The 57,671-nt window shown below is 69.2% G+C and carries 49 protein-coding genes; 36 read left to right on the forward strand and 13 right to left on the reverse strand.

The features are described from left to right. Positions 1-82 precede the first annotated feature (82 nt). Positions 83-775 carry a hypothetical protein gene (locus QNJ30_12815; protein MDJ0944346.1) on the forward strand — a complete coding sequence of 231 codons (693 nt, stop codon included), beginning with the start codon at positions 83-85 and terminating at the stop codon, positions 773-775. A gap of 190 nt (positions 776-965) precedes the next feature. Beyond that, the gene (locus tag QNJ30_12820) at positions 966-1,475 is read left to right on the forward strand and encodes a fasciclin domain-containing protein (protein ID MDJ0944347.1); all 510 of its coding nucleotides are present in this window, start codon (positions 966-968) and stop codon (positions 1,473-1,475) included. 62 nt (positions 1,476-1,537) lie between these two features. Here the strand turns inward: QNJ30_12820 and QNJ30_12825 are convergent, their stop codons facing one another. Further along, complete coding sequence (locus QNJ30_12825; GenBank protein MDJ0944348.1) at positions 1,538-2,353, reverse strand: ion transporter; 816 nt, start codon at positions 2,351-2,353, stop codon at positions 1,538-1,540. Positions 2,354-2,737: 384 nt separating this feature from the next. Here QNJ30_12825 and QNJ30_12830 point away from each other — a divergent pair, with 384 nt between their 5' ends. The 4 genes from QNJ30_12830 to QNJ30_12845 are packed head-to-tail and all read left to right on the forward strand — an operon-like array spanning position 2,738 to position 7,919. Further along, positions 2,738-3,976, forward strand: coding sequence for an FAD-dependent oxidoreductase (locus QNJ30_12830; protein ID MDJ0944349.1), 1,239 nt, complete (start codon positions 2,738-2,740; stop codon positions 3,974-3,976). Positions 3,977-3,989: 13 nt separating this feature from the next. Then, positions 3,990-4,286: a sarcosine oxidase subunit delta gene (locus tag QNJ30_12835; GenBank protein MDJ0944350.1), complete on the forward strand. Its 297-nt coding sequence runs from the start codon at positions 3,990-3,992 to the stop codon at positions 4,284-4,286. Continuing rightward, complete coding sequence (locus tag QNJ30_12840) at positions 4,283-7,201, forward strand: 2Fe-2S iron-sulfur cluster-binding protein (protein ID MDJ0944351.1); 2,919 nt, start codon at positions 4,283-4,285, stop codon at positions 7,199-7,201. The genes QNJ30_12835 and QNJ30_12840 overlap by 4 nt, the downstream gene beginning before the upstream one ends. Positions 7,202-7,205: 4 nt before the next feature. Continuing rightward, positions 7,206-7,919 (forward strand): hypothetical protein, encoded by a 714-nt coding sequence (locus tag QNJ30_12845; GenBank protein MDJ0944352.1) that lies wholly within the window; start codon positions 7,206-7,208, stop codon positions 7,917-7,919. 19 nt (positions 7,920-7,938) lie between these two features. Here QNJ30_12845 and QNJ30_12850 read toward each other — a convergent pair whose 3' ends face one another. The 3 genes from QNJ30_12850 to QNJ30_12860 all read right to left on the reverse strand — a co-directional run bounded on the left by QNJ30_12850 (position 7,939) and on the right by QNJ30_12860 (position 12,161). Continuing rightward, positions 7,939-8,910: an SGNH/GDSL hydrolase family protein gene (locus QNJ30_12850; GenBank protein MDJ0944353.1), complete on the reverse strand. Its 972-nt coding sequence runs from the start codon at positions 8,908-8,910 to the stop codon at positions 7,939-7,941. Positions 8,911-9,212: 302 nt separating this feature from the next. Further along, positions 9,213-11,534, reverse strand: a complete 2,322-nt coding sequence (locus QNJ30_12855) for a fused MFS/spermidine synthase (protein ID MDJ0944354.1) — start codon at positions 11,532-11,534, stop codon at positions 9,213-9,215. A gap of 222 nt (positions 11,535-11,756) precedes the next feature. Continuing rightward, positions 11,757-12,161, reverse strand: a complete 405-nt coding sequence (locus QNJ30_12860) for a hypothetical protein (protein MDJ0944355.1) — start codon at positions 12,159-12,161, stop codon at positions 11,757-11,759. Between QNJ30_12860 and QNJ30_12865 the strand changes: the two genes are divergently transcribed. Continuing rightward, positions 12,145-12,882 carry a hypothetical protein gene (locus tag QNJ30_12865; GenBank protein ID MDJ0944356.1) on the forward strand — a complete coding sequence of 246 codons (738 nt, stop codon included), beginning with the start codon at positions 12,145-12,147 and terminating at the stop codon, positions 12,880-12,882. The two genes, QNJ30_12860 and QNJ30_12865, sit on opposite strands and share 17 nt — an antisense overlap. Positions 12,883-12,945: 63 nt before the next feature. On the opposite strand, the gene hutU is transcribed toward QNJ30_12865, so the two are convergent. Further along, on the reverse strand, positions 12,946-14,619 hold the full coding sequence (gene hutU, locus QNJ30_12870; protein MDJ0944357.1) for a urocanate hydratase: 1,674 nt from the start codon (positions 14,617-14,619) through the stop codon (positions 12,946-12,948). Between the two features lie 88 nt (positions 14,620-14,707). Here hutU and hutG point away from each other — a divergent pair, with 88 nt between their 5' ends. Further along, positions 14,708-15,517, forward strand: a complete 810-nt coding sequence (gene hutG, locus QNJ30_12875; protein MDJ0944358.1) for an N-formylglutamate deformylase — start codon at positions 14,708-14,710, stop codon at positions 15,515-15,517. Here the strand turns inward: hutG and hutI are convergent. After that, the gene (hutI, locus tag QNJ30_12880) at positions 15,507-16,718 is read right to left on the reverse strand and encodes an imidazolonepropionase (GenBank protein MDJ0944359.1); all 1,212 of its coding nucleotides are present in this window, start codon (positions 16,716-16,718) and stop codon (positions 15,507-15,509) included. The two genes, hutG and hutI, sit on opposite strands and share 11 nt — an antisense overlap. 75 nt (positions 16,719-16,793) lie before the next feature. Between hutI and QNJ30_12885 the strand changes: the two genes are divergently transcribed. From QNJ30_12885 to QNJ30_12895, 3 genes are read left to right on the forward strand one after another with little or no spacing between them, the layout of a single operon-like run. Then, positions 16,794-18,161, forward strand: a complete 1,368-nt coding sequence (locus QNJ30_12885) for a formimidoylglutamate deiminase (GenBank protein ID MDJ0944360.1) — start codon at positions 16,794-16,796, stop codon at positions 18,159-18,161. A 10-nt stretch (positions 18,162-18,171) separates the two neighbouring features. Continuing rightward, positions 18,172-19,173, forward strand: coding sequence for an ornithine cyclodeaminase family protein (locus QNJ30_12890; GenBank protein ID MDJ0944361.1), 1,002 nt, complete (start codon positions 18,172-18,174; stop codon positions 19,171-19,173). Then, positions 19,166-19,933 (forward strand): methyltransferase domain-containing protein, encoded by a 768-nt coding sequence (locus QNJ30_12895; protein MDJ0944362.1) that lies wholly within the window; start codon positions 19,166-19,168, stop codon positions 19,931-19,933. Before QNJ30_12890 ends, QNJ30_12895 begins: the two co-directional genes overlap by 8 nt. Here the strand turns inward: QNJ30_12895 and QNJ30_12900 are convergent. Then, positions 19,930-21,453 (reverse strand): aromatic amino acid lyase, encoded by a 1,524-nt coding sequence (locus QNJ30_12900; protein MDJ0944363.1) that lies wholly within the window; start codon positions 21,451-21,453, stop codon positions 19,930-19,932. The two genes, QNJ30_12895 and QNJ30_12900, sit on opposite strands and share 4 nt — an antisense overlap. 201 nt (positions 21,454-21,654) lie before the next feature. Here QNJ30_12900 and QNJ30_12905 point away from each other — a divergent pair, with 201 nt between their 5' ends. Then, complete coding sequence (locus tag QNJ30_12905; protein MDJ0944364.1) at positions 21,655-23,181, forward strand: trimethylamine methyltransferase family protein; 1,527 nt, start codon at positions 21,655-21,657, stop codon at positions 23,179-23,181. 16 nt (positions 23,182-23,197) lie between these two features. Here the strand turns inward: QNJ30_12905 and QNJ30_12910 are convergent, their stop codons facing one another. Further along, on the reverse strand, positions 23,198-24,235 hold the full coding sequence (locus QNJ30_12910; GenBank protein MDJ0944365.1) for a fatty acid desaturase: 1,038 nt from the start codon (positions 24,233-24,235) through the stop codon (positions 23,198-23,200). A gap of 103 nt (positions 24,236-24,338) precedes the next feature. Between QNJ30_12910 and QNJ30_12915 the strand changes: the two genes are divergently transcribed. The 4 genes from QNJ30_12915 (at position 24,339) to QNJ30_12930 (ending at position 27,825) form a co-directional block, all read left to right on the forward strand. Then, positions 24,339-25,238, forward strand: coding sequence for a helix-turn-helix transcriptional regulator (locus tag QNJ30_12915; protein ID MDJ0944366.1), 900 nt, complete (start codon positions 24,339-24,341; stop codon positions 25,236-25,238). A gap of 40 nt (positions 25,239-25,278) precedes the next feature. Beyond that, positions 25,279-26,091 carry a PhnD/SsuA/transferrin family substrate-binding protein gene (locus QNJ30_12920; GenBank protein ID MDJ0944367.1) on the forward strand — a complete coding sequence of 271 codons (813 nt, stop codon included), beginning with the start codon at positions 25,279-25,281 and terminating at the stop codon, positions 26,089-26,091. Between the two features lie 250 nt (positions 26,092-26,341). Continuing rightward, positions 26,342-27,070 (forward strand): ABC transporter substrate-binding protein, encoded by a 729-nt coding sequence (locus QNJ30_12925; protein MDJ0944368.1) that lies wholly within the window; start codon positions 26,342-26,344, stop codon positions 27,068-27,070. 11 nt (positions 27,071-27,081) lie between these two features. Beyond that, positions 27,082-27,825, forward strand: a complete 744-nt coding sequence (locus tag QNJ30_12930) for a hypothetical protein (GenBank protein ID MDJ0944369.1) — start codon at positions 27,082-27,084, stop codon at positions 27,823-27,825. A 122-nt stretch (positions 27,826-27,947) separates the two neighbouring features. On the opposite strand, the gene QNJ30_12935 is transcribed toward QNJ30_12930, so the two are convergent. The 4 genes from QNJ30_12935 to puuE all read right to left on the reverse strand — a co-directional run bounded on the left by QNJ30_12935 (position 27,948) and on the right by puuE (position 31,517). Beyond that, positions 27,948-28,427, reverse strand: coding sequence for an OmpA family protein (locus tag QNJ30_12935; protein ID MDJ0944370.1), 480 nt, complete (start codon positions 28,425-28,427; stop codon positions 27,948-27,950). Between the two features lie 402 nt (positions 28,428-28,829). Then, positions 28,830-30,068 (reverse strand): M20/M25/M40 family metallo-hydrolase, encoded by a 1,239-nt coding sequence (locus QNJ30_12940; GenBank protein ID MDJ0944371.1) that lies wholly within the window; start codon positions 30,066-30,068, stop codon positions 28,830-28,832. Between the two features lie 22 nt (positions 30,069-30,090). Beyond that, positions 30,091-30,606, reverse strand: coding sequence for a 2-oxo-4-hydroxy-4-carboxy-5-ureidoimidazoline decarboxylase (gene uraD / locus QNJ30_12945; GenBank protein MDJ0944372.1), 516 nt, complete (start codon positions 30,604-30,606; stop codon positions 30,091-30,093). Continuing rightward, the gene (gene puuE / locus QNJ30_12950) at positions 30,603-31,517 is read right to left on the reverse strand and encodes an allantoinase PuuE (protein ID MDJ0944373.1); all 915 of its coding nucleotides are present in this window, start codon (positions 31,515-31,517) and stop codon (positions 30,603-30,605) included. The genes uraD and puuE overlap by 4 nt, the downstream gene beginning before the upstream one ends. 238 nt (positions 31,518-31,755) lie before the next feature. On the opposite strand from puuE, the gene uraH reads away from it, so the two are divergent. The 10 genes from uraH (at position 31,756) to QNJ30_13000 (ending at position 45,152) form a co-directional block, all read left to right on the forward strand. Beyond that, positions 31,756-32,133 carry a hydroxyisourate hydrolase gene (gene uraH / locus QNJ30_12955; protein ID MDJ0944374.1) on the forward strand — a complete coding sequence of 126 codons (378 nt, stop codon included), beginning with the start codon at positions 31,756-31,758 and terminating at the stop codon, positions 32,131-32,133. 19 nt (positions 32,134-32,152) lie between these two features. Then, a complete protein-coding gene (xdhA, locus tag QNJ30_12960) occupies positions 32,153-33,625 on the forward strand; it encodes a xanthine dehydrogenase small subunit (GenBank protein ID MDJ0944375.1) in 1,473 nt (490 codons plus the stop codon). Beyond that, a complete protein-coding gene (xdhB, locus tag QNJ30_12965) occupies positions 33,618-35,948 on the forward strand; it encodes a xanthine dehydrogenase molybdopterin binding subunit (protein ID MDJ0944376.1) in 2,331 nt (776 codons plus the stop codon). Before xdhA ends, xdhB begins: the two co-directional genes overlap by 8 nt. A 2-nt stretch (positions 35,949-35,950) precedes the next feature. Then, complete coding sequence (locus tag QNJ30_12970) at positions 35,951-37,555, forward strand: ABC transporter ATP-binding protein (protein ID MDJ0944377.1); 1,605 nt, start codon at positions 35,951-35,953, stop codon at positions 37,553-37,555. Continuing rightward, on the forward strand, positions 37,545-38,618 hold the full coding sequence (locus QNJ30_12975) for an ABC transporter permease (protein ID MDJ0944378.1): 1,074 nt from the start codon (positions 37,545-37,547) through the stop codon (positions 38,616-38,618). Before QNJ30_12970 ends, QNJ30_12975 begins: the two co-directional genes overlap by 11 nt. A 3-nt stretch (positions 38,619-38,621) precedes the next feature. Continuing rightward, on the forward strand, positions 38,622-39,551 hold the full coding sequence (locus tag QNJ30_12980) for an ABC transporter permease (GenBank protein ID MDJ0944379.1): 930 nt from the start codon (positions 38,622-38,624) through the stop codon (positions 39,549-39,551). Positions 39,552-39,585: 34 nt separating this feature from the next. After that, positions 39,586-40,668, forward strand: a complete 1,083-nt coding sequence (locus QNJ30_12985) for a BMP family ABC transporter substrate-binding protein (GenBank protein MDJ0944380.1) — start codon at positions 39,586-39,588, stop codon at positions 40,666-40,668. A 237-nt stretch (positions 40,669-40,905) separates the two neighbouring features. Further along, the gene (locus tag QNJ30_12990) at positions 40,906-42,096 is read left to right on the forward strand and encodes a urate hydroxylase PuuD (GenBank protein MDJ0944381.1); all 1,191 of its coding nucleotides are present in this window, start codon (positions 40,906-40,908) and stop codon (positions 42,094-42,096) included. A 4-nt stretch (positions 42,097-42,100) separates the two neighbouring features. Continuing rightward, positions 42,101-43,417 carry a guanine deaminase gene (gene guaD, locus QNJ30_12995; GenBank protein ID MDJ0944382.1) on the forward strand — a complete coding sequence of 439 codons (1,317 nt, stop codon included), beginning with the start codon at positions 42,101-42,103 and terminating at the stop codon, positions 43,415-43,417. 79 nt (positions 43,418-43,496) lie between these two features. After that, on the forward strand, positions 43,497-45,152 hold the full coding sequence (locus QNJ30_13000; GenBank protein MDJ0944383.1) for a tetratricopeptide repeat protein: 1,656 nt from the start codon (positions 43,497-43,499) through the stop codon (positions 45,150-45,152). Positions 45,153-45,295: 143 nt separating this feature from the next. Here QNJ30_13000 and QNJ30_13005 read toward each other — a convergent pair whose 3' ends face one another. Further along, complete coding sequence (locus tag QNJ30_13005; GenBank protein MDJ0944384.1) at positions 45,296-46,051, reverse strand: 3-deoxy-manno-octulosonate cytidylyltransferase; 756 nt, start codon at positions 46,049-46,051, stop codon at positions 45,296-45,298. Between the two features lie 171 nt (positions 46,052-46,222). Here QNJ30_13005 and QNJ30_13010 point away from each other — a divergent pair, with 171 nt between their 5' ends. The 10 genes from QNJ30_13010 (at position 46,223) to QNJ30_13055 (ending at position 57,651) form a co-directional block, all read left to right on the forward strand. After that, positions 46,223-47,743: a tetratricopeptide repeat protein gene (locus tag QNJ30_13010; GenBank protein MDJ0944385.1), complete on the forward strand. Its 1,521-nt coding sequence runs from the start codon at positions 46,223-46,225 to the stop codon at positions 47,741-47,743. Then, a complete protein-coding gene (locus QNJ30_13015; protein MDJ0944386.1) occupies positions 47,740-48,534 on the forward strand; it encodes a hypothetical protein in 795 nt (264 codons plus the stop codon). Before QNJ30_13010 ends, QNJ30_13015 begins: the two co-directional genes overlap by 4 nt. 599 nt (positions 48,535-49,133) lie before the next feature. After that, positions 49,134-50,162 (forward strand): hypothetical protein, encoded by a 1,029-nt coding sequence (locus tag QNJ30_13020; protein ID MDJ0944387.1) that lies wholly within the window; start codon positions 49,134-49,136, stop codon positions 50,160-50,162. After that, positions 50,155-50,496 (forward strand): hydrogenase maturation nickel metallochaperone HypA, encoded by a 342-nt coding sequence (hypA, locus tag QNJ30_13025; GenBank protein MDJ0944388.1) that lies wholly within the window; start codon positions 50,155-50,157, stop codon positions 50,494-50,496. The genes QNJ30_13020 and hypA overlap by 8 nt, the downstream gene beginning before the upstream one ends. After that, entirely contained in the window at positions 50,496-51,281 is a 786-nt protein-coding gene (gene hypB, locus QNJ30_13030) for a hydrogenase nickel incorporation protein HypB (protein ID MDJ0944389.1), read from the forward strand. The genes hypA and hypB overlap by 1 nt, the downstream gene beginning before the upstream one ends. Positions 51,282-51,291: 10 nt before the next feature. Then, a complete protein-coding gene (hypF, locus tag QNJ30_13035) occupies positions 51,292-53,562 on the forward strand; it encodes a carbamoyltransferase HypF (protein ID MDJ0944390.1) in 2,271 nt (756 codons plus the stop codon). A gap of 3 nt (positions 53,563-53,565) precedes the next feature. Beyond that, positions 53,566-53,799, forward strand: coding sequence for a HypC/HybG/HupF family hydrogenase formation chaperone (locus QNJ30_13040; protein ID MDJ0944391.1), 234 nt, complete (start codon positions 53,566-53,568; stop codon positions 53,797-53,799). Continuing rightward, entirely contained in the window at positions 53,796-54,929 is a 1,134-nt protein-coding gene (hypD, locus tag QNJ30_13045; protein ID MDJ0944392.1) for a hydrogenase formation protein HypD, read from the forward strand. The genes QNJ30_13040 and hypD overlap by 4 nt, the downstream gene beginning before the upstream one ends. After that, entirely contained in the window at positions 54,926-55,933 is a 1,008-nt protein-coding gene (hypE, locus tag QNJ30_13050) for a hydrogenase expression/formation protein HypE (protein MDJ0944393.1), read from the forward strand. The genes hypD and hypE overlap by 4 nt, the downstream gene beginning before the upstream one ends. Positions 55,934-55,944: 11 nt before the next feature. Then, entirely contained in the window at positions 55,945-57,651 is a 1,707-nt protein-coding gene (locus QNJ30_13055) for a hydrogenase maturation protein (GenBank protein ID MDJ0944394.1), read from the forward strand. Positions 57,652-57,671: the final 20 nt, after the last annotated feature.

The following is a 57,671-nucleotide window of genomic DNA, read 5'->3' on the forward strand; positions in this document are numbered from 1 at the left end:
TCGGCCGGGAGTACCTTTATGATCCGGGGCAGGCCGCGTTCCACATGACGGCCTTCGTCGGATCGAGCAGGGGCGGGACCGCGTGAGCAGGAAAATCATCATCGTCGACCATCCGGTCGGCAAGCGCGACGACCGGGCGTCCAGGATGCTGGAAGAGCGGGGCTACACCATCGACTGGCGCCGACCGGCCGCCGGCGACGAACTGCCCGAGCCGGGCCCGGACTACGCCGGCGCGTTGGTCTTCGGCGGCGCGGAGGATCTCAGCAAGTCCCAGGAGGTCGACTACATCCGGCTGGAGAAGGACTGGATGCGTCGTTGGGTCGATGCCGAGCAGCCGCTCCTCGGCCTTTGCCTCGGGGCCCAGATGCTCGCCGAGTGCTACGGCGGCCGGGTCGTCCCGCACCCCGAGGGCCTGCACGAGATCGGCTATGTGGAGATCACGCCGACCCCATCCGCCGCGGGGTTCCTCGACGGACCGCTGCACGTCTTCCACTGGCACAAGGAGGGCTTCTCGGCGCCGGCCGCCGCCGAGCTGCTGGCCACCGGCGAGGTCTTTCCTCATCAGGCCTTCCGGATCGGGGCGCGGGCCTACGGCCTGCAGTTCCACCCGGAGGTGACCCCCGGCGTCTTCCAGCGCTGGATCCGAGAGGCCAGCCACATGCTGGCCGAGCCCGGCGCCCATTCCGGCGAGCGCCAGGTCCGGGATGCCGAGCGCTTCGATCAGCCCCTGGCCGAGTGGCTGGCCGGGTTCATGGACTCCTGGCTGGACGCTTAGGCCCGGTCCGGCCGCGGCGGGGCCGACCCGGGGGCTCGGAGGTTTCGGCGGGGTGATCCAAGGTGCCGGGGGCGGCGTAAGGCACACCTAACGGAGACAACGACAATAACTCCGACGATTTGGGAAAGGGGCCGTCCGAGCGGGCGGTCCCTATTTTTTGTGTCAAGTTTCGAGAGAGGAAGCACTCATCATGGGCATCAAGCGTCTTTTCCTGGCAGTCGCAGTCGTCGTCCCGGCCATCGGCCTGGCTGCCTGCGCGAACACCAAGACCGAGTCGGCGAGCGCGCCCAAGGCCGACATCGTCGACACCGCGGTCTCCGCGGGCAGCTTCAAGACCCTGGTCGCGGCGGTTCAGGCCGCCGACCTGGTCGATACGCTCAAGGCCGACGGCCCCTACACCGTCTTCGCGCCCACCGACGCGGCCTTCGCCAAGCTCCCGGAGGGCACGGTCGACAGCCTGCTGAAGCCGGAGAACAAGGACAAGCTGGTCCAGATTCTGACCTACCACGTGGTGCCCGGGAAGATCATGTCGAGCGACATCGCCGGCAAGCAGCTCGCCGCGGCGACGGTCGAGGGGCAGTCGCTGAAGGTCGACGCCACCCAGGGCGTGAAGATCAACAACGCTTCGGTGACCACCGCCGACGTCGAGGCCTCGAACGGCGTGATCCACGTGATCGACACCGTTCTGCTGCCGCAATAACGGCAGGAAAGTTGAGTTGCCACTGGGCGCCGGCCTTGGCCGGCGCCCTTTTTCTTGACCCGCTACTGCTGTTCTCGCGTGGACGCTCCGCCGCGCTCGCGCCGAAGCTCGGCGATCTCGCCCCGCAAAGCCTGAAGCTCGTCGAGGACCGGCTGCATGTTCGCCCCCTGCGCATCGGCTTCCTGCTCGGCAGCCTCGTGCATCGAGTTGACGATGATCGCGATGAAGAGGTTCAGGACCGCGAAGGTCGTCGACAGGATGAAGGCGACGAAGAAGACCCAGGCGTAGGGAAAGACGTCCATGACCGGCCGGACGATGCCCATCGACCAGGACTCGAGGGTCATGATCTGGAACAGCGAGAAGAAGGAACGCCCGACGGTGCCGAACCAGGCGTCGAACTCCGCGCCGAAGAGCTTGGTCGCCATCACAGCGAAGATATAGAAGACCAGCAGCAGCAGCCCGATCACCGAACTCAGGCCGGGAATCGCCCGCAGCAGGGCCTCGATCACCGTGCGCATCTTCGGGACCATCGACAGCAGCCGCAGGGCGCGCAGGATGCGCAGGGCGCGCAGCACCGACATGCCCTCGCTCGCCGGCACCAGAGCGATGCCCACGATGACGAAGTCGAAGAGGTTCCAGGGGCTGCGGAAGAAGGACCAGCGGTAGACGAAGAGCTTGATCGCGATCTCGACCACGAAGATGCAGAGCGCGGCGACATCCAGGAAGATCAGCAGGGCGCCGACCCTGGCCATGATGCTCGGCGAGGTCTCCAGCCCAATGACGATCGCGTTGATGACGATAACGGCGATGATGAAGTTCTGGGTCGCCTGGGCCTCGATCAGGGCCTTCAGGCGTCCTGTCACGGTTCGCGCCGCCATCGATTCTTCCAAAGCACTCATCGCTCGAACTCGAGTTCCACTCTGTTGCGCCGTCCTGCGCCGCGGCCGCCCGGAATCGGGCCGGATCGGCACAGCTTTGTCGGACAGGGTTGCCGTTTGCTTAATCCCCGTGGCCGGCCTGCGCGCCCAAGCCGTCGGCCGGCGGACCGAATGGTCTCCTAGATGGGGCGGCGGCGCGTCTTTTGAAGGGCTTGCGGCGCGCTTCGAGACCGGCTATGCGCAGCAGGGCCCGCGGGCGCTTCGGTTCGCCGGGCCCTCCGAGGGGGGTGGCGGCTTGACGAGGTCGAGCCGGAATCGGCCGAGCGTCGGGCAGCCGCATGGCGGCGCCCGGGCCCGACAAGGTAAGGCGGAGAGGGTGCAGGCATGGCCTGGGGGCTGCTCAAGTACGGCTTCAGCCGCCGCTACCCGGCGCGCCGGGACATCCCGCCGACGCCGGACCTGAAGCCGGCCTACGACGTCGTCATCATCGGCGGCGGCGGCCACGGGCTCGCCATCGCCTACTACCTGGCCTGCTATCACGACGTCCGGAAGGTCTGCGTGCTGGAGAAGGGCTACCTGGCGGGCGGCAACACGGCGCGCAACACGGCGGTGATCCGCTCCAACTACATCACCCCGGAATCGGTCCGCTTCTACAAGGAGGGGGTCGAGCTCTACGACCGGCTCTCAGGCGAGCTCGGCTTCAACCTGCTCTACAGCCGGCGCGGCCAGCTCACCCTGGCGCATTCCGATGCGACCCTGCGGACCTTCCGGCAGCGCGCCGAGGTCGGGCGCTTCTGCGGTACGCGGATCGAGATGGTCGATCGCAATCAGATCCGCGAGATCGTGCCCTGCCTCAACCTCGAGATGACGCGCTATCCGATCCTCGGCGGGCTCTGGCATCCCGACGGCGGCACCGGCCGCCACGACGCGGTCGCCTGGGGCTATGCCGCGCGCGCCGCTGAACTGGGCGTCGAGATCCACCAGCGCACGGAAGTGACCGGGATGACGGTCGACAACGGCCGGGTCACCGCGGTCCACACCAACCGCGGGATGACCCAGGGCGGCCAGGTGGTGCAGGCCGTAGCCGGGATGAGCTCGCAAGTCGCGGCGATGGCCGGGATCCGCCTGCCCATCCGCAGCTTCCCGCTGCAGGCCATGGTGACCGAGCCGCTCAAGCCCTTCCTCGATCCCCTGGTCTCCTCGGCCGGCCTCCACGCCTACGTCTCCCAGACCGCACGGGGCGAGCTGGTGATCGGCGGCGGCTCCGATCCCTATCCGCTCTACTCGACCCGCTCCACGCTCGACCTCAAGGAGAGCCTGATCGGCCACACCCTGGAGCTCTTCCCCTTCCTCGCCGAGGTGCGGCTGCTGCGGCAGTGGGCCGGGATCACCGACATGACGCCGGACTACAGCCCGATCCTGGGCGCGAGCCCGCTGAAGAACTACTGGCTCGACGCCGGCTGGGGCACCTGGGGCTTCAAGGCGACGCCGGTCGCCGGCAAGCGCCTGGCTGAAGCGGTGGCCACGGGCAAGCTGCCGGCCATCCTCGAGCCCTTCCGACTGGCGCGCTTCCGCAGCTTCGACCTGGTCAACGAGATGGGCGCCACGGCGGCCAGCCATTGATGGGAGCGCCCGAATGAAGATCCTCCGCTGCCCGCTCAACGGCCCGCGCAACATCTCGGAGTTTGCCTGCTTCGGCGAGGTGGTCGGGGTGCCCGAGCCGGCCGAAACCGATGACGCCGCCTGGGCCGACCATGTCTGGAACGAGAACAACACCGCGGGCGTGGTCCGCGAGTGGTGGTGCCACCTGCCGTCGAGCTTCTGGTTCATCGCCGAGCGCGACACCGTGACCGACGAGATCCTGCGGAGCTATCCGGCCGACGAGGTCTACGGGACGCGGCGCGACTTCAAGGCCGGGACGCCCTCGACGTGACCGCCCAGCCCAACCGCCTGCCGTCGCCCTTCGGCCTGCTGATCGACCGCGACCGCCGGGTCGGCTTCTCCTTCGAGGGCCGGCGCTTCGAGGGCTTCGAGGGCGACAGCATCGCCTCGGCCCTGGCGGCCTGCGACCAGTGGGTGCTGTCGCGCTCCTTCAAGTACCACCGGCCGCGCGGGGTCATGAGCCTGGCCGGGCACGACGCCAACGGCCTGGTGCAGCTGCCGGGCGCTCCCAACGTGCCGGCCGAGCTGGCGCCGATCTCCGAGGGCCTGGCGGTGCGGGCGCAGAACGTCAGCGGCAGCCTGCGCTTCGACCGCGCCGCCTGGGTCCGCGCCTTCGCCCGCTTCCTGCCGGTCGGCTTCTACTACCGCGCCTTCTACCGGCCCGGCGGCGCCTGGCAGCGCTTCTGGGAGCCCTGGTTTCGCCGCAAGGCGGGACTGGGCGCGGTCGATCTCGCCGCCCGCCCCGGCGATTTCGACAAGGCTTATGCCTTCTGCGACGTCGCGGTGATCGGCGGCGGCCCGGCCGGCCTCGCCGCCGCCCTGGCCGCAGCCAGCCAGGGGGCCGAAGTCTGCCTGATCGAGCAGGCCCCGGTGCTGGGCGGCGCCCTGACCTACGCCCGCCTGGACCTGCAAGGCCACGCCGCCGCCGAGGCGCGCCGGGCCCTGCTGGGCGAGCTCGCATCGGCCTCCGGAATCACGGTTATGACTTCAGCCTTCTGCAACGGCTGGTTCGCGGACAACTACCTGCCGGTCCTGCGCGGCAACCGCATGACCAAGCTGCGGGCCGGCGAGGTGGTCCTGGCGACCGGCGAGATCGAGCAGCCCGCCGTGTTCCGCAACAACGACCTTCCGGGGGTGATGCTGGGCAGCGCCGCCCAGCGGCTGATCCGGCTCTACGGCGTGCGTCCGGGGCGGCGGGCCGTGGTGCTGGCCGGCAACCCGGACGGCTACGGCCTCGCCCTCGACCTGCTGGATGCCGGGGCCGAGGTCGCGGCCGTGATCGACCCCCGGCCCGCCGGCGACGCCTCGCGCTTGGCCGCGGCGGTCGCGGCCAAGGGCGTCAGGGTCCTGACCGGCCGGACGATCCGGGACGCGCGGCCCGGGCGTGGCGGGCGCCGGGTCGCCCGGGTCCGGCTGGCGGCGCTGCCGCCGGAGGGCGACGGCGGTCCGGCCGAAAGCCTCGACTGCGATCTGGTCTGCGTCTCGGCCGGGACCCTGCCGGCCTATCAGCTCGCCCTGCAGGCCGGCGCCCGGCTCGACGCAGAGGGTGCGGAGGCGCGGCTGCGGATCACCGGCCTGCCGGAGCGGGTCCGGCTGGCCGGCGGGTCGGCCGGCGGCTACGCCCTCGACGAGGTGATCACCCAGGGCTGGAATGCCGGCTGGACGGCGGCCGGCGGCGACGACACGGCGGCCTCGCTGCCCCAGGTCCAGGTCCGCGACGACCGCAGCGCGCCGCAGACCGCAGCGGCCAGCCCCTTGCCGGCGGAGGCCCTCGGCGAGGACTTCGTTGACTTCGACGAGGACCTGCAGGTCGCCGACCTGGTCAACGCGGTGGCCGAGGGCTACGACGAGATCGAGCTGGTGAAGCGGTTCTCCACCGTCGGCATGGGACCGAGCCAGGGCCGCCACGCCGCGCTCAACACGGCGCGGATCGTCGCCCGCGCGACCGGCCGCGACCTCGGGGCGGTCGGCGTCACCACGGCGCGTCCGCCGGTCATGCCCGAGCGCCTGGGCCTGCTCGCCGGGCGCCGCTTCGAGCCCGAACGCCTGACTCCCATGCACCACCGCCACCTGGCCGCCGGCGCGCGGATGATGACCGCGGGCTCCTGGTGGCGGCCCGCCTACTACGGCGCCGAGTCGGAGCGCCAAGCCTGCATCGACGCCGAGGTCCGATCGGTGCGCGAGGCCGCCGGCCTGATCGACGTCTCGACCCTGGGCGGGCTCGAGGTCCGTGGCCCGGACGCCGCCGAGTTCGTCGAGCGGCTCTACACCTTCGCCTACAAGAAGCAGCCGGTCGGGCGCTGCCGCTACCTGCTGATGACCAACGAGGCCGGCGGCATCGTCGACGACGGCGTCGCCTGCCGCTTCGCCGAGGACCACTTCTACCTGACCGCGACCACCGGGGGGGTCGAGCGGGTCTACCGGACCATGCTCTGGTGGAACGCCCAGTGGCGGCTCGAGGTCGACGTCGCCAACGTCACGGCGGCCTATGCCGGGATCAACCTGGCCGGGCCGCGCGCGCGGGAGCTGCTGGCCGGCCTGGTCGAGGGCATCGACCTCTCGCCCCGGGCCTTTCCCTACATGGGCCTGCGCGAGGGCTACGTCGCCGGACTCCCGGCCCGCGTCCTGCGGGTCGGCTTCGTCGGCGAGCTGGGCTACGAGATCCACGTCCCGGCCTCCTACGGCGAGGCGCTCTGGGACCGCCTGATCGCGGCCGGCGGGGACGACGGCCCGCGGCCCTTCGGGGTCGAGGCCCAGCGCGTCCTGCGGCTGGAGAAGGGCCACATCATCGTCGGCCAGGATACCGACGCCATGACCACGCTGGAGGAGGCGCAGCTGGCCTGGGCGGTGGCTGGCATGAAGGCCTTCTTCGTCGGCCAGCGCTCCCTGGCCCTGCGCGCGCGCCAGCCTTCGAAGCGCCGGCTGGTCGGCTTCGCCCTGCCGCCCGATGCGGCCCTGCCGCAGGAGGGCCAGCTCGTGGTCCGCAAGGAAGAGATGGTCGGCTTCGTCACCTCGGTGGTGCGCTCGCCGACGCTCGGCCAGATTATCGGTCTGGCCTACACCGCGGCCGAGGCGGCGCAGCCCGGCGACAGGCTCACGATCCGCCTGACCGACGGCGCCCTGGTCCAGGGCCAGGTGGTCACCTTGCCCTTCTACGACCCCGAGAACCGGCGCCAGGAGGGCTGAGGCCGTGGCCGAGCCGAAACTGACGGACTATCCCCGGCGCAGCTTCGTGCACCGCAAGCTGGAGGCGGCCGGTGCCAGCTTCGTCGCCCTGGGCGACGCGGCCATCGCCGCCGACTTCGGCGATGCGGCGGCCGAGGCGGCCATGGCCAGCCAGCTCGGCCTGAGCGACCTCTCGGTGGTCGCCCGCAGCGGCTTCAAAGGCCCGGGCGCGCTGGACTGGCTCGCAGGGCAGGGGCTCGCGGTCCCGGAAGCGAACAACCTTGCGTCGCGCCAGGCCGACGGCGGCCTTCTGGCGCGCCTCTCGCCCAACGAGGCCCTGTTCCTCGGGGCTCTGGAGGATGGCGAGGCCAAGCTTGCTGCGCTCGACGAGGCCTGGCACGCCGGCCGCGAGACGGGCGCGGGGCCGCAGGGCTATCCCTTGCCGCGCCGGGACAGCCACGCCTGGTTCCGGCTGACCGGCGAGAAATGGCCGGCGACGCTGGCCAAGCTCTGCGCGGTCGACCTGCGGCCGGCCAGGTTCGCCGACGCTACCGTCGCCCAGACGATGGCGGCGCGGGTCGCCGTGGTCGCGATCCGAGACGACATCGCCGACCTCCCGGCCTTCCACCTCCTGGTCGACAGCGCCTCGGCGGCCTACCTCTGGGACTGCCTGCTGGACGCCATGGCCGAGTTCGGCGGGCGGCCGGTCGGGCTCTCGGCCCTGAAGAGCCTGGGCTGAGCGGCCGCCCGCGCAGCGGTCAGCGGGCCGAGGCCAGACCCGGCAGCCGAAGGGCGCGGTTCTGCAAGGCCGTGATCGCGGCATGCGCCGAGATAGCGATATTGCGGTGGGCGGCCTCGGTCGGGTGAACCAGATCCCAAAACAGGGTCCCGGTCGAATCGAAGGTCTCGCCCTCGGGCGGGCACACGCCCGTCGGTTGAGCGGCGCCGTCGAGGTCCGGCGTCAGGCAGGGCAGGGTTATGTTCTCGAAGCCGAAGACCTCCGGGTTCCGGCGCAGGGCCCGGAAGGTCGCGTTGACGTCGAAGAGCGCGACCTCGAGGCGGCTGAAGAGGCGAAAGCCGGCGACCTTGGCTTCGAGCAGCGCGTTGTGCGTCGCGGTCGCGAGGTTCAGGACCTCGGTGGTCCGGGTTACGATTCCGAGCGGCGTGTCACCGAGATCGGGCAGGTTGACGATGAAAAAGCGGCGCCCGCCCAGGTCGGTGAGGCGCCGGATCGCGGTGACGATGTTGCCGACCACGTCGACCGGGTTGGCGTTGACGACCGAGAAGTAGTCATTGGCGCCGATCCAGATGATCACGAGGTCGTCGCGCTCGAAGCCGCCGCCGGCGGCGGCAAAGCTCTCGACCTGAGACAGCAGGCCGATCGGCGCGCCCGAATTGCTCCCGAAGCCCGACTGGGCGCTCCCGTAGGCCTGGCCGTTGGCGAGCGGATCTTCGGTGACCTTGATTCCGAAGTCGATGTCCAGATCGAGCAGGGGCGCCAGGCTCTCGACCCAAACCGGGCCGTCCGAGAAGCGGCCTTCGAAGTAGGGCGGGCTCTCCGGCTGGTCGCCGGTCACGGCGAAGAGGTTGCCGCTGTCCGACAAGCTGTCGCCGAAGACGTAGAGGTTGGTGAAGGGGCGGGCGGAAAGGTCCCGGGCTTCGGCCCAGCCGCTGACGGCAAAGGCCATGGGCAGGGCCAGACCGAGGACCTTGAGGGGGTGAGGTGACATGGAGGCCTCCCAGGCAAGACGAGATCCGCGGGGGCTTCTTGCCGAAGCCCTTTGCGGATCGTCATGCCCTGACCCCTTAGGTGATCTGCCGATCAATGCGGCGGGTCGAGGTTAGGACGGGCGGCCTGTCGTGGGAAGTCCCTGGTGAACGGCCTTCTGTCTACCTTGATCGGAGCGTGATGCGGATGGCCGAGGTCGCCTAGATCAAACTGCGCTCAATTGGACTCAATTGAGTGCAGATAATTTGATCCATTCCATATAGATAGAGCAGCTCATCTGCGTTCGAACGAACGCAGGCTGCTCTAGCGGAAGAGGGCGAGCCAGGTCTTGCGGTTCATGTCGGGATTCTCTTGGACCTGATCCGGCACCCATTCGGTTGCCATGTTGTCGTCGGTCGCGATCTCGAACTGAGCAGTCCTGTCCAGGATGGAGGACTTGCTTTCCAGGCTGGGCTGCCCGCGCGTCTCGAAGGTATAGGGGCGATCGGTCTGCAGAGAGGTGATGACTTGCTCAAGGCGCTCCCGGTCCCGCTGACGCTTCAAGTCCAGTATCGCTCGTCCGTCGATGCGATAATGCAGGAGGGTCTCTCGAAGGCGCGACGGGTCGGGCCGGATCGGCGAATCGCTTGCGACGATCATGCTGCCAAAGCGAAGGGCGTGGGGGAAGGCGGTTGCTGCCGTTCTCTGTGCGATGGCCGAATGGGTCGTATTGAAGTAGTAGATGCCGCCGTCCTTGAGGTTTGCCCGGACAATCTCGAAGAACTCGCGGGACAGGAGGTTTGCCGCATAGGCGCGCCAGTGGAAGGTGGTGTTCGCAACGATGACGTCAAAACGTCGATCCGGATTTGCCGCCAGCCAGCGCCGCCCGTCGTCGACGATGAACTCGACCTTTGGGTTGTCGAGCAGCGATCGCGTTTCCTGGTAATGCCCGAGCAACTCGATATAGCCGGAATTGATCTCGATGATCGTCAGCTTCTCCACATCCGGATGATGTGCCAAGACCTGGGCCCAAGAGCCCGACCCAATCCCGATCGAGAGCACGTGGCGTGGAGCCGGATGAAAGGCGGAGAGCGCGTAGGGCCGGAACAGCTGGTTCTGGTCCTTGACGAAGCCGGTGCTTATGACCCCGTCGTAGACCCCTCCGCCAAGGACTGTACCCTTCTTCGTGACCACGACAACGCCGCTCCGGTTCTCGAACCGATGGGCCAACGCAGCTTCGGGGCGTTCGGCATAGGCCCTGAAGTGCAAGCGTTCGTAGAAGAGGCTGAAAAGGGGAGCAGACAGGGCGATCATGGCCAGGGCGCAGGCCGAGACGGCCGTCATGCGGGGCAGCAGAACGCGGGCCTTGGTCCCAAGGGTGATGAGGATGCCTGCGCAGAGCAACAGCCCGGTCAGGCCCAAGGACAGGTTGATTTCCTCGGCAGACCAGAATTCCATCAGAACGAAACCGGTCACCAGGCTGCCGCTGGCGGAGCCGATGATGTTCGCCAGGTAGAGGAGGCTGACGCGGCTGCCGGCCCGATCGTCCGCGTTTACGGCGTAGTGGCTCAAGAGGGGCAGGGCGGCCCCAAGCATCGCCGAGGCCGCGGCGACCCAAAGCAGCGTCGCAGCCATCGGCAGGCCCCAGGACAAGGTCCAGGAGAGAGCCGGCAGGACAAGGAACCCGACGACGTTCGCCGCCAGGAGGAACTTGGCGACGAGGTAGAGCTCATGGTGGCGGTCGCCTCGGTCGTCTCTGCGGCAATGGCGGTGCGCTAACAGGGCGCCGTAGGCGATGCCGGCGAGATAAAAGCCGAGGAAGATCGGAAAGGTCTTCGGATGGCCCCCCGCTGCGACGAGAAAGTAGCGGGCCCAGAGGATCTCATAGGAAAGCGAGACGAAACCGGCCAGGCCGACCAGCAAAAGAGCCAGGGCAAGGCGTCGGAGCTGCAAGGGCCGCTGGTTCCCATCCCGCTCGGCGGGCCGCGCCTCGAGGGCTGCGGCGACACGATCCCCTTGTGCCGCCTTGCCCCATTGGACATGGACGAGGACCGCGCCGGCGGCGATCAGCAAGTTCAGGGTTGCCGCCGAGGCCACGGTACCCGACAGCCCTGCAAGCGCGAAGATGAAGAACCCGGTCAGGATGCAGGCGGCGGCGGCCCCAAGGGTGTTGACGAAATAGAGCATGCCGACGGACTGACCCACGCTGTTGTTCTGTCGGATCAGAAAGCCGACCAGCACGGGCAGGGTCGCACCCATGAGAAGGGTGGGCAGCAAGACCAGCCCGAAGGTGATCAGGAAGACGTAGAGCGGCGTGGCCCCCAGGGTATGCGCCGCCACGAGGTCGAAGATCCGAAGCGAACCGAAGCCGAAGAGCCCGATGCCCAGCTCGAGGCCCGCGAAGATGATGAGCGGCGGCCACTTGCCCAGTCTCGACAAGGCCCCGCCGAGCAGCGCGCCGAAGCCGAGCCCGAGCATGAAGGCCGTGACAACGACCGTGATCGACTCGATATTGACACCGTAGATCGTGAACAGCTTGCGTTGCCAGACGAGCTGGTAAAGCAGCGCCGGAAATCCAGAGAAGAAAAAGACACCGTAGAGCAGCTTTGGGCTCCACGGCGAGGACGAGGCTGTGCTGAGGGTCATCGTTCGCTCGGTCGTCATTGGTGCCGGGCGAGTATTGAAGGAAGACCTTTGAAAAACCGTTACAAATTTCGACTGCGTTGACGGGGACCGGCTGCAAGCGAAGTCATATGCGCCTCCCGAGCCGCGGCTCGTTCTCGGCGAAGAGCCCGGCTTTGGGTGAGCTGGTGCGTGCCGACCACCACACTAGCGACCTTCGGCGCCGGCTTGGGCTCGGCAAGCGGCTCAATAGCAGCGAGTCCGCTCGCCCCACTGGATGCGTCCATCCGGCAGGTAGCGGTAGACGTCGTCGACGACGCAATGGGGCTGGCGCGGCGGCGGCGCGTAGTAGGTCTGCGCGGGCGCCGGCGCGGCGTAGCGCGGCTGCGAGAGGATCGAGCCGAGGATCACGGCGCCGCCGACGATGCCCGCCGCCGCCAGGAGGTCGTCGCCGTCGATGTCGTTGTGCTTGTGGCGGCGGTGGTGCCTGTGGCGATGGTGGTGCCTGTACTTGTGGCGGTACTTGCGCTTGTGATGGTGCTTGTAGTGGTAGTGCTTGTTGTAGCCGTGGCCGCGGTGGTCGGCCGAGGCCGGCTGCCCGGTCAGCAAGACCGCGATGCCGACGACTGCAACGGTGAGCAGCTTCTTCATCGTCCACTGGCTCCTTGCGCCGAAGAGTTCTGCCGCCAGCTTGGCTGGGCGGCTTTCGTCTTATGTGATGGTTATACGCCCGCTCATCGCCTTCCATCCCTCGATGGCAGCGCAAGGAAAAGTGCCTAGCGGCAAAGAGTTAGGTGAGATAACCTGTCGGCCCACTACAATCATGGCGGGCGTGGGTTTGGTTGAGGCGACGGGATCGGCGGAACCGCAGGGAAAAGCGGCCTTGTGTGCGAAGGCGCGCTTCACGGTCGACGAAGACTACCTGCAGAGGTACTGGGCTGACTGGATCCGCAGCAGAAGCCGCTTTGGGCGGTTCTCTTTCCCGGTCGATTGCGTGATTGTCGTGGGAAGCCTTCTCTTTGCGGTCATACTCCGAGATAGCATCTGGGCGCTGTTCTTTGTCTTGATGCTTGTGCTGGGCCTATTGGGGATGGCCTGGGACGTTTTTCTAAAGAAGCGCTGGTTTCGAAGGCGACGTCTGGCGCGCCAATTTGGCGCCGAGGTCGAAATAACTTTCACAGACGATCATGTCGTGTTGAAGGGCCCTCTATCCGTTAGCACCTGCGCCTGGGCTTACTTCGCAGGGATAAAGAGTGGTCTTGATGGCATATACTTGTTGGTTCCGGAGAAGGGCTTCACAGTATACGTGCCCCATGGCGCTATCAGTCCAAAGAATGCCATTGCCGAGATCTTGGCGAAGGACAAAACCTGACAGTGTTCAAAGTGCGGAGTCTTCGCCGGCCAGCGGCCGATGGGCCTGCTACTGGTCGCGACATCACTCCACCATCGGCAGCTTCAGGCCGTGCTCCCGGGCGCAGTCGCGGGCGAGGTCGTAGCCGGCGTCGGCGTGGCGCATGACGCCCGAGGCCGGGTCGTTGGTCAGGACCCGCGCGATGCGCCGGGCGGCCTCCTCGCTGCCGTCGCAGCAGATCACCATGCCGGCGTGCTGGGAGAAGCCCATGCCGACCCCGCCGCCGTGGTGCAGGGAGACCCAGGTCGCGCCGCTGGCGCAGTTCAGCAGGGCGTTGAGCAGCGGCCAGTCGGAGACCGCGTCGGAGCCGTCCTGCATGCCCTCGGTCTCGCGGTTGGGGCTGGCGACCGAGCCGGAGTCCAGGTGGTCGCGGCCGATCACGACGGGCGCGGAAAGCTCGCCCCTGGCGACCATCTCGTTGAAGGCCAGGCCGAGCCTGGCCCGCTCGCCCAGGCCGACCCAGCAGATCCGCGCCGGCAGGCCCTGGAAGGAGATCCGCTCCTTGGCCATGTCGAGCCAGGTGTGCAGGTGCGGATCGTCGGGGATCAGCTCCTTGACCTTGGCGTCGGTCTTGAAGATGTCCTCCGGCTCGCCCGAGAGCGCGGCCCAGCGGAAGGGCCCGACACCGCGGCAGAACAGCGGCCGGATGTAGGCCGGCACGAATCCGGGGAAGTCGAAGGCCTCGGCGACCCCCTGGTCCAGGGCGACTTGGCGGATGTTGTTGCCGTAGTCGAAGGTCGGGATGCCTTGGCGCTGGAAGTCGAGCATGGCCCGGACGTGGACGGCCATGGACTCGCTGGCGGCCTTGACCACGGCCTCGGGGTCGCGCTCGATCCGGGTCTCCCACTCCTCCAGGGTCCAGCCGGCGGGCAGGTAGCCGTTGAGTGGGTCGTGGGCCGAGGTCTGGTCGGTCACGGCGTCGGGCTTGACCCCGCGCCGGACCAGCTCCGGCAGGACCTCGGCGCAGTTCCCGACCAGGCCGACCGAGCGGGCCTTGCCCGCAGCGCAGGAATCCGCGATAAGGGCCAGGGCCTTGTCCAGGTCGTCGGTCATGACGTCGAGGTAGCGGGTCTCGAGGCGCCGCTCGATCCGGCTCGGCCGACACTCGACCGCCAGCATGGAGGCGCCGGCCATGGTCGCGGCCAGGGGCTGGGCGCCGCCCATGCCGCCCAGGCCGCCGGTCAGGATCCACTTGCCGCGCCAGTCGCCGCCGAAGTGCTGGCGGCCGCATTCGACGAAGGTCTCGTAGGTGCCCTGGACGATGCCCTGGCTGCCGATGTAGATCCAGGACCCGGCGGTCATCTGGCCGTACATCATCAGGCCCTTCTGATCGAGCTGGTTGAAATGCTCCCAGTCGGCCCAGTGCGGCACCAGGTTGGAGTTGGCGATCAGAACCCGGGGCGCGTCTGCGTGGGTGCGGAAGACGCCGACCGGCTTGCCGGACTGGACCAGCAGGGTCTCGTCGGCCTCCAGGTCCTTCAGGCAGTCGACGATCCTGTCGTAGCAGGCCCAGTTCCGGGCGGCCCGGCCGATGCCGCCGTAGACCACCAGCTCCTCCGGCTTCTCGGCGACCTCCGGGTCGAGGTTGTTCATCAGCATCCGGAGCGGCGCCTCGGTCAGCCAGGACTTGGCATTGAGCTGCGTCCCGCGCGGCGCGCGGATCCTGCGGGTGTTGTCGAAGCGCGGGTTCTGGGTCATCGTCGGTCCTCGGCGTGCCGTGCGGGTCCCGCACAACCTACAACGACAGGCCAAGGCCGTGGCAGGGAAATCAGAGCCTTCCGAAGCGATGCCGCCCTACCGTTTCAAGCCCGGAAGCCTGCCGCTGCTGGTCTCGGTGCCCCATGCCGGGACCGAGGTCCCGGCCGAGCTGCGCGGCCGCATGACCGAGGCGGCCCTGGCCCTGCCGGACACCGACTGGCATGTGGACCGCTTGTACGATTTCCTTGACGACCTGGGCGCCTCGACGATCGTCGCCCGCCAGTCGCGCTACGTCATCGACCTGAACCGGGCGCCGGACAGCCGGCCGCTCTATCCCGGCGCCAGCAACACGGAGCTTTGCCCAACCTCTACCTTCGACGAGGCGCCGATATATCGCGCGGAGGAGGGGCCGAGCCCGGAAGAGATCGAAGCCCGGCTGGATGCGGTTTGGCGGCCCTATCACGCGAAGATGCGGGAAGAGCTGGCGCGCATCAGGGCGGCGCACGGCATCGCCGTGCTCTGGGACGCCCATTCGATCCGAAGCCAAGTGCCGCGCTTCTTCGAGGGCCGGCTGCCCGATTTGAACCTGGGCACCGCGGACGGCCAGTCGGCCTGGGCGGAGCTGACCGGCCTGCTGGGCGCCGTGGCCCGCGAGGCCGAGGCGCTGGGCTACAGCCACGCCGTCAACGGCCGCTTCAAGGGCGGCTACATCACCCGCAGCTTCGGCGCCCCCGGCCAGGGCATCCACGCGGTCCAGCTCGAGCTCTCCCAGATCACCTACATGGACGAGGATCCGCCCTACGACTTCCGCGACGATCTGGCGGAGAAGGTGCGGCCGGTCCTGCAGGGCCTGCTCGACGCGGCACTGGCCTGGGCCGAGCTCGAGGCTAGCGGCTGACGCCGGCCTTGATCCTCTGAAAGAGCGGGTTGAAGCCGATGCGGTAGGCGAGTTCCGCCGGGCTCTCGATGTCCCAGATGCAGAGGTCGGCGATCTTGCCGGCCTCAAGGGTGCCGTGGCTCTCGGCCAGGCCCAGCGCCTTAGCGGCGTTGCGGGTGATCCCGGCCAGGGCCTCCTCCGGGGTCAGGCCGAAGAGCGTGCAGCCCATGTTGAGCATCAGCAGCAGGGAGGTGACCGGGGCGCTGCCGGGGTTGCAGTCGGTCGCGAGCGCGATGGGCACGCCGTGGCGCCGCAAAGCCTCGACCGGCGGCAGCTTGGTCTCCTTCAGCACGTAGAAGGCGCCGGGCAGCAGCACCGCCACGGTCCCGGCCTCGGCCATGGCCTCGACGCCGGCCTCGCCGGTGTACTCAAGGTGGTCGGCCGAGAGCGCGCGGAAGCGGGCGGCGAGGGCCGCGCCGCCGAGGTCGGAGAGCTGGTCGGCATGGAGCTTGACCGGCAGGCCGTGGTCACGGGCCGCCTGGAAGACGCGGGCGGTCTGCTCGGGGCTGAAGCCGATGCCCTCACAGAAGGCGTCGACCGCGTCGGCGAGGCCCGACTCGGCGACCTTTGGCAGCATCGCGACCACGGCGTCGGTGTAGGCCTCGGCGTCGCCTTCGGACTCCGGTGGGACGGCGTGGGCGCCGAGGAAGCTCGTTCGGACCGTAACGGGGTGGGTCTCGCCGAGGCGGCGGGCGACCCGGAGCTGCTTCAGCTCGGCCTCGATTTCTAGGCCATACCCCGATTTAATTTCAATGGTTGTTACGCCTTCTTGAAGTAACGTCTGAAGTCGGGCCTCAGCCGTCGTGTAAAGATCTTCTTCCGCCGCCGTCCGGGTCGCGGCCACGGTCGAGCGGATGCCGCCGCCGGCGCGGGCGATTTCCTCGTAGCTGGCACCCTCAAGGCGCAGCTCGAACTCCCGGGCACGGTCGCCGCCGTAGACCAGGTGGGTGTGGCAGTCGATCAGCCCCGGCGTGATCCAGCGGCCCTCCAGGTCGGTGACCTGCCTGGCGAGCGAGCCGACCGGGCCGGGCGCCTCGCCCAGCGGGCCGAGCCAGACGATGCGGCCGTCCTCGATGCCCAGGGCGGCGTTCTCGATCGCGCCGTAGGGCGCCGCGCCAACGAAGCTCGCGAGGCGGGCCTTGACGAACAGCTGATCCCACATGACCGGCTCCCCATTGTGGCCGCTCGAAGGATCGTCTTAGAGTGCATCCGCAGGGGAGACAACTCCGGGGATGCCGTGAAGCTATTCGCCGAAAGCGCCCTGCTGCCCGCGGGCTGGCGCCGTGACGTGCGCTTCGAGATCGACGCCGAGGGCAGCCTTGCCGCCGTGGAACCGCAGGCCAGCGCCGAGGGTGCCATGCGCCTGGCAGGCCCGGCGCTGCCGGGCCTGCCCAACCTTCACAGCCATGCCTTCCAGCGGGCCATGGCCGGCCTGGCCGAGCGGGCCGGGCCGGGGGACGACAGCTTCTGGACCTGGCGCGAGGTCATGTACGGCTTCCTCGAGCGGCTCGAACCGGGTCAGATCGAGGCCATCGCCGCCCAGCTCTACGTCGAGATGCTGGAGGCCGGCTACACCGCGGTCGGCGAGTTCCACTACCTGCACCACGACCCCCGAGGCGAGCCCTACGCCGACCTGGCGGAGACCTCGCGGCGCGTGATCGCCGCCGCCGCCCGGACCGGGATCGGGATCACCCAACTGCCGGTGCTCTACCGCCACGGCGACTTCGGCGGCGGCGCGGCCGGCCCGGGGCAGCGCCGCTTCCTCAACGATCCGGAACGCTTGCTGCGCCTGGTCGAGTCCCTGGCGGCGGACCATCGGGACGATCCGCAGGTCCGGGTAGGCGCGGCGCCGCATTCCCTGCGTGCGGTGACCGAGGCCGAGCTGACGGAACTGCTGGCGGGGCTCGCGGCGCTCGACGCCCAGGCGCCGGTCCACCTCCACATCGCCGAGCAGCAGAAGGAGGTGCAGGACTGCATCGCCCGGTCCGGCCAGCGGCCGGTCGAATGGCTGCTGGGCCGCTTCGAGGTCGACGCGCGCTGGTGCCTGGTGCACGCCACCCACGTGACCGAGGAGGAGACCCGCCGCCTCGCCGAGACCGGGGCGGTCGCCGGGGTCTGCCCGACCACCGAGGCGAACCTGGGCGACGGGATCTTTCCGGCCCGCGCCTTCCTCGAGGCCGGCGGCCGCCTGGGCATCGGCTCCGACAGCCACATCTCGGTCAGCCCGATCGAAGAGCTGCGCTGGCTGGAGTACGCCCAGCGCCTAACCGCCCGGGCCCGGAACCTGCTCGTCGGAGAGGGCGCGTCGGTGGGCGGGTCCCTCTATCGCTGGGCTCTGAAAGGCGGGGCGCAGGCGCTGGGCCGGCCGATCGGCCGCCTGGCGCCCGGCTGCCGCGCCGACCTGGTGGTCCTGGATCCGAAGGTGCCGGTGCTGCTGGGCAAGCAAGAGGACGGCCTGCTCGACGCCCTGGTCTTCGCCGGGAACGTCAATCCGGTGCGCGACGTCATGGTCGGCGGCCGCTGGCGGGTCGAGCAGGGCCGTCACCGCGAACGAGACGCCGTCTTCGAAAACTACCGCAAGGCTCTGAAATTCCTGGAAGCCTGAGGGTTGGCGCGTGACCGAAATCAGCTTCACCTACCTCTCGGGCCCGGACATCGCCGCCCTGGAGATGACCGACGACGAGATCCTGGATGCGGTCGAGGCGGGCCTGCGCGCCCAGGGCCGTGGCGAGACCGTGATCGAGCCGCGGGTGCACCTGGAGCCGGACCCGGCCTTCCGCGGCCACTTCAACGTGCTGCGCGGCTACGTCGCGCCTCTCGACCTGGCCGGGGTCAAGATCGTCGGCGACTACCTCGACAACTACAGGCAGGGCCTGCCTTCGGAGATGGCCCTGCTCAACCTCTTCGATCCCCGGACCGGGATGCCGGTGGCGCTGCTCGACGCCACGGCGATCACCGAGATGCGCACCGGGGCGATCACCGCCCTGGGCGCCAAGCACCTGGCCCGGCGCGACGCGAAGGTTCTGGGGCACATCGGTGCGCGCGGCTCCTCCTACTGGAACGTCCGGCTGATCGCCCGGCTCTTCGAGCTGGAAGAGGTGCGGGTCCATTCCCGCCGGCCGGAGAGCCGCAGGCCCTTCGCGGCGCGTCTGACCGAGGAGCTGGGCATCCCGGTGCGGGCCGTGGACAGCTGGGAGGCGGCGCTGGCCGGCGCCGACATCCAGGTCGAGGCCTCGCGCCTGGCGGCGCCGGAGCCGCTGTTCAAGACCGCCTGGGTCAGGCCGGGCAACCTGGTGATCCCCTACGGCACCATGAGCGCGGTCGAGCTCTCGCTGACCGAGGTGATGGACAAGGTGGTGATCGACGACCGCGGCCAGATGCGCGCCGGCAAGCTCGGTGCCCTGCGCGCCCATGTCGACGGCGGCAAGATCAGCGAGGCGACGGTGCACGCGGAGCTTGGCGAGATCGTCGCCGGCGACCGCCCGGGCCGGGAAGGCGACGACGAGACGATCCTGTTCTGGCACCGCGGCCTGTCGCTCTCGGACATCGCCCTGGGTGCCGCCATGCTGCGCAAGGCGGCGGCGCGGGGCCTGGGGCAGCGCCTGCGCTATGCGTAAAACGGACAAGTTCTACAATGACTTGGCGCCGTATTATCACCTGATGTTCGAGGACTGGAACGCGGTGGTCAGGCGGCAGGCCGAGGCCCTCGGCCCTCTGATCGCCAGGCTGGCGGGCCCCGGCCCGAAGCGCATCCTGGACGCCAGCTGCGGGATCGGCACCCAGGCCATTGGCCTGGCCCTCAAGGGTCACGCGGTCACCGCCACCGACCTCTCGGCCTCGGCGGTCGCGCGGGCCCGACGGGAGGCCGCGCGCTTCGGTGTCGAGATGACCTTCGGAACGGCGGATTTGCGCGAAGTGGATCGCAGCGTCCCGGGCCCCTTCGACCTCGTGGTCTCGCTCGACAACGCACTGCCGCACCTGGAGAGCGACCGGGATCTGCGCCGGGCCCTGGCCGCCGTTCGGACGCTGCTAGGCGCGGACGGTTTCTTCCTCGCCTCGGTGCGGGACTACGACCACCTGCGTCAGGAGCGCCCCGAGGGAACGCCGCTCGCCGTCTACCCGGAGGCGGACGGCGAGCGCCGGGTGCGGCAGACCTGGGATTGGTGGCCGGACGGCGAGGGCTACGACTTCACGCTGCGCATCGAGAGGCGGCGGGTCGGAAAGCCCGAGACCATGGTCTTTACCGGCCGCTATCGCGCGCTGAGGCGGGCGGAGCTGAACGCGGCGCTGGAAGCTTCGGGCTTCCCGGATCCTACCTGGCTGGCGCCCGCGGAGACCGGCTTCTTCCAGCCCATCGTCGCCGCGCGGCCGGGCTAATCGACCGTCTGTCGGACCGCGGCGAGAAGGCGGCCGGAGGCCAGCAGCTCCGCATCCAAGGCTTCCACGTCGGGGGCCAGGGCGCGGTCCTCGTCCAGGGTGTCGACCACCCCGCGGACGAGGTCGTGGGCGACCTCGGTGCCGCGGCCCAGGCTGGGCGGCTCGGCCAGGTCGACGGCCTGGGCTGCGACCATCAGCTCGATCGCCAGGATCTGGCGCAGGCGCCAGACGATATCGCCGGCCTTGCGCGCCGCCAGGGGCGCGTTGGTGATGTCGTCCTCGACCCCGTCGGCCGGCCAGCGCAGGTCGTGCGGGACCGGCTGGGCGAGGTGCCGGACCTCGGCCAGCAGGGCCTCGCCGGTCTTCAGGAGCGGCGCCATGCCGGAGCGCGAGATGCCCTGGGGCGAGAGGGTGCCCGGCAGGCCGCTCAGACGTTCGACCAGCAAGGCGACCGCCCGGCTGACCGAGAGCGCGGCGACCTGGGCCAGGGCCATGGCCAGGGTGTCGAGGCCGAGGGTCAGGGCCGGCGTGTGGAAGTTGCCAGTGGAGACGATCCGCTCCTCCTCGAAGAGCACCAGGGGGTTGTCGGCGCTGCCGTTGAGGTCGGCGTCGAGAATCGGATCCAGAAAGTCCAGGGCCGCCTTGAGGCTGCCGTGGACCGCGGCGACGCAGCGCAGGGAGATCGGATCCTGCAGGCGCCGCGCCGCGCCCGGGTCGAGCAGGGCGCCGCCGTCGAGCAGGCGGCGCAGGCCCGCGGCGGCGTATTCCTGGCCGGGCTGCGGCCGGGCGGCGGCGGCCTCGGGCGAGATCGGCGAAGTGTTGGCGCGGAAGCCCTCCATCGACAGGGCGGCCGCGACCTGGGCGAGATCGAGCAGATCGCCGGCATCGTGCAGGACCAGGGCGGCGCGGCCCGCGGTGGCCGAGGAGGCGTTGCAGATCGCGATGCCGTCCTTCGGCGCCAGCAGCAGGGGCTCGAGCTCGGCCTCGCGCAGCGCGTCGCGGGCCGGCAGACGGCGGCCGGCGACCTCCATCTCGCCCTGGCCGAGCAAGGCAAGGCCGAGGTGCGCCATCTGGCAGAGATCGCTGGCCCCGACCGAGCCGACCGAGGGGATCACCGGGTGGACCCGCGCGTTCAACAGGCGGGCGATGGCATCGGCGATCTCCAGTGAGGCGCCGGCGCCACCGGCGAGCAGGCCGTTGAGCCGGACCAGCAGCAGGGCCCGGGTCTGGTCCCGGGGCAGGGGTGGGCCGAGGGCGGTGCTGCGGGCCAGGACGGTGAGCTCGGAGAACTCAGCCATCTCCTCGCGCGTCAGGCGGTGCGTGACCCGCGGACCGAGCCCGGTCGTCAAACCGTAGACCGGGATGTTCTCGTCGACGTGGGTCTCGACCACGGCGCGGCTCAGCGCCATCCGCTCCAGCGCCTCCGGCGCCAGGGCCACCCGAGCGTCGTCGCGCGCGACTCCGGCCAGGGTCGCCGGCTCGAGATCGAATCCGGTCAGGACTAGGGTTTCTCGATCCACCTTGACGCCCCCTCAGGTTGCCGATCCGGCCCTTTGTTCTCTCTGCGGCGAAGCCGTCGCTTATCGCATACTGCCGGCAGAAGCGCGCTTGTAGTCTCACTCCGCCCCGGTGCAGGACTCTGCCACAGCCGATCGCCGGCGGGCCAACCTTTCGGCCGGCCCGGCCGGGGTGCAGGATGGACAGGCGAGCGGGAGGACCCCTTGGCGAGAGATCGAACGAGACGGCGCGCGCGGCGCGACGCGGGCGGCTTCAAGCAGCCGGACTGGGCGCTGCTGCGCAATCCCTACCGACCGCTGGAGATCCTGGATCCGGAGCAGATCGAGGCGATCCACGACGCCTCGATGACGATTCTCGAGGAGATCGGCATGGACTTCCTGCTGCCGGAGGCGCGGGAGATTCTCAAGGCTGCCGGCGCCGAGGTCGAGACAGGCTCCGAGCGGGTCCGCTTCGACCGGGGGCTGGTTTCGGAGGCCGTGGCCAAGGCGCCGTCCAGCTTCACCCTGCACGCCCGCAACCCGGCGCGGAACCTGAGTATCGGCGAGAACCACCTGAACTTCATCCTGATCGCAAGCGCGCCCAACGTCTCTGACCTGGAGGGCGGGCGGCGGCCGGGCAACTTCCCCGACTACTGCGACCTGCTGCGCCTCGGCCAGAGCCTCAACATCATCCACCTCTACGGCGGCTATCCGGTCGAGCCGGTGGACCTGCCGCCGGAGACCCGGCACCTGGACTGCATCCAGGCCTTCGTCGAGCTGGGCGACAAGGTCTTCCACGGCTACTCCCTGGGCCGGACCCGGATCCTGGACGCCATCGAGATGACCCGGATCGCCCATGGGATCGACCTCGAGACGCTGAAGACGCGGCCAAGCCTCTATTCGATCATCAACTCCAGCTCGCCGCTGCGCCTGGACGGCCCGATGCTGGAGGGCATCATCGAGCTGGCCCGGCACAACCAGGTGGTGGTGCTGACCCCCTTCACCCTGGCCGGCGCGATGAGCCCGGTGACCCTGGCCGGGGCGCTCGCCCAGCAGAACGCCGAAGCCCTGGCCGGCCTGGCCTTCACGCAGATCGTTAACCCCGGGGCGCCGGTGGTCTACGGCGGCTTTACCTCGAACGTCGACATGAAGTCGGGGGCGCCGGCCTTCGGCACGCCGGAGTACAGCCGCGCCGCCCTGGTCGGCGGCCAGCTGGCGCGGCGCTACGGGCTGCCCTACCGCTCGTCCAACGCCAACGCCTCCAACGTGGTCGACGCCCAGGCGGCCTATGAATCCGAGATGTCGCTCTGGGGCGCGGTCATGGGCCACGCCAACCTGGTCAAGCACGCCGCCGGCTGGATGGAAGGCGGGCTCTGCGCTTCCTTCGAGAAAGTGGTCCTGGACGCCGAGCTGCTGCAGATGATGGCCGAGTTCCTGAAGCCGATCGAGGTCAGCGAGGCGACCCTGGGCCTGGACGCCATCGCCGAGGTCGGCCCCGGCGGACACTTCTTCGGCGCGGCCCACACCATGGCCCGCTACGAGACCGCCTTCTACGCGCCGATCCTCTCGGACTGGCGCAACTACGAGACCTGGGAGGAGGCGGGGGCGGAGACCGCGACCCTGCGGGCCAACCGACTCTACAAGAGGCTGCTGGCCGAATACGAGCCGCCGCCGCTCGACCCCGGAATCCGCGAGGAACTGGCCGCCTTCGTCGCCCGCCGCAAGGCGGAGGGCGGCGCGGCGGCGGCCTGACGGCGCGCCTTGCCGCTCAGCCGGTTTCGGCCTGGCCGGCCGTGGGATGCAGGACGGGTTCCTTGGGCCGCAGGAAATGCCGCCGCAACACCTCCCAGTAGCTTCGGTAGTGATAGCCGCCGTTGGTGGCGAGGATCTGGTCGCGGCGATGCCGCCAGACCCTGGGCAGGCGGTACCAGGGCAGGGCCGGCGCGGCGTGGTGCACGGCGTGCAGGTTGTTGTTGAGGAACAGCAGGGAGAGCAGGGGGCCGCTTTCAACGATCGCGGTCCGCGCCGCCACCGCCTCGGCAGCCCGGTGCTCCAGGAAGGAGCGCAGGAGGGTGAGGGCGAGCCCCGGATAGACGAAGAGCAGGAGGTAGGCGTCCAAGGGGATCTCGCAGACCCCGACCACCCAGACCAGGACCAGGGCGACCGCGGGCAGGTGCAGGAACCAGGCGCCGAGATGCGAGCGGTCGCCCCGCAGCAGCCGCCGTGTCTCGCCGCAGAGGAGCCGCAGGACGGCGACCGGCGGGCCGAGGACAAGGCGGCCCGAGGCGGTGTTGTGGGCCGCAAGGAGACGCCGTTTCAAGGGGCCGCTGGCCTGCCATTCTTCCAGGCTCAGGTAGAAGGATTCGGGATCGCTCTGCGGGTCGGTCAGGCGGCTGTTGTCGTGGTGCGCGAGGTGGCTCAAGCGGTAGATCTGGAAGGGCAGCCAGAGCCAGAGGCTGGGATAGATGATCAGCTCGTCCAGGAAAGGCTTGCCGGTCGGGTGTCCATGAACCACTTCATGCTGAAGCGAGCCGTGCCAGGCGACGAGATAGCCGCCGAGCGGCAGGACCAGCCACCAGGGGAGCGCGTGATAGTTCCAGGTCAAAGCCAGGAAGCCGGCGTAGACGGCGAGGGCGACCAGAAGGCTGGGCCATTCGAGGCCCCAGGGATGTTGCTGCGCCGTCGGCGCCGCTCGGCTGCCGCCGTCTTCCGACGCCGGCGCGCTCGGCGTTGGCGCCTCGGGCGCCGCCGCGTAGACTCGATCCGGCTGTCCCGGCTTGTGTGGGTTGAATGAGCGTTTGATCATATAAACCAAAAGTCGATACGTTGTCGCCAATATGTTGATTATATACAACGGATGTTAATTTTCCACAACAGACTGGCCCGAGCCACGACCGGGGAGGCGGGTTGTGAACCGTGAAGAAGCCGTTGAGAAGTTCCAGAAGCGCTTGAGCGAGGTGATCGAGCGGAGCGGCCTGAGCCGCTCGGCCTTTGCCGCCCAGCTGAGCCTCGACCGTTCGACCCTGTCGCAGCTGCTGTCCAGCGGCAACGACCGGCTGCCGCGAGCCGAGACCATCGTGGCTATCGCCTCGATGGCGCAGGTCAGCGTCGACTGGCTGCTGGGTCTCTCCGAGGACGAGCCGAGCAGCGAGTTGGTCGCCAGCGACCTGGAGATCGAGGCCAACGCGGGGCTGCCGATGGACGAGCGCCTGCAGCGCTGGCACGCGGAGGCGGTCGGCTACAAGATCCGCTACGTGCCGACGACCCTGCCGGACCTGCTGAAGACCAAGGAGGTCATCGGCTACGAGTACCAGGAGTACGGCGATCCGGTGCACGAGGCGCGGATCGAGGAGGCCGAGCGGCGCCTGGCCTACAGCCGCCGTCCGGAGACCGACATCGAGGCCTGCTCCTCCTACCATTCCCTGGATTCCTTCGCCCAGGGCGAGGGGATCTGGCGCAACCTGTCGCTCGATGACCGGATCGCGCAGCTCGACTGGATGATCGAGTTGACCGAGGAGCTCTATCCGACCTTCCGCTGGTTTCTCTACGACGGGCTGCAGAGGTTTTCCGCGCCCTACACGATCTTCGGCCCGACCCGGGCGGCGGTCTACGTTGGCAGCATGTTCTTCGTTTTCAACGCGACCGAGCAGATCCGCGCCCTGACCCGGCATTTCGACGACCTGATCCGTGCCGCCGTGGTTCAACCGCCCGACGTGGCGGACTACCTCAAGGGACTGAGGCGCAAAGCGGCCGACGGCAAGGCGAAACCCGTCCGGGCGCTGACGAAGGCCAAGGCGGCCGGCAAGTGAGCCGGCCTCGCGCGGCCGCAGACCCTGCGGACGCCTGCCGATGAAGCTGGCCGAACTGCCGATGTACGACCTGCCCGAGCTGCGCGCGGCGACCGATGCCTGGTGGAAAGGCCTCGCGAGCGCCTTTCGGCGACAGGGAATCGAGGAGGTTCCCGAGGCCCTGGACCGCTCCGGCCGGCTCGGCGGCCGGCCCGAAGGGAACCGGCTGTTGTTCGGCCAGTGCTGCGGCTACGACCTGGTCCGCAGCCCGGAGCAGCTGACCCTCGTGGCGACCCCGGCCTACCGCAGCCCGCATTGCCGCGGCGCCCTCTACCGGAGCCTCGTCGTGGTCGGCGACTCCAACCCGGCAGCCCGCTTCGAGGACCTCAGGGGCCAGCGCTGCGTGATCAACGCGGCCTGTTCCCATTCCGGCTACACCGCGCTGGGCTACATGATCGCAGCGCTCGGCACCCCTCCGGCCAATCGGGAAGAGCGGTTCTTCTCGCGGACCGAGGTCTCCGGCTCGCATGCGGAGTCGCTGGACCGGCTGCGCGAGGGACGGGCGGATTGCACCTCGGTCGACTGCGTCACCTTCGCGTTGCTGGCGCGGCACCGGGCGCCGGCCCTCCGCGGCCTGCGCGTGCTTGCGGAGAGCGCCCGGGCGCCCGGTCTGCCCTACGTCACGGCCGCCGCAGCCGGCGCCGATCTCGTGGCACGCCTTCGCGACGGGCTCCGCCTGGCGCTGGCGGATCCCGCCCTGGCCACGGCCCGCGACGCGCTCCTGATCGAGGGTATCGAGATCCTTCCTCCGTCCGCCTACCGGCGGATAACGGCGATGGAGGCCGAGGCCGTCGCGCTGCCCCTCGAAGCCTGAACGCGGGTCGTGACCCGACCGCAACGTGGTTAAGCCCGGCAGGCTCCCGGTAGCGCGGGTCGGCCCGGATTCCCAGGCCCAAAGGCGGCTCGCGCGGGCCGGCAAAGGGTTAATCTAAAGGGTCTCGTAATCATTATCTGGTCTTCTCCCCTGACGGTGCCGGGTCGGTTGCGACGATCCCCGTCGCCCGACTTGGCAGCCCGGCCTTCCGCGGGCCGGCGACACCGCCTTTTCACGAGGAGACGACCCCATGAGGCGGGGCAAAGCATCGGGTCTTGGTGCGCTTGCGGGCCTTGCGCTCGCCTGCATGGTCTGGCATCCGGCGGGCGCCGACGAGGCGGTCCCGACCCAACTGGCAGAAGGTTTCATCCAGTCAATCGGCGACCGCGCGGTCAGGATTCTCAAGGCCTGCGGCGAGGACAAGCTGCAGCTCGACCGAGATGCCCTCGAAGCGCTGATCCGCTCCGGCTTCAACATCGAGCTGATCGGACGCTTCGTCCTGGGCAAGTACGCCCGCAAGGCGACCCCGGTTCAGCTTGGCGAATACAAGAGCCTGTACCGGGACTTCTTCGTCGGCAGCTTTTCCCGGCAGCTCTGCATCTTCCGCGGCGACGTGGTGACGGTGCTCGGCAGCCAGCCGGTCGGGAAGCGCGACACCATGGTCGAAACGCGGGTCGACCGCGAAGGCCAATCGCTGAATGCCTCCTGGCGGGTGCGGCGCAGTAGGGGCGACTACAAGATCATCGATCTGGTCATCGATGGGGTCAGCATCGCGCTCAGCCAACGCCAGGAGTTCTCGTCGATCCTCGTCAACGGCGGTATGGATCGGCTGCTCGAAGTCCTTCGCAACAAGCTGAAGGCCAACGCGGAGGCCGGGAATCAGGGACCGGCTGCCGAGGAGTCCTCGACGGCAGGGCGTCTGGGGAGCCTGATCGGTCCGTCCGAGCGCGCGGTGGGAACCGCGCCCGCGGGCAGATAGGGCGGGCGGACATGGCGAACAGCCTCATCTTCGGGTTACTCGGGGGCCTGGTCGTCGCCGGGATCGTGGCATTCCTGGCCTACAGATCCTCGGGCCGCGACGAGGACCAGGACGACTTCGACGATCTCGAAGACGATGTGCGCCCGGCCGGTCGGAAGCCGAAGCGCAGCCTGTTCGGCGGCTTCAGCTTCAGCTTCGGGTTCGGAAGGCGGAAGTCCGCGCCCCAGGTCGAAAGGCGAAGCGAGAAGGTCGCCGGTTGGCGCAAGGAGATCGAAGAGGCCTGCGATGCCACCGGCCTGATCAAATCGGAGGCCGTCTCCTGGATCGCCCCCCTGATCATCGACGGACACAAGAGGGGCAGCGACGATCACACGATCGCCACCAAGATTTCCGGCTGGGGCAATGCGCTCTGCGAGGACGACAAGTCCAGGCTCGGGGTGCGCGCCGACGCCAAGCTCGGGCGCGAGTACGTCGATGCCCTGACCCGCAAGGGGCGGAAGCGGCCGCTGGCCGCGGCCTACTTCGTGGTCCAGCGGGCGACCCACGCCCACTCACAATCGGAGCGGCTGAAGCACCTCTGCGGCGACGACCACATCGAGGGCATCGAGATTATCGCGACCGAAGGCGCCTTGACCTGCCTCGCCGCCCAGGACATCGAAGGCAAGGTTTTCGAGCCGAAGAAGGCACCCTCGCTGCCGCTGCGGCGCTGCGATGCCGAGTCCTGCCGCTGCGTCTATCAGGGAATCGAGGCTTAAGATCAAGATCCGCCCACGCCGGGCCGGCCCGAGGCGCGAATCCCGACCCGCCTCGGCGCCAGGCCGAGTCCGGCAGGCCTGCGTCGGGCCGTCGCGGATCGACGGCCCGCAGCAGGGGACTGCTAGTTGGCTTGCGGTAGAGTCTGCTTTCGTTTCTCCACGCAGACCGGTGCCGCACGGCCGCCAGACCAGATGTAGGCGAGGTCGCAGCCCGCGGCCGCGTCCGATGCCGCGTCAGAGTCGGCGGGCGTAGCAGTAGCGATCGTCTTCACCAGGCGTATTTCGGCACGCCGGTTCATGGCGGCGCTCTGGCCGTCGGGCGTGATGACCAGTGGGCGCTCCTCGCCGAAGACCCGCAGTTCGATCTTCGAAAGCGGCAGACCGGAATCGACGAATTCGGCCGCCACGGTCGTGACCCTGGCCTCCGAGAGCCGCCGGTTGTAGTCGGCCGTGCCGGCACTGTCGCTATGGCCGCTGATGACGACCTTGTTCAGATTCGCCGCCTTTGCGGCGGCGACCGCCTCGGCGACCACGGCCCGGGCATCGTCGTCCAGCCGGTCGCTGTCGAAGGCGAAGTAGGTGGTGTAGGCCTCTTCCGTCACAGTCCGCTCGGCCTGCCGGGCCGGCGGGGCGGTTTCGGGTCCGGACCTGGGCATCGGCGCACAGGCCGTCGCCGACAGCAACGCCGCGCCGAGAATCGTGCCCAGGAGACGGACCCCGGTGCACGGACCTGCCGGATCTTGGTCCGCTGTCGAACGTTCCGGCGTCTTGTCTTGCGTCCTGGCTCTTAGACAAAGTGATGCAGTGGTCATGGCTGCCTCCCCCTCGAATCGATCTGCGATCGAGCCGTCCAGCCGCCCCTCATCAAGTGGTCCGGAAGTAACCGGGAGGGATCCAAAAACCTCTGGCGGCCGCCCCCGTCAGGCCGCCAGATTGGGCGCAGATTATACCCTCCTTTGCCGGCCAGGGGGAGCCGCCAGTTATGGTTAAGACCTGGGTCCGGATTAACCCTGCAGCAGATCGAAGAGCGCCAGGGCGACGACCTCCGTCGCTTGGTGGAGCGCCGCCAGCGGCAGGCGTTCGTCGGCCCGGTGGGCATTGGCCTCCTCGATCGAGCGCGGCCCGGCGCCATAGAGCACGCTGGGAACACCGGCGGCCGCGTAGTGCCGGGCATCGGTGTAGAGAGGTACGCCCTTGGATACGATCTTCTCGCCCAGGACCTCGCTGGCGCGCCCGCAGAGCAGATCGGTCAGGCGGGCACCGCCTTCAGCCGGAACCAGTGGCTCGGCGAGCAGGATTCGGCGCTGGGCCACAGTGACGCCGGGGAAGGCGCGCGCGGCCTCTTCGATCAGCGCCCGCAGCTCGGATTCGACCGCCTCGGGCTGCTCCTCGGGGATCAGGCGCCGGTCCAGGCGGAAGGTCACCCGGTCGGGCACGACGTTGGTGTTGATGCCGCCGTCGATCAGGCCGACGGTGAGCTGCGGGCTGCCGATGCCGGCGATCTCGGAGACCCGCGCCCCGAGGCCCTTGCGCCAGGCGTAGAGCGCCGAGAGGATGCCATTCGCGGCTTCCAGGGCGTCGGCCCCGGTCGCCGGCATGGCGGCGTGGGCGGAGCGGCCCCGGACCTCGACCTCCAGGTGCAGGCAGCCGTTGTGCGCGGTGACCACGGCATAGGAGAAGCCGGCGCCGATGGCGAGATCGGGCTTGGAGATGCCCTCCTCGATCAGCCAGCGCGGACCGATCTCTCCACCGGCCTCCTCGTCGTAGGTGAAGTGCAGCTCGACCGTGCCCGCCAGCTCGGCGCCGGCCGCGACGGCCGCGTCGAGGGCCAGCAGGGCGAAGGCGTAGGTCGCGAAGTCCGACTTCGAGACCGCCACGCCGCGGCCGTACATCCAGCCGTCCTCGATCTCCGCGCCGTAGGGGTCCTTGGTCCAGCCTTCGCCCGGCGGCACCACGTCGCCGTGGGCGTTGAGCGCAACCACCGGTCCCTCGCCGAAGCGCCGCCGGACCACGAGGTTGGTCGCGGCGATCATGCCGTTGCTGCGCACGAGTTCCTCGGGGACGGGATGGCGCTCGACGCGGAAGCCGAGGCCTTCCAGCAAGGCCGCGGCGGCCTCGGCATGGGCGCGGCAGTCGCCGGGTGGATTGTCGGAAGGGACCTTGACCAGCTCGGCGAGGAAGCGGGTCGCGGCCTCCCGCTGGCCGGCGAGGAAGCTGCGGATGGTCTCCGGTCCGGTGCTCATGGGCTGGGCTCCCTCTCGACGGTCATGGCAGGAGATCCTTCAGACGCAGCAAGGCGATCCGCTCGATCTGGGCCAGGGCCTCGGCGAACTCGGCCTCGGCGTCGTTTTCGAGCCGGCGCTCGAAGGCGGCCAGGATCTCCGTCTTGCCGCGGCCCTTGACCGCCATGATGAAGGGGAAGCCGAACTTGGCCTTGTAGGCATCGTTAAGATCGGTGAAGCGGGCGAGCTCATCCTCGGTCAGGCTGTCCAGGCCCGCCGAGCTCTGCTCCTTGCTGGATTGCGCAGTGAGCCGCCCGGCCAGGGCCAGGCGTCCGGCCAGGTCCGGATGGGCCTCGATCAGCGCCAACTTGCGCGCTCGGGGCGCGCTGCGGAGCACGGCGCAGAGCGCCCGGTGCAGGACCTCTGCGCTCTCCGCCTCTGCCGGCAGACTGGCGTCGAAGGCCGCTTCGGCGATCCAGGGCGAATGCTCGAAGATCCCCCCGAAGGCCGCGACGAAGTCAGCGCGCGACAGCGCTCGCGGATCGAGCCGCCCGGTCACGCCGCACCACCGTGCCGGGCGTGCCAGTGGCGGGCGATGTCGATCCGGCGGGTGATCCAGACCCCGTCATGGCCGGCGGCGTGGTCGAGGAAGCGCGCCAGGGCGGCGGCGCGCCCGGGCCGTCCGGCCAGCCGGCAGTGCAGGCCGACCGACATCATCTTGGGCGCACCCCGGCGGCCTTCCTCCAAGAGCAGGTCGAAGCTGTCCCGCAGGTAGGCGAAGAACTGGTCGCCGGAGTTGAAGCCCTGGACGGTGGCGAAGCGCATGTCGTTGGCGTCCAGGGTGTAGGGGACGATCAGGTGCGGGCCCTTCGGGCCCTTCACCCAATAGGGCAGATCATCGGCGTAGGAGTCTGAGGAATATAGAAAACCTCCGTCCTCCATCACCAGCTTCAGGGTGTTGACCGAACAGCGGCCGGTGTACCAGCCGAGCGGCCGCTCGCCTACGGTGTCCGTGTGGATCCGGATCGCCTCGACCATGTGGCGGCGCTCCTCGGCTTCCGGCAGGTCGCGGTAATCGATCCACTTGAGGCCGTGGGAGGCGATCTCCCACCCGGCCTCGCGCATCGCGGCGACCGCGTCAGGGTTGCGCGCGAGGGCGGTTGCCACGCCGTAGACGGAGACCGTCAGGCCGCGCTCGGTGAAGAGACGCCAGAGCCGCCAGAAGCCGGCCCGGCTGCCGTACTCGTAGATCGATTCCATGTTCATGTGGCGCTGGCCGGGCCAGGGCTCGGCGCCGACGATCTCGCTGAGGAAGGCCTCGGACGCCGGATCGCCGTGGAGGATGCAGTTCTCGCCGCCCTCCTCGTAGTTGATCACGAACTGCAGCGCCAGCTTGGCGCCGCCCGGCCACTCGGGATCCGGCGGCCGGCGGCCGTAGCCGATCAGATCCCGGGGGTAGGCTTCCGTCATCGCTCCTCGCTTCCGCTCGTCCTGCCGGGCGAGGCCATTTCACTACGTCCCGTGGATCGGAGTAAACTGCCAGGGCACGATCCGATCGGATGGAATCGCTTCGCGATCCATCTGGCCGGATGTCATGCCCTGACTCTAGAGTGTTTGCGCACCACTCCCGGCCAGACGCAACTGCGTCTGATCGGGAAGTGCGCTAGGCTATCGCCAGGCGACTCGATTGGATGGAAGAGGCGAAGGCATGACTCAATCCGGGGCCGAAGGGAAGGGGCGGCTGACGACCCACGTGCTGGACACCGCGCAGGGCCGGCCGGCGGCCGGCATCCGGATCGAGCTCTATCGCGACGAGGCCGCTGGGCGCCGCCGGCTGGGCGAGGCGGTGACCGACGCCGACGGCCGCTGCGAGGCGCCGCTGCTGTCCGGCGCCGACTTCGAGACCGGCTGTTATGAGCTGGTGTTCCACGTCGGCGCCTATTTCCGGGCCCAGGAGATCGCGCTGCCGACGCCGCCATTCCTGGACCGGGTGCCGCTCCGCTTCGGCATCGCCGAGGCCGGCGGGCACTATCACGTCCCCTTGCTGATCTCGCCCTACGGCTACAGCACCTACCGAGGCAGCTGAGGAGCGGGCGGGAGCCAAGATGCGCGAGGAGATCCGCTTCCTGCTCGGCCACGAAGCCCGCGTTGTCAGGGCGCTGGATCCGACCATGACCGTGCTCGACTACCTCCGCCAGGAGGAGGGCCTGGTCGGCACCAAGGAAGGCTGCAACGAGGGCGACTGCGGCGCCTGCACGGTGGTCAGAGTCCGGCCCCGGGACGGCCGGCTGCACTACGAGGCGCTGAACGCCTGCATCCAGTTCCTGCCGACCCTGGACGGCTGCCAGCTGCTGACCGTGGAGCATCTCGCCGCGGCCGACGGAACCCTGCATCCGGTGCAGCAGGCCATGGTCGATTGCCACGGCTCCCAGTGCGGCTTCTGCACGCCCGGTTTCGTGATGTCGCTCTTCGCCATGAGCCGCAACCTCGATGCGGTGCCCTCGGACTCCGAGATCGACGACGCCCTGGCCGGAAACCTCTGCCGCTGCACGGGCTACGCGCCCATCGCCCGTGCCGCGACGCGCCTTTACGAGAACGAACCGCGGCAGGACCATGTTTCGGCAAGGGAGGCGGAGACGCAGGAGGCACTGGCATCGCTGCGCGACCACGTGACCTTGGCCTTCGGACAGGGTCCGCGGCGCTTCTTCGCGCCGGCGACGGCCGACGCTCTGGCCGACTTGCTGACCGCCCATCCCGAGGCCACCATAGTCGCCGGCTCGACCGACGTCGGGCTCTGGGTCACCAAGGCGCTGCGCCGCCTCGGCATGATCGTCTGGCTAGGCCGCATCGACGAGCTGGCGCAGGTCGAGGAGACCGAGCATTCGATTGAGATCGGTGCCGGGGCCAGCTATGCCGATGCGATGGACGTCCTGGCCCGCCACTACCCGGACATGGGCGAGGTCATCCGCCGCCTGGGCTCGGTCCAGATCCGCAATCTCGGCACCATCGGCGGCAACATCGCGAACGGCTCGCCGATCGGGGACTCACCGCCCCTGCTGATCGCCGCCGGCGCCACCCTGCAGCTGCGCCAGGGCGCCAAGCGGCGCAGCCTGCCGCTGGAGGACTTCTTTCTCGACTACGGCAAGCAGGACCGCTTGCCCGGCGAGTTCGTCGAGAAGGTATCCGTCCCGCTGCCGCCGGCCGGGAGCACCTTTCGGGCCTACAAGATCTCCAAGCGCTTCGACCAGGACATATCCGCCGTGCTGGGCGCCTTCCGGCTACGCTTCGAGGGCACGCGGGTCGCCGAGGCGCGGATCGCCTACGGCGGCATGGCGGCGACGCCGAAGCGGGCCGCCGCGGTCGAAGCCTGCCTCACCGGCGCCGAGTGGGAGGCGGCCACGGTCGAGCGCGCCATTGCGGCGCTGGAGCAGGACTTCGCGCCGATCACGGACTGGCGGGCCAGCGCCGGCTATCGCCTGCAGGTGGCCAAGAACCTGCTGCGGCGCCTCCACATCGAGACCAGCGATCCGGTGGCCGACACCCGGCTGGTCGGCGACCGGAGCCTGGCCCATGCCTGATGCGCGGGCGCCCGAGCGGATCACCGGCGCGGTGCACGAAGCGCGGCATCACGACAGCGCCCGGAAGCACGTCTCGGGTGCGGCCGCCTACATTGACGACCTGCGCGAGCCCACCGGCCTGCTGCACGTCTGCCTGGGCGTCGGCGGCGAGGCCCATGCCCGGATCACCGGCCTCGACCTCGGGCCGGTGCGCGCGGCCGAGGGCGTGGTCGCGGTCTTCACCGCGGCCGACATCCCCGGGACCAACGACATCAGCCCGACCCACCGCGACGACGAGCCGGTCTTCGCGAGCGACCGGCTGCTCTTCGCCGGCCAGCCGGTCTTCGCGGTCGCGGCCGAGACCCGGGACCAGGCACGCCGCGCGGCCCGCCTCGCCGTCGTCGAGACCGAGGCCTTGGACCCCGTGATCACCCTGGAGGCCGCCAAGGCCGAGGGCACCCTGGTCACCGAGCCCCTCACCCTGGCGCGCGGCGATGCGGCCGCGGCCCTGAAGCAGGCGCCGAAGCGCATCACCGGCCGCATGGCGATCGGCGGCCAGGACCACTTCTACCTCGAGGGCCAGATCGCCATGGCCCTGCCGGGCGAGGACGACGAGGTCACGGTCTTCTCCTCGACACAGCACCCCAGCGAGATCCAGCACATGGTGGCCAAGGTTCTGGGGGTGGCCTCGGGCGCGGTCACGGTCGAGGTGCGGCGCATGGGCGGGGCCTTCGGCGGCAAGGAGACCCAGGGCAACCTCTTCGCCGTGGTCGCGGCGCTGGTCGCTAAGGCGACGGGCCGGGCGGCGAAGCTCAGGCCCGACCGCGACGACGACATGATCATCACCGGCAAGCGCCACGACTTCCTGGTCGACTACGAGGTCGGTTTCGACGAGGAGGGGGCGATCCAGGCGGTCGAGATGACCTATGCTGCGCGCTGCGGCTGGTCCGCCGACCTGTCGGGACCGGTCGCCGACCGGGCGCTGTTCCACGCCGACAACTGCTACTTCTACCCTGCGGTCCGCCTGACCTCGGAGCCGCTGAAGACCAACACGGTCTCCAACACCGCCTTTCGCGGCTTCGGCGGGCCTCAGGGCATGCTCGGCGGCGAGCGCCTGATCGAGGAGATCGCCTTCGCCACCGGCAAGGACCCGCTGGAGATCCGCAAGCGCAACCTCTACGGCAAGGCCGAGCGCAACGTCACGCCCTATCACCAGGAGGTCGAGGACAACGTCGCCCTGGAGATCATCGAGGCCCTGGAGGCCTCGGCCGACTACTGGGCGCGCCGCGAGGCGCTGCGTGCGGCCAACGCGGGGTCCAGGGTGATTCTGCGGGGCCTGGCCCTGACCCCGGTCAAGTTCGGGATCTCCTTCACCGCGACCCATTACAACCAGGCCGGGGCGCTGGTCCACGTCTACAACGACGGCAGCATCCACCTGAACCACGGCGGCACCGAGATGGGGCAGGGGCTCTACGTCAAGGTCGCCCAGGTCGTCGCCGAGGAGTTCCAGGTCGACATCGAGCAGGTGCGGATCTCGGCCACGACCACGGGCAAGGTGCCCAACACCTCGGCCACGGCGGCCTCGGCGGGATCCGACCTGAACGGCATGGCGGCCCAGGCCGCGGCCCGCACGATCAAGGGGCGCCTGATCGACTTCGCGGTGGACCACTGGGGCGTGCCGCGTGAGCAGGTGGTCTTCCTGCCGGGCCGGGTCCGGGTGGGCAATAGGGAGATAGCCTTCGCCGAGCTGGTGAAGCAGGCCTACATGGCGCGGGTCTCCCTGTCCTCGACGGGCTTCTACAAGACGCCCAAGATCCACTGGGACCGGGCCAAGGGGCGCGGCCGGCCCTTCTACTACTACGGCTACGGGGCGGCCTGCTCCGAGGTCGCGGTCGATACACTGACCGGGGAGTACCGCGTCGAAAGGGTCGACATCCTCCACGATGTCGGCAAGTCTCTGAACCCGGCGATCGACCTGGGCCAGATCGAAGGGGGATTCGTGCAGGGCATGGGCTGGCTGACCACCGAGGAGCTCTGGTGGGACGATGCGGGGCGGCTGCGCACCCACGCGCCCAGCACCTACAAGATCCCGGCCTGCGGCGACCGGCCGCGAGTCTTCAACGTCGAGATCCTGAAAAACGCCGAGAACCGCGAGGAGACCATCTACCGCTCCAAGGCGGTCGGCGAGCCGCCGCTGATGCTCGCGATCTCGGTGCTCCATGCGCTCTCCGACGCGGTCGCCAGCGTCGCCGGGCACACCCTCTGCCCGCGTCTGGACCCGCCGGCGACGCCGGAGCGGGTCCTGGCGGCGGTCGAGCGCCTGCGCGCGGCGGGAGCGGCCTGAGCGTGGCGGCAGGGCAGGGCCCGAACGGCGAGCCGCCTCCGCGCCTGGAGGTCCGGGCAGCGACGAAGCGCTTTCCCGGTGTGCTCGCCAACGACCGGGTGAGCTTCGCGGTCCAGCCCGGCGAGATCCACGCCCTGCTCGGCGAGAACGGCGCCGGCAAGAGCACCCTGGTCAAGATGATCTATGGCGTCCTGCATCCCGACGAGGGGGAGTTGCTCTGGGACGGCGCGCCGGTCACGGTCGCCGACCCGCGGGCCGCGCGGGCCCTGGGCATCGGCATGGTGTTCCAACACTTCTCGCTCTTCGAGGCCATGACAGTGCTGGAGAACGTCGCCCTGGGCATGGACCGGCCCGGCGACCTGCGGGCGCTCTCGGACCGGGTCGAGGCGGTCTCGCGCACTTACGGGCTGCCGCTCGATCCGCTGCGCGAGGTGCATACGCTCTCGGTCGGCGAGCGCCAGCGGATCGAGATCGTCCGCTGCCTGCTGCAGAACCCGAAGCTGCTGATCATGGACGAGCCGACCTCGGTCTTGACCCCGCAAGAGGTGGAGCGGCTCTTCGAGACCCTGCGCAAGCTCGCCTCCGAGGGTTGCTCGATCCTCTACATCAGCCACAAGCTGCAGGAGATCAAGGCGCTCTGCGACCGGGCGACGATCCTGCGCGGCGGCAAGGTCGTCGCGGAGTGCGATCCCGAGGCCGAGACCGCGACCTCCCTGGCGCAGATGATGATCGGCGCCGAGCTCAAGTCCCTCGACCGGCGCAGCGGGACCGGGGCCGGCGAGGTGCGGCTGACCGTCGAGGGCCTGGACCTGCCCTCCGACGATGCCCACGGCACCGACCTGCACAACATCTCGCTGGAGGTGCGCGGCGGCGAGGTCTTCGGCATCGCCGGGGTCGCCGGCAACGGCCAGAACGAGCTGTTGCAGGCCCTCTCGGGGGAGGTCCTGGCGGAGCGCCCCGAGGTGATCCGCATCGACAACCATGCCGTCGGCTTTCTCGACGCCGGCGAGCGGCGCCGCCAGGGGCTCTGCTGCGTCCCGGAGGAGCGGCTGGGGCACGGCGCGGTGCCGGCCATGGACCTGGTCGAGAACGCAGTGCTCAGCGGCCATCACCGCATGGGCCTGCTGACGGCGCTCTTCATCCGCGCCCTGGCGGCCGGCCGCTTCGCCGAGCAGATCGTCGGCGACTTCGACGTCCGGACGCCGGGAGTCGCGGCCTCGGCCGGCAGCCTTTCGGGGGGCAACCTGCAGAAGTTCATCGTCGGCCGGGAGATCCTCCAGGCGCCGGGCGTCCTGGTCGCCTCGCAGCCGACCTGGGGCGTCGACGCCGGGGCCGCGGCGGCGATCCACCAGGCGCTCTTCGACCTGGCGGGCCAGGGCACCGCGGTCCTGGTGATCTCCCAGGACCTGGACGAGCTGCTGGCGATCACCGACCGCCTGGCGGTGATCAACGTCGGCGTGCTGTCCAACGCCCTGGTCACGGCCGAGGCCTCGGTGGAGGAGATCGGCCTCCTGATGGGCGGCATCCACGGCCTGGACGCGCATCCGGCGCCGGAACCAACGCAGGCGGGGCCCCAGATGGAACAGGGGGCCGGCGATGGCGATTAAGGTCGAGCCCAGGCGCGAGATCTCGCGGCGGCTGCTCTATCTGACGCCGCTGCTGGCCTTCCTGCTGACGGTCATCACCGGCTTCTTCCTCTTCGCCCTCATGGGCAGCGATCCCTTCCTGGCGCTCTATCACTTCTTCGTCTCGCCGCTCCTGAGCCTCTACGGCCTGAGCGAGCTGCTGGTGAAGGGCGCGCCGCTGATCATGATCGGGGTCGGCCTGGCGATCGGCTTCCGGGCCAACGTCTGGAACATCGGCGCCGAGGGCCAGCTGACCCTGGGCGCGGTCGCCGGCGGCGGCCTGGGCCTGCTGTTCTGGAACGAGACCGGGTTCTGGATCCTGCCGCTGATGTGCCTGGCCGGGATCCTGGGCGGCATGGCCTATGCCGCGATCCCGGCCTTCCTCAAGACCCGCTTCGGGGTCAACGAGATCCTGACCAGCCTGATGCTGACCTACGTGGCGACCCTGTTCCTCAGCACCCTGGTCTACGGTCCCTGGAAGGATCCCGAGGGCTTCAACTTCCCGCAGTCGCGGATGTTCACCGACTCCGCGCTGCTGCCGATCATCCTGGAGGGCACGCGGCTCAACCTCGGCGCCGTGGTCGCGATCCTGGTTGCGGTCGCCGGCTGGGTGCTGATGACCTTCACCATCGTCGGCTTCCAGGTCCGAGTCGTCGGCCTGGCGCCGGCGGCCGCGCGCTTCGCCGGCTTCAGCCGCAAGCGGGTGATCTGGCTGAGCCTGCTGATCGGCGGCGGCCTGGCCGGGCTGGCCGGGACCTTCGAGGTCGCCGGGCCGATCGGCCAGCTGGTGCCGGTGATCACCCCGGGCTACGGCTTCACCGCGATCATCGTCGCTTTCCTCGGCCGGCTGCATCCGCTGGGGATCATCCTCTCGGGCCTGCTGATGGCGCTGTCCTACATCGGCGGCGAGAACGCCCAGGTCGAGGTCGGGCTGCCCCAGGCGGTGACCGGCGTCTTCCAGGGGCTTCTGCTGTTCTTCCTTCTGGCCTCGGACTTCCTGGTCCGCTACCGGATCCGGGTCCTCAAGCCCGCGACGGAGGGCTAGGCCGTGTCCGCCGAAGCCAGCGTTCTCGTCTTGCTGACCATCATCTCCGCGGCCACGCCCCTGCTCTTCGCCGCCCTGGGCGAACTGGTGGTGGAGAAGTCCGGGGTCCTGAACCTCGGGGTCGAGGGCATGATGCTGGCCGGCGCCGTCACCGGCTTCGCGGTCGCGGTCACCACCGGCAGCGGTACGCTCGGCGTCCTGGCCGGCGCCCTGGCCGGGGCCGGCATGGCCCTTATCTTCGGCGTCCTGACCCTGACCCTGGCCGCCAACCAGGTCGCCACCGGGCTGGCGCTGACCATCTTCGGGATCGGTCTCTCGGCCTTGCTCGGCGCCGGCTTCGTCGGCGTGCCGGTGACCGCGCTGCCCAAGCTGGACCTGCCCGGCCTCAGCGACCTGACCCTCATCGGACCGCTGCTCTTCGGCCACGACGCCCTGGTCTACCTCTCGATCCTGGCGACCCTGGGCGTTGCCTGGTTCCTCAGACGGAGCCGCGGCGGTATGATCCTGCGCGCGGTCGGCGAATCCGACATCGCGGCCCATTCGATCGGCTACGATGTCATCGCCGTGCGCTATCGGGCGGTTCTGTTCGGAGGGGCTATGTCCGGCATCGGCGGCGCCTATCTGTCGCTGTCCTATACCCCGATGTGGGCGGAGGAGATGACCGCCGGGCGCGGCTGGATCGCCCTGGCGCTGGTGGTCTTCGCCTCCTGGCGTCCCTGGCGCCTGCTGCTCGGCGCCTACCTCTTCGGCGGCGTCACCATCCTGCAGCTCTACGCCCAAGGGGCCGGCGGCTTCGGCATCCCGGCGCAGGTGATGTCGATGCTGCCCTACCTCGCGACCATCCTGGTCCTGACGGTGATCGCCGCCGGGCCGTGGAAGGGCCGGCTCGACGCGCCGGCCTGCCTGGGCAAGCCGTTCCGACCCTCGACCTGAGACAGATCAGAAGAACAACACGGGAGGAGTGATTATGAACAACCGTTTCACACGCCGGGGCTTCCTGGCCGGATCGGCGGCCGCGGCCGGGACCCTGTCGCTGGTCGGCCCGCAGGCCCTCGCGGCCGAGCCGCTGAAGGTGGGCTTCGTCTACGTCGGCCCGATCGGCGACTTCGGCTGGACCCACGGCCACGACCTCGGCCGCAAGGCCATCGAGCAGGAGTTTGGCGACAAGGTGAAGACCTCCTACGTCGAGAACGTCGCCGAAGGCCCGGATGCCGAACGGGTGATCCGCCAGCTGGCCAGCTCCGGCCACGGGCTGATCTTCACCACCTCTTTCGGCTTCATGAACTCGACGATCAAGGTGGCGCAGCAGTTCCCCAAGGTGAAGTTCGAGCACGCCACGGGCTACAAGACCGCGGCCAACGTCTCGGCCTACAACGCCAAGTTCCACGAGGGCCGAACCGTCTGCGGCCGGATCGCCGGCCACGTGACCAAGTCCGGGATCGTCGGCTACATCGGCTCCTTCCCGATCCCCGAGGTGGTGATGGGCATCAACGCCTTCACCTTGGCGGCCCAGAAGATCCGGCCGGACATCAAGGTCAAGGTGGTCTGGGTCAACTCCTGGTACGACCCGGGCAAGGAAGGCGACGGCGCCAAGGCCCTGATCGACCAGGGCGCCGACATCATCTGCCAGCACACCGACAGCCCGGCGCCGCTGCAGGTCGCCGAGGCGCGCGGCGTGCACGGCTTCGGCCAGGCCTCGGACATGAAGTCCTTCGCGCCCAAGGGCCAGCTGACCGCGATCATCGACGACTGGACCAACTACTACGTCCAGCGCACCCAGGACGTGCTGGAGGGTACCTGGGCTTCGCAGTCGATCTGGTGGGGCATGAAGGAAGGCCTGGTGGTCATGGCGCCCTACGGCGAGGCGGTGCCGGAAAACGTCCGGGCCGAGGCCGACGCGGTGCAGAAGGGCATCGTGGACGGCTCGCTGCACCCCTTCACCGGCCCGATCAAGAACCAGGCCGGCGAGGTCAAGGTCGCCGACGGCAAGACCATGTCCGACGAAGAGCTCCTGAAGATGGACTGGTACGTCCAGGGCGTGGAGGCGTAGGGCGCGGCTTTGATTTGTATCAGGCAATGGGACGTTCGAGTCCACAAAGCCCTCCCCCTTGAGGGGGAGGGATTGGGTAGGGGGTGAGCCCGAGGCCGCGCGTCGGCAGCAAGGCCTTCAATCGACTTGCCCTGACGGCCATCACCTCCCCCTCGATCCTCCACCCTCAAGGGGGAGGAAGATTCCGTCGCTGATCGTCGACAGTCCGCTTGGCAAGCGCGGCGCGGGAAGGGACCCATGTTCGAGGTGGTTCTCTGGGAATGGCTGGATCTCGCGGTCCGGTGGCTGCACGTGATCGCCGGCATCGCTTGGATCGGCAGCTCCTTCTACTTCGTCCACCTGGATCTGAGCCTGAAGCAGCGCGAGGGCCTGCCCGAGGGCGCCCACGGCGAGGCCTGGCAGGTCCACGGCGGCGGCTTCTACAACATGGTCAAGTACCTGGTCGCCCCGGCCCGCATGCCGGACCGGCTGACCTGGTTCAAGTGGGAGGCCTATACGACCTGGCTCAGCGGCATGGCCCTGCTGGTCCTGGTCTACTACCTCCAGGCCGAGCTCTATATGATCGACCGCGGCGTGCAGGACCTCGCGCCCTGGCAGGCGGTGGCGGTCAGCCTGGTCGGGATCGCCCTGGGCTGGATCGTCTACGACCTGCTCTGCCGTTCGCTGCTCGGCCGCAACGACAACGCCCTGGCTTTGGTCGGACTGGTCTTTCTCACGTTGCTGGCCTGGGGCTGCGCACAGGTCTTCAGCGGCCGCGGCGCGATGATGCAGATGGGCGCCCTGATCGGCACGATCATGGTCGCCAACGTCTTCTTCGTGATCATCCCCGGCCAGCGCAAGGTGGTGGACGCGCTGATCGCCGGCGAGGATCCCGACCCCGAGCTGGGCCGCCGCGGCAAGCAGCGCTCCCTGCACAACAACTACCTGACCCTGCCGGTGATCTTCGTGATGATCGGCAACCACTATCCCCTGGCCTTCGCCGGCCGCTGGTCCTGGCTGATCCTGGCCTTCGTCCTGATCATCGGGGCGGTCATCCGGCATTTCTTCAACCAGCAGCACAAGGGCGAGGCGAGTCCCTGGTGGACCTGGGGCGTGGCCCTGGCCGGCCTGGCGGCGATCGTCTGGCTGAGCGCCACGCCGGCCACGGAGACCGACGAGGCGGCACTGGCCGATCCGGCCGCGGTCGAGGAGATCGTCCTGTCCCGCTGCAGCATGTGCCACGCCGCCGAGCCGGTCTGGGAGGGCATCGCCCTGCCGCCCAAGGGCGTGGTCCTGGAGACGCCGGCGGAGATCCGCCGCCAGGCCCGGGCGATCGATCTCCAGGTGGTCCGGACCCACGCCATGCCGCCCGGCAACATCACCGAGATCTCCGAAGAGGAGCGCCGGATCCTCGCCGCCTGGATCGCCGACGGCGCGCCCGCCTGGTAGACGCATGCCCGCCAAAGCCGACCGAGCCCTCCGCGGCCGCCTGCTGAGCTTCCTCGAGGATCCGGCGACCGCCGGCGCCGAGGCGAGCCACCGCTACATCGAGGACGGGCTCCTGGTGATCGCCGGGGGCCGCATCGCCCGGCTCGGCGAGGCGACAGCGCTGCTGGGCAAGCTGCCGAAGGACCTGGCGGTCGACCACTATCCGGACGACCTGATTCTGCCCGGCTTCATCGACCCGCATATCCACTATCCCCAGACCCAGGTCATCGCCTCCTACGGGACCCAGCTGCTCGATTGGCTGGAGCGCTATGCCTTCGTCGAGGAGCTCAAGTTTGCCGAGCCCGCCCATGCCGCCCGGGTCGCAAGCTTTTTCCTGGACGAGCTGCTGCGCAACGGCACCACGACGGCGGCGGTCTACTGCACGGTCCACGCGGCCTCGGTGGAGGCCTTCTTCGCGGAGTCAGAGCGGCGGAACACCCGCATGCTGGCGGGCAAGGTCCTGATGGACCGTGGTGCGCCTGCGGGCCTGCTGGACAGGGCGCGCTCCGGCTACGACGACAGCAAGGCCCTGATCGCGCGCTGGCAGGGGCGGGGGCGGCAGCACTATGCCGTGACCCCGCGCTTCGCCGTCACCTCCAGCCCGGAGCAGCTCGAGGCCGCCGGCGCGCTGCTGCGCGAGCATCCCGAAGTCTTCCTGCAGACCCACTTGGCTGAGAACCGACGGGAGATCGACGCCGTGAAGGCGCTCTTCCCGGAGGCCAAGAGCTACACCGAGGTCTACGACCGCTTCGGCCTTCTGGGCCCGCGTTCGCTCTTCGGTCACTGCCTGCACCTGGAAGAGGCGGAGCGGCGGCGGCTCAGCGAGAGCGGCTCGGTCGCGGTCTTCTGCCCGACCTCGAACCTCTTCATCGGCAGCGGCCTCTTCGACCTTGCTGCGGCCCGCGATTCGCGCTTTCCGCTGCGCTGCGCGCTGGCCACCGACGTCGGCGGCGGCACCAGCTATTCCCTGCTGCGCACCCTGGGCGAGGCCTACAAGGTCCAGCAGCTTCAGGGCCGGAACCTGCCAGCGCTAGAGGCCTTCTACCTGATCACCCTGGGCAACGCCCGGGCGCTCGGCCTGGAGTCTCAACTCGGCAGCCTGGCCCCGGGCCGCGATGCCGACCTGGTGGTCCTCGACGCCGGCGCCACCCCGGCCATGGCCCACCGGCGGGAGACCATCGGCGACCTCGCCGAGGAGCTCTTCCTGCTGATGACCCTGGGCGACGACCGCGCGGTGCGCGCGACCTACGTCGCCGGGGAACGGCTCCACCGCCGGGATTAGCCCCTGCGGACGCGGTGCTTCTCGTGTTGCCTCCGCCTCCCGGCGGTCACTAAACTCGCGCGACTCAGCGAGGCGGGACATGCCGGAACGAGAGCAGGATCTGCGGCCGGAAATCGAAGCGGTCTGGCGCCTCGCCAATGCAGGCAGGCTGGCGGAGGCGCGCGCGGCCTCGGCGCGGCTCGTGCAGAAGGCGCCGCAGGACCCGGAAGCCGGATTCGCCCACGGCGTCACCTTGCTGCAAAGCGGTTCGATCGATGACGGGATCGCGGTCCTTCAGGGCGTCGTGTCTACGGCGCCGCATCACGCCGGCGCGCGGCTCAACCTGGCGCGCGCCTTGGTCCACGCCGGACGGCGCGAGGAGGCCGAAACGGTCCTGCGGGCCCTGATCGCGGCGCAGCCCGCACTGTCGGCCGCGGCGATGGACCTGGCGGCCCTGCTGGCCAGGCGCGAGGCCGCCGGAGAGGCGGTCGAAGTGCTGGAGGAGGCCCGCAGGCATGCGCCGCGCGACGCCAGCCTGCTGATCAACCTCGGCGGTCTCCAGGCCGGGCAGGGCGACCTGGAGGGCGCGCGCCGCAACCTGGACGCCGCCGTCGCGCTGGACCCGCAGCAGCCGCTGGCCCACTACAACCTGGGCCGGGTGCAGCGGGACCTCGGCGCCGACGAGGCGGCGGCGCGCTGCTTCCGTCGAGCCGTGGAGCTCGACCCGCGGCTCGACCAGGCCTGGCGGAACCTCGGGAACGCGCTGCTCGATCTGGGCCGGGTCAAGGAGGCCTTCCAGGCCTTCAACGAGGGCGCCAAGGCCAGGCGCACGCCGGGCGGGACGCCGAGCCGCGACCCCCTGTCTTACCAGACCAGCGCCTCGAAACTGACCCACGACATCGAGCAGTTCCGCTACCTCAGGGCGCGCGGCAAGCTGCCGGAGTCCTTCGACGCGACGATCCGGGCCTACGAGGACACCCTCGCGGCCCTGCCCACGGTCGGCGATCTGTCCCACGTCGTCGACATACCGAGAGACCGGCTGCCCGCGCTGCAGGCCAGCTACAACCGCCTCGTCGTCTGCGAGCGCTCGCCGGCGGTCTCGCCCTGCGCGGTCAATCCGACGCTCGACGCCGAGGCGATCGAAGCCGACTACGCCCGCAACGCGCCGGGCATCACCTTTGCCGACGGCTTCCTCACCGCCGAGGCCCTGGAGGAACTGCGGCGCTTCTGCCTGGAGTCCACGTTCTGGTTCGAGTACCGCTACGGCAACGGCTATCTCGGCGCCTTCTTCGACGACGGCTTCGCCTCGCCCTTGCTCTATCAGATCTCCGAGGAGCTGCGGCTCAAGCTGCCGGGGATCTTCCGCGACCACACCCTGCGCAAGCTCTGGGCCTTCAAGTACGACAGCCGGCTGTCGGGCATCCCAATGCACGCCGACTTCGCCGCAGTGAACGTCAACTTCTGGATCACCCCGGATGACAGCAACCTCGAGCCCGAGACCGGCGGCCTCGAAGTCTGGGACAAGGAGGCCCCGGCCGACTGGGACTTCACCAAGTACAACAAGGACGAGGCGGCGATGCGCAGCTTCCTGGCCGAACAGAAGGCCCGCTGCCTCAAGGTGCCGCACCGCCAGAACCGCATCGTCGTCTTCAACTCCGACCTCTTCCACGCCACCGGACCGCTGCACTTCCGCGCCGGCTACGAGCACCGTCGGGTCAACATCACCATGCTCTACGGCAAACGCGAGGACGCCTAGGCCTTGGTTGTTGCAGTTTGTGGCTTCACCCCCACCCCAACCCTCCCCCATCAAGGGGGAGGGTTGGGGTGGGGGTGACTCGCCGAAGTGTGTTGACGGGCCCAAAGGCGACGGCTGCTCTCCGCCTTGGGCCGGGGTCAGGCTCAGTCCAGGATCTCGAGGCCCTGGGCGCGGATCGCCGCCTCGGCGCGGGGGATGTCGTCGGGCGTGTCGACCGCGACCGAGCTGTCGGAGAGCGGGATCATCCGGACCTCGTAACCCATCTCTAGGAAGCGGAGGATCTCGATGTCCTCCACGGCCTCCAGGGTCGACTTGGACGTGGCCGCGGCGAAGGCCGCCAGGGCTTCCGGGGGGAAGGCGTAGATGCAGATCTGCCGCCAGGCGGTCTTGAAGAGGTAGCGCTTGGTCGTCGGGATGGAGGCGCGGCTCATGTAGAGCAGCCGCCCGTCGGGGCGGGTCACTAGCTTGGGGATCGAGGGGTTGCGGAACAGCGCTTCGTCGGTGATCTCGCACATGCCGTTGATGATCTCGCCGGGCCGCTCGCGGGCGGTGGCGAGCACGCGGGTGATGTCCTCGGGATCGATCACCGGCTCGTCGCCCTGGACGTTGATGTAGAGGTCGGCCGGGTGGTCCTCGGCGAAGGCCGCGATCCGGTCGGTGCCGGTCAAGCAGTCGTCGGGGGTCATGGCGACCTGGATGCCGACCTCGGCGCAGTAGTCGAAGATGCGCCGGTCGTCGGTCGCAACGTAGATGCACTCGGCCGGCACCGCCTTGGTGCAGCGATGCCAGGTGCGATGCACGAGCGGCACGCCGAGCAGGTCGATCAGGGGCTTGCCGGGCAGGCGGCCGGATTCGTAGCGGGCCGGGATGGCGACGAGATAGTCGGCTTTCGATGACATGCGAGGCTTCGTTGCGACCTGCGACTCGGTCAGGAGCGCGCCATTGTCCGCCATCGGCGAAGCGCGGGCAAGCGGGACCCGGATCGGGCCGGGGACCTTGGCCGATCCCGGCCGCGCCTCTATAAGGAACCCGGGCCGTCACGCCGGATTTCGGAGGGGAGTCATCGCCACATGGCCGCGCAGGAGTCGCCGCAATCCTTGATCCTCGGGGCGCAGCAACAGGCTGAGGCCGGCGATTTCGCGGGCGCGGAGAAGACCTTGGGCGAGCTCCTGGCGGCCCGGCCCGAGGAGCCGAGCGCGAACGCCCTGCTCGGCCTGGTGCGGGTGAAGGCGGGCCGTTTCGGCGCGGCGACCGGTCCCCTGAGATTGGCGCTGAAAGGCCGGCCGGAGGACGCGCAGCTCTGGAACGCCCTCGGCGTCGCCTGTGGCCAGGTCTTCGACGCCGAGCAGGCGCGCCAGGCCTTCGCGCGCGTCGCGGCCTTGCAGCCGGAGTCGCCGCAAGCACACTTCAACTTCGCGCTCGCTGCCCGGCGCTGCGGCGATGCCGCCGGCGCGGTCGCCGCCTATCGAGAGGCCCTCAGGCTCAAGCCTGGCTGGCCGGCGGGCTTGAGCAACCTCTCCAGCGCCCACCGCGAGGGCGGGGACTTCGACGCCGCGGTCGCGGCCTGCGAGGAGGCGATCGAGCTCGACCCCGACTATGCGCCGGCCTGGCACAACCTGGCCCTGGCGCTCTTCCTGAAGGGCGACCTGCCGCGTGCCTGGGAGGCGCACCGCTGGCGCTTCAAGAACCCCAACGTGGTCAGCGTCAAGCAACGCCCCTTCACCCAGAAGCCCTGGCACGGCGAAGACCTGACCGGCCGCCGCCTTCTGGTCTGGGGCGAGGAGGCGGTCGGCGAGGAAGTCATGTTCGCCAGCATGATCCCGGACGCCATCGCCCGGGCCGGGCAGTGCATCCTGGAATGCGAGCCCCGGCTGGTGCCGCTCTATGAGCGCAGCTTTCCGGGCGCGACGGTGGTCGCTCGCAGGGATCCGCCGGACCCCCGGGCCGACGACCCCGGGATCGACTACCAGGTGGGGATCGCCGATCTCGCCGGGCCCCTGCGCGGGCGCTGGGAGGATTTTCCGAGCCCGCCCGCCTTCCTCGCGGTCGACGAAGCGCTCCGGGACCGCCTGCGGCAGCGCTACCTGGCCCGAGGTGGCGGGCCCCTGATCGGACTGTCCTGGTACAGCGCCAACCCGCGGGTCGGCCTGCCGCGCTCCCTGGGCTTGCGGCAGTGGATCCCGATCCTCCAGGCGATCCCGGCGACCTTCGTCAATCTGCAGTACGGCGATTGCAGCGAGGGCCTGGCCGACGTCAAGGCGCGGAGCGGCATCGAGATCCTCCACGATCCCGAGATCGACCAGCTCGAGAACATGGACGACTTCGCGGCGCAGACCGCGGCGCTCGATCTCGTGATCTCGATCTCGAACACGACCTGCATGGTCAGCGCCGCCGTCGGCACCGAGACCTGGACCCTGCTGCCGCGCGGCTTCGGGCTCTACTGGTACTGGTTCGAAGGCCGCGACACCTCGCCCTGGTTTCCCGGGATGACCCTGTTTCGCCAGGACCGCCCCGGCGACTGGCAGGGGGTCATCGAGCGCATCGCGGGGGCGCTGGCCACCTGGACTCCGCCGGCGGCGGGCACGGCGTGATGCAGCCGGCGGAGATCCCGCGCCCCGAGGTCCGGCTTCCGGCACGGCTGGAGGACAGCGACCTCTTTCTCCACGATCCGATAGCCATCTTCGAGGTCGAGAACTTCCTGCCGCCGCGCCTCTATGCGGGCTTGGCGCGGACCTTCCCGGAGGCTGCGCAGTTCGGCCGCCGTTACGAGCGGGGCGGGAAGCTGTTCTTCAACCAGGGCCACCCGGAGTTCCGGCAGTTCGTCGGGCGCTATCCGGCCTGGTATGCCCTCTACGCCTGGTTCGCCTCGGCCGAGACCCTGGCGCAGCTCAAGCGGCTGGTGGACCCCTATCTCCTGCACCGCCCGGAAGAGGAGCGGCGGCGCTGGGTCTATCCCGCGCCTCCGGGACCCGCGGAGCGAAGCTCGGATGCCGATGCGACGCCCGTGCGCCCGGGCTTCGAGTTCTCGGCCCTCACGACCGGCGATTCGATTCCGCCCCACACCGACCTGCCGAAGAAGCTGCTGTCGCTGATGGTCTACTTTCCCGACCCCGACCTGGTGGCCCTGGAGGGCTGCGGCACGTCCTTCTACCGCGCCAAGCCCGGCGGCAAGACGCGGGTCGACTGGGACCCAAAGATGATGAGCGAGGCGGAGAGCGCCGAGTTCCTCGCCGGCCACGAGCCCTACTTCCGCTCGGCCTTCACGCCGAACAAGCTGGTCGGCTTCCTCAAGTCGGAAGTCTCCTGGCATGCCGTGCCGCCCCTGGACCTGCCCCCGGGCCGCGCCCGCAAGTCGATCAACCTGAACATCTATCTGCGCTGAGTTGGGCGTGTCCGACGCCGGGCGGCAGGCCGATCGGCTGGTGCCCCGAGCAGGACTTCAACCCGCAACGCCCTGATTGCAAATCAAGTGAGACACGTTGTCCAAGGCTTTGATAACGATGCAGTTTTTCTTCCCTTGGTATAAGCGTCCGGTGAGGCCCACGTTGCGCGGGGCGGCGACTGGTCATAGGACTGGTCGTATGACTGACAGTGAGTTTCAGCGTGTCGAGGTGATCACGGGTGTGGGGCGCCGGCGGCGCTGGAGCGTTGAGGAGAGCTTTGACTGGATTTGGGTGCAACTCCAACTTTCGGTCAGGCGTGCCGTTCCTGACAGTCGCTCATAAGGTCTATTCGATGATCAGAAAGCGGTCGTTCATCAGCCAGGACGTGGAACGGGGAAAAGTGATCGTCATCCCTCGCCCAACAGACTGACGAGCGAGCATCGTGTGAGGGCAGTGCGGCTGGCGGTTTCTGTTGCCTCGATATCCGTATCAACCCTGCCCAATCGCGGGGCCCTTTCGCGGTTGACTCAAATCAAGGACACCGGTTCGGCCCGGCTCCAAGCTTGACTTCGCAAACTTAGCAGAAGCGGGCTTGGTCATGGTGATGCGGCAGGCGTCGCAACCCGACCCCCGAGACAGGGCGGCAACTGAGACCGGTGGATGGTTCACGAGCAGGTCCGCGGATCGCGATACCGCAGCGGCCAAGTTCGTGCCACCGTCCTTAGAAGCGATCGACATTGCCCTCCAGCCCGCGCCGGACGGCTGGCAGCCGCACATCACCTATCGCCGTCCTGACATCGGTGGCCTTCTTTCCGGTCTCCCGCTGTCCGTCGCTCGGGAGCAGCTCGGACGCATCCATACGGCCTGCGGATACGCCCACGAGACGGCGTTTACCAGGGCCGTCGAATCTGCCTTCGGCACTTCGACCGAGAGTGCAGCCCGCTATGCGGCGCGCGAACTGCATCTGCTGATCGAGGCTGCTATCGCGTACGCCCGCCGAGCGGCGTTGGAATTGGCACCAGCTTGTGGGGAGGAGCCGTGTGTCGCGCAATTGAAGGCTGTACTCGCGGCCGCGGGCGCAGCAAAGGCGACGATCGGCCTAGACCATCTCGACGAAGAAATAGTGCCAGACAGGCAGCCGCTGGCCGTGGCGATCGGTCGGTTGTGTGACGAACAGGCCCGCCTGCTTCAAGCGGTGCCGGCTGAACCGCCGGGCGTGATCATCGACCGCTTGCCGACGCCCCTGCGCAACCTGGCACGCGAGGGTTGGCGCAGACCTTGGCGGTTCTTCCGGACCATCGGCTCCACTGCCAGGGGGCTTGTCGACCGACTCGATCAGGAACCTACGCGGCCATTCTGTCCGAGTTCCAATACGGCCGGGAGCGGCAGCGCGACGACGTCACGTGGCCGGCTCAGATACGTTGTGCGAAGCAAGCAGGGGCGGCTCGTATCCCTTCGGGCGTCGACTCCGACCAAGCGGCTGGTTGCGCCGGGCGGCGCCCTCGCCCGGCAACTAAGTCTGCTGCCCTTGGCCAACGATGTTGCCGACTTGGCACGGTTCGTCGTCCTCGCCGCCGATCCCTGCGCGCCGGCAACCATTCGGGTCAGCGAGGCAGCGCATGCATGAGATGGCCCTGAGTCAGAGCCTGATCGAGGTGATCGAGGAGCAGGCCCGCCTGCAGGATTTCGCCAGGGTCAGGAGCGTGACAGTCGAACTCGGTTGCCTGGGGCATGTGGACGCCCATGCGCTGCGCTTTTGCTTCGACGTCGTCACGCGCCGCACGATCGCGGCAGGCTCCAGGCTGATCATCGTCGATCGGCCGGGAAGGGTCGCGTGCCTCGACTGCGGCGCAATCGGCGATGTCGCCGAGCGGATCCTTGTCTGTCCGGACTGTGGCAGCGAGCGCGTGATGGTCGACGGCGGCGATCAGATCAGACTGACCGAATTGGAGGTAAACTGATGTGCGGGACCTGCGGCTGCGACGGCGCCGGCGCGACGATCGAGCGACCGACGGCCTCACACCATCACCAACATGGCCTGGGCGGGCATGCGCACAACCATGCCCATCTGGAGGCGGATCCACGCGTCCTCTCGCTGGAGATCGACCTGCTGGCAAAGAACGACGCGATCGCGGCGCGCAATCGGGCCCTTTTCGCCGAGCGGGGGATCGTTGCCGTCAACCTGATGTCGAGCCCGGGGGCAGGCAAGACGAGCCTGCTGGTGCGAAGCCTGGAAAGGCTCGCCGGCATCTATCCGGTCGCCGTGATCGAGGGCGACCAAGCCACCGCACAAGACGCTGAACGCATCCGCGCCTGCGGTGTTCCTGCGGTCCAAATCAACACCGGCAAGGGATGCCATCTCGACGCCGAGATGATCGAACAGGCCCTGCCCGAACTGAACCTCCCGGACGGCGGCATCCTGTTCATCGAGAATGTCGGCAACTTGGTCTGTCCAGCCGGCTTCGACCTTGGGGAACGCTGGAAGGTGGTGATCGCCTCTGTCACCGAGGGCGAGGACAAGCCCTTGAAGTATCCAGGGATGTTCGCGGCCTGCGGCCTGATGCTGGTGAGCAAGTGCGACCTGCTCCCGGCACTGCGCTTCGACGTCGACCGGCTCGAAGCGAACGCCCGGAGGGTCAAGCCCGAGATCGATATCCTGCGAGTCAGCGTCGAGACGCCGGACGGTCTTGCCCCCTGGCTCGACTGGCTCGAGGCGGCTGGCGTCGCCGTGTCCCCTGCCGCTTAGGACCTCCGACATGCAGCCGCTCGCGACCGAACGGACTCAGTCAGGCGACCAAGAGCGCCTGCGGGTGCGTGTGCGCGGCCGGGTGCAGGGCGTCGGATTTCGGCCCTTCGTCTTCGGCCTTGCGGACGAACATGGCTTGAGCGGTTGGGTCCGGAATGACAACGAAGGCGTCCTGGTCGAGGTCGAAGGCGCGTCCTGCACGGCGTTCCTGCAGGACCTCGAGGCCCGACCGCCCGAACTCGCGCGGATCGACCGGATCGAAGTCGACCGGCTGTCTCCGACCGGCGGCGCGGCCTTCGAGATCCGGACCAGTGTGACCGACGCGGCAGCCGCAACGATGATCGGCCCGGATACGGCGACCTGCGAGGCTTGTCTGACCGAGATGTTCGATCCGACGGATCGCCGCTACCGCTATCCCTTCGTCAACTGCACCCATTGCGGGCCGCGCTATACAATCACCCGGGCGCTGCCCTATGACCGACCCCAGACCTCGATGGCCGGATTCCCATTGTGCCCGGCCTGCGCCTGCGAGTATGCCGATCCCGCCGACCGGCGATTCCATGCCCAGCCGCTTGCCTGCCCTGTCTGCGGCCCGCGGCTTTCGGAGCCGGTCGAGCGAATTCTCGCTCGCCTGCGGCGCGGTGAGATCGTCGCGCTCAAGGGCATCGGCGGCTATCACCTGGCCTGCGACGCAAGGAATGCCCGGAGCGTTGCCCGGCTGCGCGCGCGAAAGGACAGAGAGGCGAAGCCGTTTGCCGTGATGGTCGCGGGCCTGTCCTCGGCTCGGCGGATTGCCCGTCTTTGCGACGCCGACGCCGATCTGCTGCGCGACCGCGGCCGGCCGATCGTGGTCCTGCCGCGCCGGGCGGACGCGGACCTCGCGGCGGGGATCGCGCCGGACCTGGCTTCGGTCGGCATCATGCTGCCCTATGCGCCGCTCCATTTCCTGCTGTTCCACGAAGCGGCGGGCCGGCCGCAAGGCACGGCGTGGCTCGAGCAGGCGCCGCCGGACCTGGCCCTGGTGATGACCAGCGCGAACCCCGGCGGCGAACCCCTGATCACCGACGACGCCGAAGCCCGGACCCGTCTTGCGGGGATCGCAGATGCGGTGGTCGGTCACGACCGGCCGATCGTGGTCCGGGCCGACGACAGCGTGATCCAGGGCGGCGCCGCGCCCACGGTGATCCGTCGTGGCCGCGGCATGACCCCAAACCCGATCCCGCTTGCCCGAGCGGTCCCGAGCGTTCTGGCGGTCGGAGGCCATCTCAAGGCCACGGTCTGCCTCACCCGGGACCGGCAGGCCTTCCTGTCCCAGCATGTCGGCGACCTGGACAGCGTCGAGGCGCGCCGGTTCCTGCTCGAGACCATCGAGCACCTCCTGTCGATCCTCCAGGTGCGCCCGGAGGCCGTCGCCCACGACCTGCACCCCGACTTCTTCACGACCCGCTATGCCCGGGGGCTCGGACTGCCGAGCGTTCCGGTGCAGCACCATCACGCCCACATCGCCGCGGTGTCCGCCGAGCACGGCCGGAGGGGCCCGCTGCTCGGCCTCGCCCTCGACGGCATGGGCTTTGGGCCGGATGGCACGGTTTGGGGCGGCGAACTGCTGTTGCTCGAGGGCACAGAGGTCACCCGGCTCGGTCACCTGCGTCAGCTACAGCAGCCGGGCGGCGACATCGCCGCGCGGGAGCCCTGGCGCATGGCGGCCGCCGCACTGCACCTGCTTGACCGGGACGAGGAAACCCTGGGCCGCTTCGGCCGGATCGGGCCGGCCTCGGCGGTGCGCAGCTTGCTCCGGTCCGGCACCGCGGTGACCCCGACCTCGAGCCTCGGGCGGTGGTTCGACGCGGCCGCGGCCCTGCTCGGTGTCGTCCCGGTCGCGGCCTACGAGGGGCACGCGGCGATGGTGCTGGAATCGCTTGTCGAGACGCCACGGACCATGCCGGAGGGCTGGACCCTTGCACCCGATGGCACCCTGGATCTGCTGCCGCTGTTGGACAAGCTGGCAGGAATGGCGCCGCGACCAGGAGCCGAGCTGTGGCACGGGACGCTGGCCGCCGGACTCTCGGCGTGGGCAGCGCAGGCGGTCGACAGCACCGGGGTCCGGACGGTCGCCCTGTCTGGGGGCTGCCTGTTGAACCGGGTGCTGCGTATCCATCTGGCCGCTGACCTCGAAGCACGCGGCATCGAGGTCTTGCTTCCCCGCGCCGCCCCGCCGGGTGATGGCGGGATCAGCCTGGGTCAAGCCTGGATCGCCGCTCAGACCATGGAAAGGACCTGAACCATGTGCCTTGCGGTGCCCGCCGAGGTGATCGAGATCGTCGACGAAAACCATTGCCGCGTCTCGCTGGGCGGCGTTCGGCAGGTGATCGCGACGGATCTGGTCGAGGACGTGGCGGTCGGCGAATACCTCATCGTCCATGTCGGCTTCGCGCTGGGCCGTGTCTCGCCGGAGGAGGCCGAGGCGACCCTGGCTCTGATGGCGCAGGCCGGCATCGTCCCGGAGGCCGCGTCATGAAATACATCGAGGAGTTTCGGGACGGCCGCCTGGCCCGGCAGCTCGCCGGCGCGATCGCCGGCGAGGTCGCCCCGGACCGGCGCTACCGGCTGATGGAGTTCTGCGGCGGGCACACGCACGCGATCTTCCGCTACGGCATCCGGGACCTGCTTCCGGATGGAGTGGAGATGGTCCATGGGCCCGGCTGCCCGGTCTGCGTGCTGCCGATCGGCCGGCTGGACATGGCGATTCGAATGGCCCGGCGGCCGGAGGTGATCCTTTGCTCCTATGGCGACATGCTGCGGGTGCCGGGTTCGAAGCGGACGAGCCTTCTGAAGGCAAAGGCCGAAGGCGCCGACGTGCGTATGGTCTATTCGGCCGCGGACGCCCTCCGTGTCGCGCAGGCCAATCCGGACCGGGAGGTCGTGTTCTTCGCCATCGGATTCGAGACCACGACGCCGCCCACGGCCGTCGCCCTGAAGCAGGCCCGCGATCTCGACCTGCCGAACTTCAGCGTGTTCTGCAATCACGTCCTGACGCCCGCGGCGATCACCAACATCCTGGAGAGCCCCGACGTGCGGGAGATCGGGACCGTCCCGATCGACGGCTTTCTGGGTCCCGCCCATGTCAGCGTGGTGATCGGGAGTCAGCCCTACGCCTTCTTCGCAGAGGAGTACCGCAAGCCCGTGGTGATCACCGGTTTCGAGCCGCTCGACGTGATGCAGTCGATCCTCATGCTGGTCCGGCAGCTGAACGAGGGCCGGGCGGAAGTCGAGAACCAGTACATCCGGGCCGTCACCCCCGAGGGTAACGCGCGCGCCAAGGCCTTGGTCGCGGAAGTCTTCGAGTTGCGCCGCAGCTTCGAGTGGCGCGGGCTCGGCCGGGTGCCCTACAGCGCTTTGCGGATAAAGCGGGACTACGCCCGCTTCGACGCGGAGGCGCGCTTCGACGAGCCCTTTATCCCGGCGCGCGAGACCCGGGCGTGCAAATGCCCGATGATCCTACGCGGGGCCGCGAAGCCGATGGACTGCAAGCTGTTCGGCACTGTTTGCACGCCGGAGACTCCCTTCGGATCCTGCATGGTCTCCGCCGAAGGTGCCTGCGCCGCCTATTACAGCTACGGCCGGCGGGCGGAAGCGCGAATGGCATGACCGAGCTGATCGAAATGGCCCATGGCGCCGGCGGCCGCACGATGGCCGGGTTGATTGACAGCGTGTTCCGGCCCGCCTTCGACAACCAGTGGCTCGCCCGGGCCGAGGATCATGCCGCCCTTGCGGCACCGGACGGCCGGCTGGCGATGACCACCGATACCTATGTGATCTCGCCCCTGTTCTTTCCGGGCGGGGACATCGGGTCGCTGGCGGTGCACGGCACGATCAACGATCTCGCCACCGCCGGCGCCCGGCCCTTGTACCTCAGCGCCGGTTTCGTGCTCGAGGAGGGATTCCCGATCCAGGACCTGCAGCGGGTCGTCGCGTCGATGGCAGACGCCGCCAAGGCCGCCGGGGTCGCAATCGTCACCGGTGACACCAAGGTGGTAGAGCGCGGCAAGGGCGACGGGCTGTTCATCAACACCACCGGTCTGGGTCTCGTGCCCGACGGGGTCGAGCTCTCGACGACACGGGTCCGCCCGGGTGACGCCGTGCTGGTTAGCGGATCGCTCGGCGACCACGGCGTCGCGGTGATGTCCAAGCGATCCGGGCTCAGCTTCGAAACGGAGATCGAGTCGGACAGCGCGGCCCTGCACGACCTGGTTGCCGTGATGGCCGGCGCCGCTGCCGGCCTGCGGGCCCTGCGCGATCCGACCCGGGGCGGCCTCTCCGCCGTGCTCAACGAGATCGCCCAGGCGGCCGGGGTCGGCATGCGGATCCGCGAGGTGGACCTGCCGGTCAAGGACTCGGTTCGGGGGGCCTGCGAGCTGCTCGGGCTGGACCCCCTGAACGTGGCGAACGAGGGCAAGATGGTCGCCTTTTGCGACCCGGCCGATGCGCAAAGGCTGCTCGACGCCATGCGTGCGCACCCTTTGGGCCGGGACGCCTCGGTGATCGGGGTGGTCACGGACGATCCCGACCGCTTCATCGAACTCGAGACCGCGTTCGGCGGCCGCCGCGTCGTCGACTGGTTGGCGGGCGAACAGCTTCCCCGCATCTGCTGAGGAGAGGGGCGATGCGCATCCTGCTGCTGACCCGCAGCTTCAACAGCTTGACCCAGCGCCTTCATGTCGAGCTTGCCGAGCGTGGGCACGATCTTTCGGTCGAGTTCGACATCAACGACGCGGTCAGTCTCGAGGCCGTCGATCTCTTCCGGCCCGATCTGGTCATCGCTCCCTACCTGACCCGGCGCATCCCGGAGGCGATCTGGCGGCGGGTGACGACACTCGTCGTCCACCCGGGACCGCTTGGCGACCGTGGTCCCTCCGCGCTCGATTGGGCAATCCTCGATGGCCAGGAAAGCTGGGGCGTTACCCTGCTACAGGCCGAAGCCGAGCTCGACGCCGGACCGGTCTGGGCGACCCGTCGGTTCCAGATGCGCGCGGGCACGAAGAGCAGCCTGTACCGCAACGAGGTGACCGAAGCCGCGGTCGCCTGCGTGCTGGAGGCCATCGAGGCGCTCCAGGGCGGCCGGTCGCGGAGGGACACGCGCCAATCCGCGGAGATCCGCACGGCCGGCTGGCGGCGGCGGGTGACTCAGCCGGACCGGGCAATCGACTGGCGCTGCGACGACACCGAGACCGTGATCCGCAAAATCCGCGCGGCCGACGGGCAGCCTGGCGTTCTCGACAGCCTCGCAGGCCGGCCGTTCCACCTCTACGACGCCCATCCCGAGCCGGAGCTCGCGGGGCGACCCGGCGCGCTGCTGGCCCGCCGCGCGGAGGCGGTCTGCCGGGCGACCGCCGACGCTGCGGTCTGGATCGGCCATCTGCGCCCGGTGCCGGACGGCGAGCCGAGCTTCAAGCGGCCGGCGACCCTGGCGCTTGGCCCCGAGGCGAGCCGCCTGCCCGAACGGCCGCCGGTGGTCGGCATGGACGGGGTGGGCTGGCAGCCCATCCGCTACCGGGAGGAAGGCGCGGTCGGCTACCTGTCTTTCGATTTCTACAACGGGGCGATGTCGACCGCCGGGTGCCGGCGGCTGCTGCTCGCTTACCGCCAGGCCGCGGCCCGTCCGACCCGGGTGCTGGTCCTGATCGGCGGACGGGAGTTCTGGTCGAACGGCCTCGACCTCGCGACGATCGAGGCTGCGGAAAGCCCGGCCGACGAAAGCTGGCGCAACATCAACGCCATGGACGACCTGACCGAGGCTGTGATCGGCACCACCGACAAGCTGACGGTCGCCGCGATGCGGGGCAATGCCGGCGCGGGCGGCGTCTTCCTGGCGCTTGCGGCGGATCTGGTTCTGGCGCGCGCCGGAATCGTGCTCAACCCGCACTACAAGAACATGGGCAATCTCTATGGGTCCGAGTACTGGACCTATCTCTTGCCGCGCCGTCGTCCGGACGGCGGATTGGACGGCGTGATGGATCGCCGGCTTCCCATCGGCGCCGAGGCGGCGCGGACACTCGGGCTGATCGACGACGTCCTGCCGAACGATCGGAGGGCCTGCGAGGCGGCGATCGAGGATACCGCCGGGCGGATCGCGGACGATCCGGCAATCGTCACCCGGCTTGCCGACAAGGCGCGCCGGCGCGCCGCCGACGAGGCCGCCAAGCCGCTGGCCGAATACCGGCGCGCGGAACTCGAGCGGATGACCCTGAACTTCTACGGCTTCGATCCGAGCTATCACGTCGCCCGCTATCACTTCATCGCAAAGCTCCCCCTCGCGCGGACGCCGGTCCACCTGGCGCGTCATCGGGAGCTGCGGCGCAGCAGCGCTTAACTCGCAACTCGAGAGGAGGA

The sequence above is a fragment of the Kiloniellales bacterium genome, from assembly GCA_030066685.1.
GTDB lineage: Bacteria > Pseudomonadota > Alphaproteobacteria > Kiloniellales > JAKSBE01 > JAKSBE01.

Excerpts from the sequence above, each read along its gene's own strand:
- QNJ30_12820 (MDJ0944347.1), top strand. The coding sequence starts at position 966 with ATGGGCATCAAGCGTCTTTTCCTGGCAGTCGCAGTCGTCGTCCCGGCC.
- QNJ30_12825 (MDJ0944348.1), bottom strand. The coding sequence starts at position 2,353 with ATGGCGGCGCGAACCGTGACAGGACGCCTGAAGGCCCTGATCGAGGCC.
- QNJ30_12830 (MDJ0944349.1), top strand. The coding sequence starts at position 2,738 with ATGGCCTGGGGGCTGCTCAAGTACGGCTTCAGCCGCCGCTACCCGGCG.
- QNJ30_12835 (MDJ0944350.1), top strand. The coding sequence starts at position 3,990 with ATGAAGATCCTCCGCTGCCCGCTCAACGGCCCGCGCAACATCTCGGAG.
- QNJ30_12850 (MDJ0944353.1), bottom strand. The coding sequence starts at position 8,910 with ATGTCACCTCACCCCCTCAAGGTCCTCGGTCTGGCCCTGCCCATGGCC.
- QNJ30_12855 (MDJ0944354.1), bottom strand. The coding sequence starts at position 11,534 with ATGACCCTCAGCACAGCCTCGTCCTCGCCGTGGAGCCCAAAGCTGCTC.
- QNJ30_12860 (MDJ0944355.1), bottom strand. The coding sequence starts at position 12,161 with ATGAAGAAGCTGCTCACCGTTGCAGTCGTCGGCATCGCGGTCTTGCTG.
- hutU (MDJ0944357.1), bottom strand. The coding sequence starts at position 14,619 with ATGACCCAGAACCCGCGCTTCGACAACACCCGCAGGATCCGCGCGCCG.
- hutG (MDJ0944358.1), top strand. The coding sequence starts at position 14,708 with ATGCCGCCCTACCGTTTCAAGCCCGGAAGCCTGCCGCTGCTGGTCTCG.
- hutI (MDJ0944359.1), bottom strand. The coding sequence starts at position 16,718 with ATGTGGGATCAGCTGTTCGTCAAGGCCCGCCTCGCGAGCTTCGTTGGC.
- QNJ30_12895 (MDJ0944362.1), top strand. The coding sequence starts at position 19,166 with ATGCGTAAAACGGACAAGTTCTACAATGACTTGGCGCCGTATTATCAC.
- QNJ30_12910 (MDJ0944365.1), bottom strand. The coding sequence starts at position 24,235 with ATGATCAAACGCTCATTCAACCCACACAAGCCGGGACAGCCGGATCGA.
- QNJ30_12920 (MDJ0944367.1), top strand. The coding sequence starts at position 25,279 with ATGAAGCTGGCCGAACTGCCGATGTACGACCTGCCCGAGCTGCGCGCG.
- QNJ30_12925 (MDJ0944368.1), top strand. The coding sequence starts at position 26,342 with ATGAGGCGGGGCAAAGCATCGGGTCTTGGTGCGCTTGCGGGCCTTGCG.
- QNJ30_12930 (MDJ0944369.1), top strand. The coding sequence starts at position 27,082 with ATGGCGAACAGCCTCATCTTCGGGTTACTCGGGGGCCTGGTCGTCGCC.
- QNJ30_12940 (MDJ0944371.1), bottom strand. The coding sequence starts at position 30,068 with ATGAGCACCGGACCGGAGACCATCCGCAGCTTCCTCGCCGGCCAGCGG.
- puuE (MDJ0944373.1), bottom strand. The coding sequence starts at position 31,517 with ATGACGGAAGCCTACCCCCGGGATCTGATCGGCTACGGCCGCCGGCCG.
- uraH (MDJ0944374.1), top strand. The coding sequence starts at position 31,756 with ATGACTCAATCCGGGGCCGAAGGGAAGGGGCGGCTGACGACCCACGTG.
- xdhA (MDJ0944375.1), top strand. The coding sequence starts at position 32,153 with ATGCGCGAGGAGATCCGCTTCCTGCTCGGCCACGAAGCCCGCGTTGTC.
- xdhB (MDJ0944376.1), top strand. The coding sequence starts at position 33,618 with ATGCCTGATGCGCGGGCGCCCGAGCGGATCACCGGCGCGGTGCACGAA.
- QNJ30_12975 (MDJ0944378.1), top strand. The coding sequence starts at position 37,545 with ATGGCGATTAAGGTCGAGCCCAGGCGCGAGATCTCGCGGCGGCTGCTC.
- QNJ30_12985 (MDJ0944380.1), top strand. The coding sequence starts at position 39,586 with ATGAACAACCGTTTCACACGCCGGGGCTTCCTGGCCGGATCGGCGGCC.
- QNJ30_12990 (MDJ0944381.1), top strand. The coding sequence starts at position 40,906 with ATGTTCGAGGTGGTTCTCTGGGAATGGCTGGATCTCGCGGTCCGGTGG.
- guaD (MDJ0944382.1), top strand. The coding sequence starts at position 42,101 with ATGCCCGCCAAAGCCGACCGAGCCCTCCGCGGCCGCCTGCTGAGCTTC.
- QNJ30_13000 (MDJ0944383.1), top strand. The coding sequence starts at position 43,497 with ATGCCGGAACGAGAGCAGGATCTGCGGCCGGAAATCGAAGCGGTCTGG.
- QNJ30_13005 (MDJ0944384.1), bottom strand. The coding sequence starts at position 46,051 with ATGTCATCGAAAGCCGACTATCTCGTCGCCATCCCGGCCCGCTACGAA.
- QNJ30_13010 (MDJ0944385.1), top strand. The coding sequence starts at position 46,223 with ATGGCCGCGCAGGAGTCGCCGCAATCCTTGATCCTCGGGGCGCAGCAA.
- QNJ30_13020 (MDJ0944387.1), top strand. The coding sequence starts at position 49,134 with ATGGTGATGCGGCAGGCGTCGCAACCCGACCCCCGAGACAGGGCGGCA.
- hypA (MDJ0944388.1), top strand. The coding sequence starts at position 50,155 with ATGCATGAGATGGCCCTGAGTCAGAGCCTGATCGAGGTGATCGAGGAG.
- hypB (MDJ0944389.1), top strand. The coding sequence starts at position 50,496 with ATGTGCGGGACCTGCGGCTGCGACGGCGCCGGCGCGACGATCGAGCGA.
- hypF (MDJ0944390.1), top strand. The coding sequence starts at position 51,292 with ATGCAGCCGCTCGCGACCGAACGGACTCAGTCAGGCGACCAAGAGCGC.
- QNJ30_13040 (MDJ0944391.1), top strand. The coding sequence starts at position 53,566 with ATGTGCCTTGCGGTGCCCGCCGAGGTGATCGAGATCGTCGACGAAAAC.
- hypD (MDJ0944392.1), top strand. The coding sequence starts at position 53,796 with ATGAAATACATCGAGGAGTTTCGGGACGGCCGCCTGGCCCGGCAGCTC.
- hypE (MDJ0944393.1), top strand. The coding sequence starts at position 54,926 with ATGACCGAGCTGATCGAAATGGCCCATGGCGCCGGCGGCCGCACGATG.
- QNJ30_13055 (MDJ0944394.1), top strand. The coding sequence starts at position 55,945 with ATGCGCATCCTGCTGCTGACCCGCAGCTTCAACAGCTTGACCCAGCGC.